Origin of the sequence: Streptomyces sp. NPDC016469 (genome assembly GCF_040632905.1) — a bacterium.
Classification (GTDB): Bacteria; Actinomycetota; Actinomycetes; order Streptomycetales; family Streptomycetaceae; genus Streptomyces.
In genome coordinates, this window is sequence record NZ_JBEYCQ010000004.1 from 179,204 (window position 1) to 235,082 (window position 55,879).

The 55,879-nt window shown below is 71.9% G+C and carries 55 protein-coding genes (1 of these 55 only partly in view); 33 read left to right on the forward strand and 22 right to left on the reverse strand.

Annotated features, from left to right (window positions below):
• A partial coding sequence (locus ABZ565_RS06065) for a peptidoglycan DD-metalloendopeptidase family protein (protein ID WP_361021168.1) occupies window positions 1-152 on the forward strand: 152 nt, incomplete at its 5' end.
• Here the strand turns inward: ABZ565_RS06065 and ABZ565_RS06070 are convergent.
• Window positions 122-1,270, reverse strand: coding sequence for a DMT family transporter (locus tag ABZ565_RS06070; protein ID WP_361020928.1), 1,149 nt, complete (start codon window positions 1,268-1,270; stop codon window positions 122-124). The genes ABZ565_RS06065 and ABZ565_RS06070 overlap by 31 nt on opposite strands.
• Before the next feature lie 250 nt (window positions 1,271-1,520).
• Between ABZ565_RS06070 and ABZ565_RS06075 the strand changes: the two genes are divergently transcribed.
• Window positions 1,521-3,881 (forward strand): GH92 family glycosyl hydrolase, encoded by a 2,361-nt coding sequence (locus ABZ565_RS06075; protein ID WP_361020929.1) that lies wholly within the window; start codon window positions 1,521-1,523, stop codon window positions 3,879-3,881.
• A gap of 73 nt (window positions 3,882-3,954) precedes the next feature.
• On the opposite strand, the gene ABZ565_RS06080 is transcribed toward ABZ565_RS06075, so the two are convergent.
• On the reverse strand, window positions 3,955-4,287 hold the full coding sequence (locus tag ABZ565_RS06080) for an STAS domain-containing protein (RefSeq protein ID WP_361021170.1): 333 nt from the start codon (window positions 4,285-4,287) through the stop codon (window positions 3,955-3,957).
• A 248-nt stretch (window positions 4,288-4,535) separates the two neighbouring features.
• Window positions 4,536-5,048 carry a MarR family transcriptional regulator gene (locus ABZ565_RS06085; protein WP_361020931.1) on the reverse strand — a complete coding sequence of 171 codons (513 nt, stop codon included), beginning with the start codon at window positions 5,046-5,048 and terminating at the stop codon, window positions 4,536-4,538.
• Between the two features lie 80 nt (window positions 5,049-5,128).
• Here ABZ565_RS06085 and ABZ565_RS06090 point away from each other — a divergent pair, with 80 nt between their 5' ends.
• Complete coding sequence (locus ABZ565_RS06090) at window positions 5,129-6,304, forward strand: PP2C family protein-serine/threonine phosphatase (protein ID WP_361020933.1); 1,176 nt, start codon at window positions 5,129-5,131, stop codon at window positions 6,302-6,304.
• A gap of 42 nt (window positions 6,305-6,346) precedes the next feature.
• Here the strand turns inward: ABZ565_RS06090 and ABZ565_RS06095 are convergent, their stop codons facing one another.
• The 5 genes from ABZ565_RS06095 to ABZ565_RS06115 form a co-directional block, all read right to left on the reverse strand.
• Window positions 6,347-6,802 carry an ATP-binding protein gene (locus ABZ565_RS06095; protein WP_361020935.1) on the reverse strand — a complete coding sequence of 152 codons (456 nt, stop codon included), beginning with the start codon at window positions 6,800-6,802 and terminating at the stop codon, window positions 6,347-6,349.
• A 98-nt stretch (window positions 6,803-6,900) separates the two neighbouring features.
• Complete coding sequence (locus tag ABZ565_RS06100; protein ID WP_361020937.1) at window positions 6,901-7,344, reverse strand: response regulator; 444 nt, start codon at window positions 7,342-7,344, stop codon at window positions 6,901-6,903.
• Window positions 7,341-8,966: a CHASE3 domain-containing protein gene (locus tag ABZ565_RS06105; RefSeq protein WP_361020939.1), complete on the reverse strand. Its 1,626-nt coding sequence runs from the start codon at window positions 8,964-8,966 to the stop codon at window positions 7,341-7,343. Before ABZ565_RS06105 ends, ABZ565_RS06100 begins: the two co-directional genes overlap by 4 nt.
• Window positions 8,956-10,215, reverse strand: coding sequence for a SpoIIE family protein phosphatase (locus tag ABZ565_RS06110; protein ID WP_361021172.1), 1,260 nt, complete (start codon window positions 10,213-10,215; stop codon window positions 8,956-8,958). Before ABZ565_RS06110 ends, ABZ565_RS06105 begins: the two co-directional genes overlap by 11 nt.
• A 193-nt stretch (window positions 10,216-10,408) precedes the next feature.
• A complete protein-coding gene (locus ABZ565_RS06115; protein WP_361020941.1) occupies window positions 10,409-11,311 on the reverse strand; it encodes an RNA polymerase sigma factor SigF in 903 nt (300 codons plus the stop codon).
• Between the two features lie 204 nt (window positions 11,312-11,515).
• Between ABZ565_RS06115 and ABZ565_RS06120 the strand changes: the two genes are divergently transcribed.
• Together ABZ565_RS06120 and ABZ565_RS06125 are read left to right on the forward strand one after the other, a co-directional pair.
• Window positions 11,516-13,000: an SDR family NAD(P)-dependent oxidoreductase gene (locus ABZ565_RS06120; RefSeq protein WP_361020943.1), complete on the forward strand. Its 1,485-nt coding sequence runs from the start codon at window positions 11,516-11,518 to the stop codon at window positions 12,998-13,000.
• 346 nt (window positions 13,001-13,346) lie between these two features.
• Window positions 13,347-13,523, forward strand: a complete 177-nt coding sequence (locus ABZ565_RS06125; RefSeq protein ID WP_361020945.1) for a hypothetical protein — start codon at window positions 13,347-13,349, stop codon at window positions 13,521-13,523.
• Between the two features lie 64 nt (window positions 13,524-13,587).
• On the opposite strand, the gene ABZ565_RS06130 is transcribed toward ABZ565_RS06125, so the two are convergent.
• On the reverse strand, window positions 13,588-13,962 hold the full coding sequence (locus ABZ565_RS06130) for a CrcB family protein (RefSeq protein WP_361020947.1): 375 nt from the start codon (window positions 13,960-13,962) through the stop codon (window positions 13,588-13,590).
• The gene (locus tag ABZ565_RS06135; protein WP_361020949.1) at window positions 13,959-14,429 is read right to left on the reverse strand and encodes a CrcB family protein; all 471 of its coding nucleotides are present in this window, start codon (window positions 14,427-14,429) and stop codon (window positions 13,959-13,961) included. Before ABZ565_RS06135 ends, ABZ565_RS06130 begins: the two co-directional genes overlap by 4 nt.
• Window positions 14,430-14,628: 199 nt before the next feature.
• Between ABZ565_RS06135 and ABZ565_RS06140 the strand changes: the two genes are divergently transcribed.
• Genes ABZ565_RS06140 through ABZ565_RS06180 form a run of 9 tightly spaced genes read left to right on the forward strand, consistent with a single transcriptional unit; the run spans window position 14,629 to window position 22,789 of the window.
• Window positions 14,629-15,591 carry an urea transporter gene (locus ABZ565_RS06140; RefSeq protein WP_361021174.1) on the forward strand — a complete coding sequence of 321 codons (963 nt, stop codon included), beginning with the start codon at window positions 14,629-14,631 and terminating at the stop codon, window positions 15,589-15,591.
• A 48-nt stretch (window positions 15,592-15,639) separates the two neighbouring features.
• The gene (locus tag ABZ565_RS06145) at window positions 15,640-15,945 is read left to right on the forward strand and encodes an urease subunit gamma (RefSeq protein ID WP_164402631.1); all 306 of its coding nucleotides are present in this window, start codon (window positions 15,640-15,642) and stop codon (window positions 15,943-15,945) included.
• A 2-nt stretch (window positions 15,946-15,947) separates the two neighbouring features.
• Entirely contained in the window at window positions 15,948-16,799 is an 852-nt protein-coding gene (locus tag ABZ565_RS06150; RefSeq protein WP_361020951.1) for a cobalamin biosynthesis protein CbiX, read from the forward strand.
• A complete protein-coding gene (locus ABZ565_RS06155) occupies window positions 16,796-17,311 on the forward strand; it encodes an urease subunit beta (RefSeq protein ID WP_361020953.1) in 516 nt (171 codons plus the stop codon). The genes ABZ565_RS06150 and ABZ565_RS06155 overlap by 4 nt, the downstream gene beginning before the upstream one ends.
• Window positions 17,311-19,035, forward strand: a complete 1,725-nt coding sequence (gene ureC / locus ABZ565_RS06160; RefSeq protein ID WP_361020955.1) for an urease subunit alpha — start codon at window positions 17,311-17,313, stop codon at window positions 19,033-19,035. Before ABZ565_RS06155 ends, ureC begins: the two co-directional genes overlap by 1 nt.
• 5 nt (window positions 19,036-19,040) lie before the next feature.
• Entirely contained in the window at window positions 19,041-19,787 is a 747-nt protein-coding gene (locus tag ABZ565_RS06165; RefSeq protein WP_361020957.1) for an urease accessory UreF family protein, read from the forward strand.
• Window positions 19,788-19,820: 33 nt separating this feature from the next.
• A complete protein-coding gene (gene ureG / locus ABZ565_RS06170) occupies window positions 19,821-20,441 on the forward strand; it encodes an urease accessory protein UreG (RefSeq protein ID WP_328903807.1) in 621 nt (206 codons plus the stop codon).
• A 1-nt stretch (window position 20,442) separates the two neighbouring features.
• Complete coding sequence (locus ABZ565_RS06175; RefSeq protein WP_361020959.1) at window positions 20,443-21,399, forward strand: urease accessory protein UreD; 957 nt, start codon at window positions 20,443-20,445, stop codon at window positions 21,397-21,399.
• A gap of 40 nt (window positions 21,400-21,439) precedes the next feature.
• Entirely contained in the window at window positions 21,440-22,789 is a 1,350-nt protein-coding gene (locus ABZ565_RS06180) for an ammonium transporter (RefSeq protein ID WP_361020961.1), read from the forward strand.
• 4 nt (window positions 22,790-22,793) lie between these two features.
• Here ABZ565_RS06180 and ABZ565_RS06185 read toward each other — a convergent pair whose 3' ends face one another.
• The gene (locus ABZ565_RS06185; protein WP_361020962.1) at window positions 22,794-24,197 is read right to left on the reverse strand and encodes a lipase maturation factor family protein; all 1,404 of its coding nucleotides are present in this window, start codon (window positions 24,195-24,197) and stop codon (window positions 22,794-22,796) included.
• A gap of 133 nt (window positions 24,198-24,330) precedes the next feature.
• Here ABZ565_RS06185 and ABZ565_RS06190 point away from each other — a divergent pair, with 133 nt between their 5' ends.
• On the forward strand, window positions 24,331-25,449 hold the full coding sequence (locus tag ABZ565_RS06190) for a DUF6777 domain-containing protein (protein ID WP_361020964.1): 1,119 nt from the start codon (window positions 24,331-24,333) through the stop codon (window positions 25,447-25,449).
• A 13-nt stretch (window positions 25,450-25,462) separates the two neighbouring features.
• Here the strand turns inward: ABZ565_RS06190 and ABZ565_RS06195 are convergent, their stop codons facing one another.
• On the reverse strand, window positions 25,463-26,896 hold the full coding sequence (locus ABZ565_RS06195; RefSeq protein ID WP_361020966.1) for a carotenoid oxygenase family protein: 1,434 nt from the start codon (window positions 26,894-26,896) through the stop codon (window positions 25,463-25,465).
• 178 nt (window positions 26,897-27,074) lie between these two features.
• Between ABZ565_RS06195 and ABZ565_RS06200 the strand changes: the two genes are divergently transcribed.
• Window positions 27,075-27,671, forward strand: coding sequence for a hypothetical protein (locus tag ABZ565_RS06200; protein ID WP_361020968.1), 597 nt, complete (start codon window positions 27,075-27,077; stop codon window positions 27,669-27,671).
• A 78-nt stretch (window positions 27,672-27,749) separates the two neighbouring features.
• Here ABZ565_RS06200 and ABZ565_RS06205 read toward each other — a convergent pair whose 3' ends face one another.
• A complete protein-coding gene (locus ABZ565_RS06205) occupies window positions 27,750-29,117 on the reverse strand; it encodes an FAD-dependent oxidoreductase (protein ID WP_361020970.1) in 1,368 nt (455 codons plus the stop codon).
• A gap of 273 nt (window positions 29,118-29,390) precedes the next feature.
• Between ABZ565_RS06205 and ABZ565_RS06210 the strand changes: the two genes are divergently transcribed.
• The 10 genes from ABZ565_RS06210 to ABZ565_RS06255 all read left to right on the forward strand — a co-directional run bounded on the left by ABZ565_RS06210 (window position 29,391) and on the right by ABZ565_RS06255 (window position 40,054).
• Window positions 29,391-31,457 (forward strand): SpoIIE family protein phosphatase, encoded by a 2,067-nt coding sequence (locus ABZ565_RS06210; protein WP_361020972.1) that lies wholly within the window; start codon window positions 29,391-29,393, stop codon window positions 31,455-31,457.
• A 164-nt stretch (window positions 31,458-31,621) separates the two neighbouring features.
• Entirely contained in the window at window positions 31,622-33,001 is a 1,380-nt protein-coding gene (locus ABZ565_RS06215) for a wax ester/triacylglycerol synthase family O-acyltransferase (RefSeq protein WP_361020974.1), read from the forward strand.
• 117 nt (window positions 33,002-33,118) lie between these two features.
• Entirely contained in the window at window positions 33,119-34,102 is a 984-nt protein-coding gene (locus ABZ565_RS06220; protein WP_361021176.1) for an aldo/keto reductase, read from the forward strand.
• Between the two features lies 1 nt (window position 34,103).
• Window positions 34,104-34,415, forward strand: coding sequence for an L-rhamnose mutarotase (locus tag ABZ565_RS06225; RefSeq protein ID WP_361020976.1), 312 nt, complete (start codon window positions 34,104-34,106; stop codon window positions 34,413-34,415).
• Window position 34,416: 1 nt separating this feature from the next.
• Window positions 34,417-35,274: an amidohydrolase family protein gene (locus tag ABZ565_RS06230; RefSeq protein ID WP_361020978.1), complete on the forward strand. Its 858-nt coding sequence runs from the start codon at window positions 34,417-34,419 to the stop codon at window positions 35,272-35,274.
• A 33-nt stretch (window positions 35,275-35,307) separates the two neighbouring features.
• Entirely contained in the window at window positions 35,308-36,168 is an 861-nt protein-coding gene (locus ABZ565_RS06235; protein ID WP_361020980.1) for a DNA-formamidopyrimidine glycosylase family protein, read from the forward strand.
• Window positions 36,169-36,206: 38 nt separating this feature from the next.
• Window positions 36,207-36,962, forward strand: coding sequence for a LytTR family DNA-binding domain-containing protein (locus tag ABZ565_RS06240; protein WP_361020982.1), 756 nt, complete (start codon window positions 36,207-36,209; stop codon window positions 36,960-36,962).
• 64 nt (window positions 36,963-37,026) lie between these two features.
• A complete protein-coding gene (locus ABZ565_RS06245) occupies window positions 37,027-37,389 on the forward strand; it encodes a hypothetical protein (protein WP_143622716.1) in 363 nt (120 codons plus the stop codon).
• Window positions 37,386-38,867 (forward strand): cation acetate symporter, encoded by a 1,482-nt coding sequence (locus ABZ565_RS06250; protein ID WP_361020984.1) that lies wholly within the window; start codon window positions 37,386-37,388, stop codon window positions 38,865-38,867. The genes ABZ565_RS06245 and ABZ565_RS06250 overlap by 4 nt, the downstream gene beginning before the upstream one ends.
• A complete protein-coding gene (locus ABZ565_RS06255) occupies window positions 38,864-40,054 on the forward strand; it encodes a histidine kinase (RefSeq protein WP_361020986.1) in 1,191 nt (396 codons plus the stop codon). The genes ABZ565_RS06250 and ABZ565_RS06255 overlap by 4 nt, the downstream gene beginning before the upstream one ends.
• 6 nt (window positions 40,055-40,060) lie before the next feature.
• Here ABZ565_RS06255 and ABZ565_RS06260 read toward each other — a convergent pair whose 3' ends face one another.
• The 3 genes from ABZ565_RS06260 to ABZ565_RS06270 form a co-directional block, all read right to left on the reverse strand.
• The gene (locus ABZ565_RS06260; RefSeq protein WP_361020988.1) at window positions 40,061-40,552 is read right to left on the reverse strand and encodes a hypothetical protein; all 492 of its coding nucleotides are present in this window, start codon (window positions 40,550-40,552) and stop codon (window positions 40,061-40,063) included.
• 133 nt (window positions 40,553-40,685) lie between these two features.
• Window positions 40,686-41,243 (reverse strand): sigma-70 family RNA polymerase sigma factor, encoded by a 558-nt coding sequence (locus ABZ565_RS06265; protein ID WP_361020990.1) that lies wholly within the window; start codon window positions 41,241-41,243, stop codon window positions 40,686-40,688.
• Window positions 41,244-41,394: 151 nt separating this feature from the next.
• On the reverse strand, window positions 41,395-41,856 hold the full coding sequence (locus ABZ565_RS06270; RefSeq protein ID WP_026171102.1) for a universal stress protein: 462 nt from the start codon (window positions 41,854-41,856) through the stop codon (window positions 41,395-41,397).
• 164 nt (window positions 41,857-42,020) lie between these two features.
• On the opposite strand from ABZ565_RS06270, the gene ABZ565_RS06275 reads away from it, so the two are divergent.
• A complete protein-coding gene (locus ABZ565_RS06275; RefSeq protein WP_361020992.1) occupies window positions 42,021-42,863 on the forward strand; it encodes a polysaccharide deacetylase family protein in 843 nt (280 codons plus the stop codon).
• A gap of 8 nt (window positions 42,864-42,871) precedes the next feature.
• Here ABZ565_RS06275 and ABZ565_RS06280 read toward each other — a convergent pair whose 3' ends face one another.
• Window positions 42,872-43,531 carry a class F sortase gene (locus ABZ565_RS06280; RefSeq protein ID WP_361020994.1) on the reverse strand — a complete coding sequence of 220 codons (660 nt, stop codon included), beginning with the start codon at window positions 43,529-43,531 and terminating at the stop codon, window positions 42,872-42,874.
• A 313-nt stretch (window positions 43,532-43,844) separates the two neighbouring features.
• Here ABZ565_RS06280 and ABZ565_RS06285 point away from each other — a divergent pair, with 313 nt between their 5' ends.
• On the forward strand, window positions 43,845-44,477 hold the full coding sequence (locus tag ABZ565_RS06285; RefSeq protein ID WP_361020996.1) for a hypothetical protein: 633 nt from the start codon (window positions 43,845-43,847) through the stop codon (window positions 44,475-44,477).
• 95 nt (window positions 44,478-44,572) lie between these two features.
• On the opposite strand, the gene ABZ565_RS06290 is transcribed toward ABZ565_RS06285, so the two are convergent.
• The 3 genes from ABZ565_RS06290 to ABZ565_RS06300 form a co-directional block, all read right to left on the reverse strand.
• Window positions 44,573-45,127, reverse strand: a complete 555-nt coding sequence (locus ABZ565_RS06290; protein WP_361020998.1) for a hypothetical protein — start codon at window positions 45,125-45,127, stop codon at window positions 44,573-44,575.
• Window positions 45,128-45,291: 164 nt separating this feature from the next.
• Window positions 45,292-46,059 carry a hypothetical protein gene (locus ABZ565_RS06295; protein ID WP_361021000.1) on the reverse strand — a complete coding sequence of 256 codons (768 nt, stop codon included), beginning with the start codon at window positions 46,057-46,059 and terminating at the stop codon, window positions 45,292-45,294.
• Between the two features lie 15 nt (window positions 46,060-46,074).
• On the reverse strand, window positions 46,075-46,617 hold the full coding sequence (locus tag ABZ565_RS06300) for a hypothetical protein (RefSeq protein ID WP_361021002.1): 543 nt from the start codon (window positions 46,615-46,617) through the stop codon (window positions 46,075-46,077).
• Between the two features lie 570 nt (window positions 46,618-47,187).
• Between ABZ565_RS06300 and ABZ565_RS06305 the strand changes: the two genes are divergently transcribed.
• Entirely contained in the window at window positions 47,188-48,006 is an 819-nt protein-coding gene (locus tag ABZ565_RS06305; RefSeq protein ID WP_361021003.1) for an SAM-dependent methyltransferase, read from the forward strand.
• Window positions 48,003-50,177, forward strand: a complete 2,175-nt coding sequence (locus ABZ565_RS06310; RefSeq protein WP_361021004.1) for an EAL domain-containing protein — start codon at window positions 48,003-48,005, stop codon at window positions 50,175-50,177. The genes ABZ565_RS06305 and ABZ565_RS06310 overlap by 4 nt, the downstream gene beginning before the upstream one ends.
• A 22-nt stretch (window positions 50,178-50,199) precedes the next feature.
• Here the strand turns inward: ABZ565_RS06310 and ABZ565_RS06315 are convergent, their stop codons facing one another.
• Entirely contained in the window at window positions 50,200-51,102 is a 903-nt protein-coding gene (locus ABZ565_RS06315; RefSeq protein WP_361021006.1) for a LysR substrate-binding domain-containing protein, read from the reverse strand.
• Between the two features lie 94 nt (window positions 51,103-51,196).
• On the opposite strand from ABZ565_RS06315, the gene ABZ565_RS06320 reads away from it, so the two are divergent.
• Genes ABZ565_RS06320 through ABZ565_RS06330 form a run of 3 tightly spaced genes read left to right on the forward strand, consistent with a single transcriptional unit; the run spans window position 51,197 to window position 54,598 of the window.
• Complete coding sequence (locus ABZ565_RS06320; protein ID WP_361021008.1) at window positions 51,197-51,904, forward strand: succinate dehydrogenase; 708 nt, start codon at window positions 51,197-51,199, stop codon at window positions 51,902-51,904.
• A 1-nt stretch (window position 51,905) separates the two neighbouring features.
• Window positions 51,906-53,855, forward strand: a complete 1,950-nt coding sequence (locus ABZ565_RS06325) for a fumarate reductase/succinate dehydrogenase flavoprotein subunit (RefSeq protein ID WP_361021010.1) — start codon at window positions 51,906-51,908, stop codon at window positions 53,853-53,855.
• Window positions 53,852-54,598: a succinate dehydrogenase/fumarate reductase iron-sulfur subunit gene (locus tag ABZ565_RS06330; RefSeq protein ID WP_361021012.1), complete on the forward strand. Its 747-nt coding sequence runs from the start codon at window positions 53,852-53,854 to the stop codon at window positions 54,596-54,598. The genes ABZ565_RS06325 and ABZ565_RS06330 overlap by 4 nt, the downstream gene beginning before the upstream one ends.
• Before the next feature lie 54 nt (window positions 54,599-54,652).
• Here the strand turns inward: ABZ565_RS06330 and ABZ565_RS06335 are convergent, their stop codons facing one another.
• On the reverse strand, window positions 54,653-55,879 hold the 3' portion of the coding sequence (locus tag ABZ565_RS06335; protein WP_361021014.1) for a glycosyl hydrolase family 18 protein. Its footprint extends 543 nt past the window's final position; the window shows 1,227 of its 1,770 coding nt (coding positions 544-1,770); the start codon falls outside the window, past its right edge; the stop codon is at window positions 54,653-54,655.

Below are 55,879 nucleotides of genomic sequence, written 5' to 3' on the forward strand. Positions count from 1 at the left end.
AGCACGTCGGCGGCGGCCAGCGGATCGCCCGCTCCGGCGCCACCGGCAACGTCACAGGCCCGCACCTGCACTTCGAGGTCCGCACCGGCCCCGACTACGGCTCCGACATCGACCCGCTGGCCTACCTCAGGGCGGGCGGCGTCAAGGTCTGAACGCCCCCGTCACCGGCCTCCCCGGCGGCCCTGCGCCCTGCGCCCGGGGGAGTGCCGAACTCCACCCGGCCGGCCAGGCCCTCCAGCGGCATCCGCACGGGCAGCGCCGCGGGAGGAGTCCGCGGAGCCGCCGGCCCCGGACCGGCCACGGCGGCCGGAACCGGCTCCACCGTGCGAGACAGGATGCCCGTCGAGGCCGGCGGCCCGGCGGGCGCGGCGAAATCCGCGGGTTCCGCCGCGTCTGCCGCGTCCGCGGTCTCCGGCGCATCCGGCACCCCTCGCTCCGCGCTCATCCGTTCCGTGGTCAGCATGATCAGCCCGCCGGCCGCGACCGCGCCGCACACCAGGGCCAGCACCGTGCCCGCGACCCCGTGCCGGAACTGCTCGCCGAACAGCGTGATGCCCACCGCCGCGGCCACCACCGGGTTCACCACGGTCACCGTGGCCAGCGGAGCCGTCAGCCCCGCGCCCCGGTAGGCCGCCTGGGACAGCAGCAGGCCCGAGCCCGCCAGCGCGGCGATCACCAGCAGTGGCATCAGCCCGGACTTCACGGCGCCCGCGGTCCACTCCATGGCCACGGTCTTCGTGTACACCGAGGCGATGCCGAACGCGACGCCCGCCGCCCCGGCCAGCACCACACTCCGCATCACGGGCCGGCGCATCGCCCGGGAGAGCAGGACCAGCGCGGCCACCGCGCCGAACGTCACCACCGCCAGCATCAACTGCTGCGGAGCGCCCAGGCTGTGCGCGTCGGAGCTGCCCGTCAGCGCCAGCAGCCCGGCCAGACCCACCGTCGCCATGACCGCGCCCCGCCAGGCGGTCGCCCCGGCCCGGCGGCGTACGAACAACGCGGCCATCGGCAGCGCGAAGACGATCGTGAGCGCCCCCAGCGGCTGCACGAGGCTCAGCGGGCCGTACGCGAGCGCAACGACGTGCAGGACGGCGCCCAGGCCGTTCAGCGAGACCGCCGCCCACCAGACCCGGTTGCGCAGCGGTGCGAGGGAGCGGCCGTCGGAGGCGGTGGCCACGCGCTCCTGGACGATCGCCCCGGCCGCGTAGGCGACCGCGGAGACCAGTGACAGGAGCACGGACAGCGCAAGGGAACTCATGTACACCACGATCCCCTTTTCCAGCCGCCGCGTCGTCGTCCCTGAGGCGGCGATCCGGCGTACTGCTTTGGTAGTACGGCAGTGGTCCGGGTGTCCTCCTCCTGACGGTAGTCCTCTCGGCGGCGGACGTCAGAAGGATCTTGCGCGACGGCCGCCTTCACGCGACCGGCACGCGAGTATCCGTCCGACCCCTTGACGCGGTCACGGCGGAAACCAAGAATGATCGCGCTCTGACAACGTTGTCCTAAGGAGACTCCCCATGCATCGGACCCCACGGCCGGGGCTGCGCGGCCCGGCGGCCGTACTCGCCGCCGCCGCGCTCCTGGGCGGTGTCCTCCTCCCCGGGGCCACAGCCGAGGCCGCCCCCCGGAGCGACGGCCGGCTGACCGATCTTGTCAATCCGTTCATCGGCACCCAGAACGAGGGCAACACCTACCCCGGCGCCTCCGTGCCCTTCGGCATGGTGCAGCTCTCGCCGGACACCGGCCACAACACCGGTTACGACTACGGCGAGAACCACATCCGGGGCTTCTCCGCCGTCCACCTCTCCGGCGTCGGCTGCGGGCTCGGCGGCGACCTGCCGACCCTGCCCACCACCGGCGACGTCACCGAGACCGACTACGCGAAGTACGCGGCGGAGTTCAGCCACGATGACGAGAAGGCGAGCCCCGGCTACTACAAGGTCGGGCTGAAGACCGGCATCGAGGCCGAGCTGACCGCCACCGAGCGCACCGGCGTCCAGCGCTACACCTTCCCCGCCACCGACAAGGCCAACGTCCTGCTCAACGCGGGTCAGTCGCTGCACCGGACGCTCGCCTCCGACGTGGAGATCCTCGACAACCGCACCGTGCGGACCGCCATCACCGGCAGCGGCTTCTGCCAGGACACCAAGCCGTACACCGTCTACACGATCACCCGCTTCGACCGCCCCTTCACCGCCTCCGGCACCTGGAACGGCGACGCGGTCACCGAGGCGAAGACGTCCGAGGCGACCGACGCCCACAACGGCGCCTGGCTGCGGTTCGACACCACCGAGGACCGCACCGTCGAGGCCACCACGGCCCTCAGCTACGTCGACGCCAGGGGCGCCGCCCTCAACCTCCGTGCCGAGGGCGGCCACGGCTTCGACCACGTCCTGCGCGCCGCCGAACGCACCTGGGAGGACCGCCTGGAAGGCGTGAAGGCCAAGGGCGGCAGCGACGAACTGCGCCGGACCTTCTACTCCTCCCTCTACCGGTCCTTCCTCGCGCCGAATGTGGGCAGCGACGTGGACGGCCGTTACACGGGCTGGGACCAGAAGAAGCACCGCGCTGTCGACGCGCACGGGACTTTCACCTACTACCAGAACTGGTCCCTCTGGGACACCTACCGCACCCAGGCCCAGCTGCTCTCGCTGCTGGCTCCGCGCGAATCCCGCGACATGGCCATATCCGTCCTGCGCATCGACGCGGAGAGCGGCTGGCTGCCCAAGTGGGGCTACGGCACGGTCGAGACCAACATCATGACCGGCGACCCGGTCACCCCCTTCCTCACCAACGCCTACCAGCAGGGACTCCTGAAGGGGTACGAGGAGGAGGCGTACCGCGCCCTGAAGAAGAACGCCGACGGGGTGCCGCCCACCGACTCGGCGCCGGTGGGCCGCGAGGCCAACGACCAGTACCTGAAGGACGGCTTCGCCCCGTACATCAAGGGCAGGCCGCACGCGAAGCCCGGTGACTCCGACTTCGACCACGGCGCCTCCGCGACCCTGGAGTACGCCCTCGCCGACGGCATGCTCGCCGAGATGGCCCGCGATCTCGGCCACCGGGCCGACGCGGCACGCTACGAGGCCCGCGCCCAGAACTTCCGGAAGATCTTCGACCCCTCGACCGGCTTCTTCCGCGCCCGCGACGCCGCCGGCGCGTTCACCGGCCCCGCCGACCCGGCCCAGAGCGAGGGCTTCCACGAGGGCACGTCCTGGCAGTACCAGTGGATGGTTCCGCAGGACATCCCCGGCATGGTCGACCTCATCGGGGGGAAGGACGCCGCCAACCAGCGGCTCGACTCGTTCTTCGCCTACGACAAGCTCCTCGCCGACCCGGCGAAGACCGCCCGTGAGGTGTGGGTGAACGGCCCGTACGCGTACTACAACGCGGACAAGTACAACCCGCAGAACGAGCCCGACCTCATCGCCCCGTACACCTACCTGTCCACCGGTCAGCCGTGGAAGACGACGGACGTGGTGCACGCGGCCCTGACGCTCTTCACCAACGGGCCGACCGGCATGACCGGCAACGACGACCTCGGCACGATGTCCGCCTGGATGGTGCTCTCGTCGATCGGCGTCTTCCCGGTCCAGCCGGGAACCGACACCTGGGGCCTGTCGACGCCCGCGTTCGAGCGCGTCGACATCCGGCTCGACCGGCGCTACTACCCGCGCGGCGCACTGACCGTCAGCGCCCCCGGCACCTCGGACGCCGACCGCTACATCCAGTCCGCCCGGCTCGACGGCGCGACGCAGTCGCGCACCTACCTGACCACGGACGACATCCGCTCGGCCCGCTCGCTCTCCTTCACGGTGGGCGACGAGCCGTCGGCGTGGGGCACCTCGCCCCAGGACGCCCCGCCCGCCCTGGGCTGACCTGACGGCCGCACGGCCGAGCGCCCTTCTCCCCGCCGGACGGGGAGAAGGGCGCTCGGTGTTTTCCTCTACGCTACGCGGGAAGCGGTGGGTCGATCGCCTCGGCGACGCTCGGGAAGACCGGGACCGCGCTGTCGAGGCCGAGAACGGAGATCAGCCGTTCCATGAAGACCGAGGGCGCGGCGAGCCGCAGCCGGGGACCGAGAGCCGCCTGTCCCTGCAAGAGCACGTTCACCGTCGTGGAGTCGGCGAAACTCACGTCCGAGAGGTCGACGACGACCGGCCCGGCACCCTCCCGCGACGCGTTCTCCAGCGCGGCGCCGAGGGGCGCCACGTTGTCGATGTCGAGGTCACCGGTTACCGCGAGCACCAACGCACCACGTTCTTGGCGTGGGACGATCTGCATGGCGCGGCCGGCGCTGGGCGGTGGAAGCACGTTCACCTCGTGTTGCTGGGCGGCGGGGGAGTAACGCCGCGATCGGACGGACGGTTCGATTCTGCTCCGTCCCTGCTCGCGGCGGGAATGCTCAACGATAAAAGTAACAGTTGCCATTTGACAACATTCTTCGTGGGGCAACAATCTGTACCGAACGATCAACGTGAGCGCCCGTCCGAGCGGCGCCTCGGAACGCGGAAGCAGGGGCGTGCATGAAGCTAGGCGCTGTCCGCGACATCGTCGCGAAGCCGGGCGGCGGTACTCCGCTCACCGGTGAGCCGCTGCGATGCCGCCGAGCGGAAGGCGGTCAGCCCCACGGCCAGAGCGGCCACCTCGGAGGGCTGCATCCGCTGCAGCACGGCGGTCAGCTCCCGCGTGCGGATCGCCCGGTACTCCTCCAGCAGCTCCCGGCCCTGAAGGGTCAGCCTCAGCTCGACCTCCCGGCGGCTCGTCGGGCTCGGGTCCCGCTGGACCAGTCCCATGGCCTCCATCCGGTCGCACAGCCGGCTCACCGAGGGCGCCCGCGAGCCGAGCGCCTCCCCGAGCGAGCGCAGGTTGCTTCCCTCCTGCTGCTCGATGACGAGGAGCGCGCGAAGCTGGGAGGGGGAGACCACACCCCGGGCGGCGGCCTCCTGGCCACGTCCCCACAACACCTCCAGAAGTTCGGACGCGGCACAGACGTCCTCGGACACCTGTTCAGGGCGGTGAGGGAGTCCGGTGCGGTGGGGCATTCTTCCACTCTGTCACCCGTAGCGTGCTCCTGTCAGCCTGGCTCCGCTCCCGCCACCCACCGAAGAATGGGCGAAGCAGCGTGAATGCCCCCACGGATATCGAACGAGCGCTCCGCGCGGCGCCACCGTATGCCCTGGTGGAGACGGTGCGCACGATCCTCGCGCAGTCGTACGGCGCCCTCTCCGTGCAGCTGTTCCTGGCGGATTACGCGATGACCGTACTCAACCCGGTCGACGCCGGCGACGGTCCCGCCCAGCCGCTCTCCCTGAACAACAGCCCCCAGGGCCGCGCCTTCGGCAGCCAGCGCCCGCACCAGGGCCGCTCCGGCACCGACGACGCGGCCGACCACCACTTCCCGGTCACCGTCCGGGGCGAACGCCTCGGCATCCTCACCGTCCGGCTCCCTTCCGCGCGCGCCACCCCACAGCTCACGGACGACCTCACCCATGTGGCGGATCTCCTCGGCCACGAGATCGTCGTCGCCGAACGGGACACCGACCACTACCAGCGGGCCCGGCGCGTCACGCGCCTCACCCTCGCCGCCGAGATGCAGTGGCAGCTGCTTCCGGCCAGGTCGTTCACCGCCGCCGAATACGCCATAGGGGCCCAGCTCGAACCCGCCTACGCCATCTACGGCGACAACTTCGACTGGGCGGCGGAGGGCGACCAGCTCAGCGTCGCCGTGACCAACGGCTTGGGGGAGGGCATCCGCGCCTCCCTCCTCACCAACCTCGCCGTGAACGCGCTGCGCAACGCCAGAAGGGCCGGAATCGGGATCGCGGACCAGGCGGCCCTGGCCGACCAGGCCATCTACGACCAGCACCGCGGCGCCGCCCACGTCTCCACCCTGCTGCTCCGCTTCGACCTGTCCACCGGATCGGTCGAGGCCGTGGACGCGGGCTCCCCGCAGCTGTGGCGCCTGCGGGGCCGCACGGTCACCCGGGTCGCGCTGGACGCCCAGCTCCCGCTGGGGATGTTCGAGGAGTCGCAGTACGCCGTCCAGCACCTCCAGGCCCGCCCCGGCGACCGGCTGCTGCTCGTCAGCGACGGGGTGTACGACGCGGTCTCACCGCTCGGCGAGATGTTCGCGGCACGCGGCCTGCCCAGGGCCGTCCTCGCCACCCGGCTGCTGCCGGCGGCCGCCGTGCCCGGCGCGGTCCTCCGTGAACTGGCGGAACACCGGACGTCGGACACGCTGGACGACGCCCTGGTCATGTGCATCGACTGGTTCGGCCGACCCGGCGCCAGGGGCTGAGCCCGGACCGGGACGCCGCCTGCCCGGCGCTCCCCGGCCGGCTCAGCTGCTCAGCGTGAACTCGGCCCGGATGCGCTTGCCGACCGGCACCCGCTCGGCCGTGACGCGGTCGCACAGGGCCACCACGATCTCCATGCCGTGGCCGCCCAGGCGGCTCGGGTCGGGGGCGTAGAAGACGGGCAGCGCGCTGCTGCTGTCGTACACCGTGATGCTGATCCGCTCCGCCGTGCCCTCGAGCTCCAGCAGATACGGACCGTGGCTGTAGCGCTCCGCGTTGGTGACCAGCTCGCTGACGGCCAGCATCAGGTCGTTACGGGTGTGCGTGCCGAGCACGGCCATCCACTCGGACGCCAGTCTGCTGAGAAAGCGGTCTGCCAGTGCCCGCGCCTGGGAAATGCACCCCGGCTCGCCGTCGAACACTTCGGCGCTGTGCAATGCCTCCGTGGGCGGACAACTCCGGGGGGAGTCGTCCGGCGGGGAGATCGCCTGTTCGTTCATGTGCTCCAGCCAGGGCGCAGCGGGGAGGTCGCAGACCTCTTTCTTGTGATCGTGTACCCGCGTCGGGAGATCCCACTCCCATGCGTCGTCAGCGAATATTACGCGCGGCCGGGAAGCCGCACCACGGTGACGAAGAAGTCGTCGATCTGCCGGACGGCCGCGATGAACTGGTCCAGGTCGACCGGCTTGGTGACGTACGCGTTGGCGTGCAGTTTGTAGCTGCGCAGGATGTCCTCCTCGGCGGAGGAGGTCGTGAGCACGACGACGGGGATCAGCGCGAGCTCCGGGTCCTGCTTGATCTGCTCCAGCACCTGGCGGCCGTCGTACTTCGGCAGGTTCAGGTCGAGCAGGATCAGATCGGGCCGGGGCGCCTCGGTGTACGCGCCGCGGTGGTAGAGGAAGTCGAGCGCCTCCTCGCCGTCGCGGACCACGTGGAGCGTGTTGCGGATCTTGTTGTCCTCGAACGCCTCACGGGTCATCAGCTCGTCGCCCGGGTCGTCCTCGACGAGCAGGACCTCGATGGGCTCTACGGGGGTGTTCACGTGGCGTCTCCGGAAGTCTCGGCAGGCAGTGCGGTGGTGTGCGGTTCCGCGGGCGCGGAGTCGGGGTCGGCGGGCAGCGAGAAGTGGATCCGGGCGCCCTGACGGGACTCGGGGTCGAGCCAGATCCTGCCCCCGTGGAACTCGATGATCTTGCGGCACAGGGCGAGGCCGATGCCCGTCCCGTCGTACTCGTCACGGGCGTGCAGGCGCTGGAAGATGACGAAGACCTTCTCCGCGAACTCCGGCGCGATACCGATCCCGTTGTCGGCGACCGTGAAGTGCCAGTCGTCCCCCTCCCGCTCGCACCCGACCGTGATCACGCACGGCTCGTCGGGGCGGCGGAACTTCACGGCGTTCCCGATCAGGTTCTGCCAGATCATCGCGAGCGTCGTGGGGTCGCCGGTGACCGACGGAAGCGGGTTCTCGCGGACGACCGTGGTCCCCGACTCCTCGATCACCAACGCCAGGTTGGCGAGCGCCCGGTCCAGGGACCGGTCGAGCTCCACGGGCGTCCAGCTGTCGTGCACCCGCCCGACCCGGGAGAACGTCAGCAGATCGTTGATCAGCACCTGCATGCGCTTGGCACCGTCGACCGCGAAGTCGATGTACTGCTTGCCGCGGCCGTCGAGCTCGTTCCCGTACCGCTTGTCCAGCAGCTGGCAGAACGAGGCGACCTTCCGCAGCGGCTCCTGGAGGTCGTGCGAGGCGACGTACGCGAACTGCTCCAGCTCGGAGTTGGACCTGCGCAGTTCCACGGTCTGCTGCGCCAGCACGTCCTCCCGCTCCTGCGCGGCGTCCAGCTCGGCCACCAGCCTGCCCCGCATGTCCTCGACCGCGGCGGCCACCGCCCGTACGTCGGAGGGCCCGCGCACCTCGATCCGCTGCCGGCGGAAGCCGCTCGAGCGGACCCGCCGGGACGCCTCGGCGAGCGCGTTGAGCGGCCGCCCCACGGTGCGCTGGAGCAGCACGCTGAGGGCGATCACACAGAGCGCGAAGACGATCAGCAGGGCGGCGAGCACCCGGTCGCGGGTGTGGCGGGCGTCGTCCAGCTCGCCGCGCGCCAGGTCCCGGGCGGCGTCGAGATGCGCCTGCTGGGTGCCGTACAGCTGCCGCAGCTCGTCGAAGGCGGCCTTGCTCTCGGCGGTCCTGGCGGACGAGCGCGCCCCGGGGCCGTCGCGCCGGACGCCGGCGATCAGCGGGTCGGCGTGCACCCGGCGCCACTCCGCGGCGGCGGCGGCGATCCGGTCCAGGTCGCGGTTGTACGGCTGGCCGTCGCCCATCGCGGAGCGCACCCGGGCCAGCCGCTCCGTCTCCTCCTTCTTGCCGGAGGCGAACGGCTCCAGGAACGAGGCGTCACCGGTCAGCGCGAATCCCCGTACCCCCGTCTCCTGGTTCAGCAGCGCGTTCTGGAGCTGGAAGGAGGCGGAGCGGGCCGGCTGGATGCGGTCGACCAGCTCGGTGGTCCGGTCCGAGATGCTGGCCAGGACCAGGCCCCCCGCGACCACGCAGCCGCAGACGACGAGGACGAAGGCGGCCAGGATCAGATGGACCCAGTTCTGTACGGACAGCCGCGCCCAGCTGCCGGCCGGCTGTACGGAGGGGTCCGTTATCTCACTGTTCATGGGGGGTGTTTCTCCAGCCGAGGTGCAGGACGGCGACGTCGTCGGCGAGACCCCCGTGCGGGGCCGCCGCCTCCGAGGCGCCCGCGACCAGTGCGTCCACGAACGGGCGGGCGGCGAGCGGGGCCAGGTCCCGGGCCATGCCGAGCAGTCCCTCCTCGCCGAGCCGGCTGTGGGGTCCGGTGCGTCCCTCGAAGAGGCCGTCGGTGAACAGGACGAGGGCGGCGCCGGGCGCGAGTTCCACATCGGTGACCGACCACTGGCCGTGCCCGGGCAGCAGCCCGAGCGCCATCCCGCCCTCGGGCTCCACCCAGTCGACCTCCGTGCCGTGCCGGAGCAGCAGCCCGGGGTGGCCGGCCCGGATGACGCGGACGCGGTCGCCGCCGGGCGCAAAGGCCAGCGAGGTGACGGTCGCGAAGACATGGGGGTCGGAGCGCTCGGCGACCAGGATCGACTCCAGGAGCCCGAGCTGCTCCAGCGGGTCGGTGCCGCACAGGACGGCGGTGCGCCAGGCGACCCGCAGGCACACTCCGAGCGCCGCCTCCGCCGCTCCGTGCCCCGACACGTCACCGATGACCGCCCACACCGTGCCGTCCGACGTCTGGACCACGTCGTAGAAGTCACCGCTGAGCAGTCCGTGGGCCCGGCCCGGTTCGTAGCGGGCGACGGCCTGGAAGCTGTCGTCGTTCAGCAGGGGGACGGGCAGCAGGCCGCGTTCCAGGCGCGCGTTCTCCTGCGCGATCAGCTGGTTGGCGCGCAGCGCGGAGGCGGCCCGCTCGACCTGCTTGCGCTGGAGGGCGTACCGGATCGCGCGCGCCAGGGCCTGCGGATCGAGCCGGCCCTTGACAAGGTAGTCCTGGGCTCCGGTCGCCACGGCGTCCAGGCCGGCGTCGGCCTCCGCGAGACCGGTCAGCACCACGATCGCGGCGTCCGGGGACGACTCGACGATCTGTGTGACGGACCGCAGGCCGTGGACGTCGGGCAGGTGCAGATCGAGCAGGACGCAGACGGGCGCCCGGTGGGCCCGCAGGAAGGCCAGCGCCTCGGCCAGGGTCTTGCACCAGGTGAGATCCGAGTCCAGCTCGCTGTCGGCGAGCATCTCCTCCACGAGCAGCGCGTCGCCCGCGTCGTCCTCGACCAGCAGGATGGTACCGCCGACGTCCCAGACCGAGGCCCTGCCGTCCGCCTCGTGTGCCGTCTGGACCGGGAAGGACTCCGGTACGGGGGGCCGAGCCGGGGCGCTCATGCGCATCTCAGCCACGCTCCACCCTCTCCTCGCCACCGTACGGGCCGCCCGCCGGTATGCACGCAGCATATGTGAACGGCGCCCGCCGCTTTGCCGTCGGGCGCCGTCCACCGCGCCTTCGTCCACACTCCGCCGGTGCGTGGCCGATTCGTGAGGGTGAAGGGGTCGGGCCGGGTCCGCGGGCCCGGCCCGAAGGGATTCAGGCTTCCACGGACATGCCGGCCCGCAGCCGCTTGACGATGCGCGCGAGCAGCCGGGACACGTGCATCTGCGAGACCCCGAGCTCCGCTCCGATCTGGGCCTGGGTCATCTCCTCACCGAACCGCATCTGGACGATCCGGCGCTCGCGCTCGTCCAGCTGCTCCAGCAGGGGCGCCAGCGTGTGCAGGTTCTCGACGGTCTCCATGCCGGGGTCGGCCTCACCGAGCACATCGGCGAGCGACCGCTGCTCGTTGCCGGAGTCCGTCTCGGTGGTGGGGGTGTCGAGCGATCCCGCCGAGTACCCGTTGGCAGCGACCAGACCCTCGATGATCTCCTCCTCGGACAGATCGAGGTGGGCGGCCAGCTCGGCGACCGTCGGGTCGCGGTCCAGCCGCGCCGACAGCGTCTCCTTCGCCTTCGCGAGATCGACACGCAGCTCCTGGAGCCGGCGCGGCACGTGCACCGCCCAGGTGGTGTCCCGGAAGAAGCGCTTGATCTCGCCGACGATGTAGGGGACGGCGAATGTGGCGAACTCCACCTCGCGGGAGAGGTCGAAGCGGTCGATGGCCTTGATCAGGCCGATGGTGCCGACCTGGATGATGTCCTCGGTGTCGTCGCCGCCGCGGTTGCGGAACCGCGAAGCGGCGTACCGCACCAGCGAGAGATTCATCTCGATGAGGGTGTTGCGCGCGTACTGGTACTCGTGCGTGCCCTCCTCCAGCGTCTGCAGCTGGTCCAGGAACATCTTCGAGAGGGCCCGGGCGTCCTTGGGGGCGACCTTCCCGGTGTCCTCGATCCACGGCAGCTCCGCGGTCCCCGCGCCGAGCGGTGCGCCGTTCTGTCCGGAGAGCGTGCACGCGTCGCCGAGGATTCCGTCGGTCCGCTCCGTCGTGGTCGCCATGATGTGGGCCCCTCCTTGTCGCCAAGTGCTTCGCACACCGCTTGCCCCGGATTCGCGAGGCCATGCGCGACCGGCACAAGACTTTTTCATTCTTCTTCGCCCCGCCCCGCCTTCACCCGATCGGAGCAGCTCACGGATCATGGCAAACTTGACCGAGCCCCACGCCCCCGGTGAGGCCGGCGGCACGAGCACAGAGGAACGGCGATGACGGTGACAGAGGACGGCCCCGCGATCGTGGCCGGGGCCGAGACATTCGGTCCCGGCATCGACCCCGAGCGGCTGGCCGTCTGCCTGAGCGTCCTGGACGAACTCGACACCATCGAGGTCGACCACCCGGACGCCGTCGCGGTGCGCCGGGCCACCGCCGGGATCTACCGGACCGTGAAGCAGCGCCGCCGCCAGGAGCGCCGGGCCGCCAAGACCGCGCACGACAAGGCGGTGACCGAGGCCACCGCCACCGGCTCCGCCGAGCGCATCGACGACGAGACCCAGGGGGTCCTGCCGTCCTCGTCCGCCGGGAGCGAGATCGCCGGCATCCTCCAGCGGCCCCGGTCCTGCTACGTGTGCAAGACGCGGTACGTCGAGGTCGACGCGTTCTACCACCAGCTCTGCCAGGACTGCGCCCGGGAGAACCGCGCCCGCCGCGACGCGCGCACCGACCTGACGGGCCGCCGGGCGCTCCTCACCGGCGGACGCGCCAAGATCGGCATGTACATCGCGCTGCGGCTGCTCCGCGACGGGGCTCACACCACGATCACCACACGCTTCCCCAACGACGCGATCCGCCGCTTCAAGGCGATGGAGGACAGCGACGAGTGGATCCACCGCCTGAAGATCGTCGGCATCGACCTGCGCGACCCGGCCCAGGTCGTCGCCCTCGCCGACTCGGTCGCCGCGGAGGGCCCGCTCGACATCCTGATCAACAACGCGGCGCAGACGGTACGCCGCTCCCAGCAGGCGTACAGCGAACTGCTGTCCGCCGAGTCCGCCCCGCTGCCCGCCGGTGAGCTGCCCGCCGCCGAGGTCATCGGCACCTTCGGCAGCGGCAGCGTCGACCGGGTCGCCGCATTGCCCGCCGCGCGCAAGGAGGCGCTGAGCGCGCAGGAGGTCACGGACCTGGCCCTGGTCAGCGGTTCGGCGTCGCCGGCCCGGATCGCCGCCGGGACCGCGATCGACGCGGGCGGTCTCGTCCCGGACCTGCACGACACCAACAGCTGGATCCAGACAGTCGACGAGGTCGAGCCGATCGAGCTGCTGGAAGTCCAGCTCTGCAACTCCACCGCGCCGTTCATCCTGATCAGCCGGCTCCGCCCGGCCATGGCGGCGACCGCGGCCAAGCACTCCTACGTGGTCAACGTCTCCGCGATGGAGGGCGTGTTCGGGCGCGGCTACAAGGGTGCGGGGCACCCGCACACCAACATGGCCAAGGCCGCGCTGAACATGCTGACCCGCACCAGCGCCCAGGAGATGTTCGAGAAGGACGGCATCCTGATGACCGCGGTCGATACCGGCTGGATCACCGACGAGCGCCCGCACCCGGACAAGATGCGGCTGGCGGAGGAGGGCTTCCACGCCCCGCTCGACCTGGTCGACGGCGCCGCCCGGGTCTACGATCCCATCGTGCGCGGCGAGGCCGGCGAGGCGTTGTACGGATGCTTCCTGAAGGACTACGCCCCCGCCAACTGGTAGGGGAGCGGGGGCGGTCGCCCCGGCGTGCGGAGACCCGGCAGGGATGATTTCCTGGCCGGGTCTTTTCCGTACGCGGTGGCCGAAAGTGACCCATGGCACACGATCCATCGAGCGCGGAAGCGCTCATTTGGTTACTCTGATGTGAACGGACGTCATCGAGGAGTCCACGAACCTTCCTCGACCGTCCTGGGACAGGCTTGTCAACCAAGTCGCCGTCCCGCCCCCGTATCCGGCGCCACCGCGACCGAACTGTTCCTGCCCCTGCCCCGCGCGGGCGGCTGATTCCCGGCAATGAGAACCGGGGCGTCGGCGACGCCCGGGGCTACGCGACACGAAGGAGTGCGCGGTGACGACACCGGAATTGACGAAGCAAGAGAAGCGGCCTGCCGAACGGCACGGAAAGCCGGGGCGCGGCGGCGACAAGCTCCAGAACATCGAGGTCTGGGCCAGGTCCGCGCCGATCCGCCTGGCCGGCTACGAGGACGACCTCGCCGAGCCGCACATCCTGCCCGGCATCGACTGATACCCCGGACCCCTGCTGTGGCCCGCCCCCGCCGGGGGCGGGCCACAGCACGTTCCGCCGCTCCTCAGAACACCGCGCGCGCCACGGCGGCCCCGGCGAAGGAGAGCCCCAGCCCGATGCCGACGGTGAGCAGGAGATACGCCGCCGCGAGGCCCAGCCGGCGGGCCGAGTTGAGGGTGAGTAGTTCGTACGAGAACGTCGACCACGTCGACAGCGCCCCGCAGAAGCCGGTGGCCAGCAGCAGATTCAGCCGGGTGCCCAGATCGCCGTCGGTCGCCGCCTCCGCGACGAAGCCGAGGATCAGCGCCGCGCCCGCGTTGGCCGCGAAGGTGCCCCAGGGGAAGGCACTGTGCAGGCGGAACTTCGCGTCCACGCCGAGCAGATAGCGCACCGGCGCCCCCACCAGGCCACCGGCCAGCACGAGCAGCCAGTCGGTCATGACGCCTCGCCCCGCGCCCCGTAGGACCGGCCGAAGACGAAGTGCGCCGCGAACGCCCCCGCCGTCACGGCGGCCAGCGCCGCCGCCACGGTCAGCACCAGGCAGCCGGTCGCGTAACCGGGCTGATGGTTCTCGAACAGCTGCCGCACATTGTCCGTGTAGTGCGAGAACGACGTGAAGCCGCCGAGCACCCCGGTGCCGAGCAGCGGACTGATCAGCCTGGGAGCCCCGGGGAAGCGCAGCTTCAGGGTGACCATCAGGATCCCCATCAGGAAGCAGCCCACCGTGTTGACCAGCAGGATCGTCCAGGGGAAGGCGAACGTCCCGGTCGGCCACAGGCGTTCGGCCGCGTACCGCGCGGCGGCCCCCGCCGCACCGCCGACCGCAACGGCGGCCACGACCGGGAGCTGCACGCCCGGGTGGTGGTCCGGGTGGCTGTGGCGGTGCAACCGCATCTTCTGGGACATCCCGTGAACGTACGGACTGCCGTGCGATGCCGAGGGCCCGGACTCCGGCGTGCCTCCGGCGGTGTACCCGAGTGGGCTACCGGGAAAGCTCCCGGCGCGAGAAGCGCACGTTTGTGTGACTCCATGGCATATGTCGGACGTCTCCGGTCGTCCGCCCTGCCCGAAGCGCACCCCCGCCGAAGAACTGCTGGAGCACGCCGTGTCCCTCGCCGAGCCGGACCTCGTCCGGCGGCTGGAGAGCCGTCAGCCGTCCGCGTATCTGCTGGCATCCCTGCGCGGCGTCGGCCAGGTCGACTTCCAGGCGGGCCTGTTCACCGGTGCGGCGATCCTCGCGGGGCTGTGGGCGGCGGGCTGGGAGACCGGCCTCTTCGCCACGCTGGGGACGCTGATCGCCACGGCCGCCGCCTACGCGCTGGCCGTCGACCGGGGGAGCATCGCGCTCGGCATGCAGGGGTTCGCGGGCTGCCTGACCGGCATCGCCCTCGTCTCGACGCTCGGCAACCACCCGGCCACGTATGTGCTGACCGTCGTGGGCGCCGTGCTGTGCGTCGTTCTCATGGCGGCCCTCGCCACCCTCCTCGCGCCGTACCACCTCAGCCCCATGACCGCGCCGTTCTGCCTGGTCTCCGGCGTGATGGTGGTGGGCGCCCCCTCCTTCGACCGCGTCTGGCACGGTGCCCCGACCGCCGTCTCCAGCACGACGAGCGGCGACACCGGGATCACCTGGAACGCCTTGTGGCACGCCTTCTTCAACAACGTCTCGCAGGTCTTCCTGGTCGAGAGCTGGTACGTCGGACTGATCATGCTTGCCGGGCTCGCCCTGGCCGGCCCGCGCGTCGTCCTCTGGGCCGCCGCCGGCAGCGTGGCCGGGATCGTCGCCGCCTGGCTGCTGGGCGCGCCGACGGCGCTGATCGCCAACGGCATCTACGGATACAACGCGGTGCTCGTCGCCATCGGCCTCGGGGCCGTCTTCCTGGCCCCCGGGGTCTGGAACGGGATCTACGCGCTGCTCGGCGCGGTGTTCAGCACCGGGCTCACCGCGTCCCTGACCTCCTTCTTCAAACCGTTCGGCGGCCACACCTTCACCTGGCCCTTCATCCTCACCACCTGGACCCTGCTGGCCGCCGTGCCGCTGCTGCCGCGTCTGCGCCGCAGCGGCTGACGAGGCCCCGGACCCTCGCCCCCGCACATCCCGAGGAAGGCATCCACGATGAACCTCGCCCCCCGCGAGATCGACAAACTGCTCGTCTACGTCGTGGCCGACCTGGCCCGCAAGCGCCAGGACCGCGGCCTCAAGCTCAACTACAGCGAGTCGGTCGCGCTGATCACCGAGGCGATCCTGGAGGCGGCCCGCGACGGCAAGAGCGTCGCGGACTGCATGGAACTGGGCCGCCACGTGGTGGGCGAGGACGACACCATGCCCGGGGTGCGGGAGATGCTCGGCCTGCTCCAGGTCGAGGCGTCCTTCGTGGACGGCACCAAGCTGGTCTCCTGCCACGATCCCATCGGCGGCTGACCGTGGCGGGGAACGGGGCCGTCATCGCGGTCTGCGGCCACGAAGCCGCGTACGGCCGGGCGCTGGACGGCCTGCTCGGCCCGGACGTGAGCGTCGTCGCCAACGGCCGCGCGCTCTTCCGGGCCGTTGCCGCGCACCGGCGCCGGGGCGAGCCCTCCACGGTCGTCCCGATGACGCTGGGCCGCGAGCCCGGACTCGTCGCGGACACCGCGCGCACCCTGCGCGCCGTCCCCGCCGCCGGCCCGGGAGCCGTCCTGCTCGCCGAGCCCTTCGGTACCGCCCAGCACCTCGTCGCCTGGCTGCGGGCGGCGGCCGGCCGGGCACCCGCCGACGCCGCGCTCCTCGTCACCGCCCCGTCCGGCGACCCGTTCGAGGACGCCGAGCTCCACCGCGTCGCCGCGCTGGTGCGTCGCTACGGGCGCCACACCCTGGTCGAGGTGGCCTTCGACGGCGGCGACCCGGACCCGGCCGAAGGCGTCCGGCGCTGCGGGCTGCTGGGCGCGGAGCGCGTGGCGCTGCTGCCCGCGTCGTTCGCGGAGATCGGCCCGGTCGGCGCGCAACCGGTGCCGGTGGCGGACATCGGCCCCTTGGTGCAGGTCCCCGCGCTGCGGCGGGTGCTGGACGAGCGCGTGGCCGACGCACACCGGCGCCTGCGCGAGCACGGCGACGACGGCATCACCGCCGGGCTCGCCGCAGCCGACCACCACGGCCACGCCCACACCCACTCGCCGGGCGAGGGCCATGGCCACGCGCACGGGCATCCCCACGCACACGGCCCCGGGGACGCTCACCGGCACCACCACCATCATCCGTCCGCCGCCGCAGCGGACCGAGGCATCAGGAGCAGCGCATGACGTTCCGTCAGCAATACCTGTACGGAGACGGCCCGATCGAGCTCAACGCGGGCCGCCGCACGCTCAAGGTCACCGTGAGCAACACCGGCGACCGGGCCGTCCAGATCGGCTCGCACTACCACTTCTTCGAGGTCAACTCGGCGCTCTCCTTCGACCGCGAGGCGACCCTCGGCATGCACCTCAACATCGCCGCCGGCACCTCCGTACGGTTCGAGCCCGGCGGGACGCGCGAGGTCGAGCTGTGCGCGTACGCCGGAACCGGCCGGCTCACCGGCTTCAGCGGGCTCCTCAACGGCAGTCTCTCCTCGCACCCCGCCCGCGTCGAAGCCGTCCGCAGGGCCATCGAGCGCGGCTTCGAGGGCGCGCGGAGCACGGCAGGCTCCACCGAGGACTCCAAGGATGCCAAGGCCGCCAAGCCGGATAGGCCCGCCAAGCCCGCCAAGCCCGCCAAGCCCGCCAAGCCCGCCAAGCCCGCCAAGTCCGGCAAGGACAAGAAGAAGGGTTCGCGCTGATGCCCATCCTGCCCCGCAAGCAGTACACCGACATGTTCGGCCCGACGGTCGGTGACCGCTTCCACCTCGCCGACACCAACCTCGTCGTCGAGGTCGAGAAGGACTACAGCGAGGGCCTGTACGGCGACGAGGTCGTCTACGGCGGCGGCAAGACCATGCGCGACGGCATGGCCTCCGACCCGCAGGCCACCGCGGCCCAGGGCGCGCTGGACACCGTCATCACCAACGTGGTGGTCATCGACCCCATGGTCGGCGTCGTCAAGTGCGACATCGGCATCAAGGACGGCTTCATCGTCGGCATCGGCAAGTCCGGCAACCCGCAGACGCAGAACAACGTCGACCCGGACCTGGTCGTCGGGCCCGGCACGGAGGCCATCGCGGGCGAGCACCTGATCGCCACCGCCGGCGCCATCGACACCCATGTGCACCTCATCGCCCCGCAGCAGGCCGAACAGGCGCTGACCAACGGGATCACCACGCTCATCGGCGGCGGCACCGGCCCGACGGACGGCTCCAACGGCACGACCTGCACCCCGGGCCCGTACAACATCGGCAAGCTGCTCCAGGCGGCCGAGGCGTTCCCGGTCAACCTCGGCATCATGGCGAAGGGCAACGGCAGCCTGCCCGAGGCGCTCAACGAGCAGATCGCCGCGGGCGCCTGCGGTCTCAAGGTGCACGAGGACTGGGGCGCCACCCCGGCCGTCATCGACAACGCGCTGACCGTCGCCGACGCCCACGACGTCCAGGTGTCGATCCACACCGACAGCCTCAACGAGAGCGGGTTCTTCGAGGACACCCGCTCCGCCATCGACGGCCGGGCCATCCACACCTTCCACAGCGAGGGCGCGGGCGGCGGCCACGCCCCCGACATCCTTCGCGTGACCGGCGAACCGAACGTCCTGCCGTCCTCCACCAACCCGACGCTGCCCTACACCAGGAACTCGGTGGACGAACTCCTCGACATGGTCATGGTCTGCCACCACCTGAGCCGTGACATCCCCGAGGACGTGTCGTTCGCCGACAGCCGGGTACGGGCCGAGACCATCGCCGCCGAGTCCGTGCTCCACGACCTCGGAGTGATCAGCATGTTCTCCTCCGACTCCCAGGCGATGGGCCGCATCGGCGAGTCCGTCACCCGGGCCTTCCAGACCGCGCACCACTGCAAGGACAAGCTCGGGATCCTGGAGGGCGACTCGGAGCGCAACGACAACCAGCGGGTGCTGCGCTACCTCGCCAAGGTCACCATCAACCCCGCCATCGCCTCCGGGATCTCCGACTACGTGGGCTCGATCGAGAAGGGCAAGCTCGCCGACATCGTGCTGTGGCCCATCCACTCCTTCGCCGCCAAGCCGAAGATGATCATCAAGGGCGGCATCGTCTCCTGGGCGCAGATGGGCGACCCCAACGCCTCCCTGCCGACCCCGCAACCGGTGATCTACCGCCCGATGTTCGGGCAGTACGGCAAGGCGCTCCCGGCCACCCACGCCACATTCATGTCGCAGGCGGGCATCGCCGCCGGAGTGCCGGCCGAACTCGGCCTGCAACGGCAGGTCCTCCCGGTGCGCCGAACCCGCACCATCGGCAAGCACAACATGATCCGCAACGACGCCCTGCCCGACGTCCAGGTCGACCCGGAGACCTTCAAGGTCACGCTCAACGGCAAGGTCGCCACCATCGACCCGGCCGAGACGCTGCCCCTGAACCACCTCTACTTCCTGGTCTAGGGCCGATGTACCGCAAGGAGGGCGACATCGCCGGCGACCCCGGCCCGGCCGCGACCACGGCGGCCACCGGCCTCGGACCGCTGCTGGTCAGCCTCCAGCTGACCGACTCGGCGTTCCCGAGCGGCTTCTACACCCTCTCGCACAGCCTGGAGGGCTACGCCCAGGCGGGCGCCGTGGACGCCGAGAGCCTGCCGCTGCTGCTGGCGGACCTGCTGCTGCACGGGGTCGGACCCGCCGACGCCACCGCGCTCGCCCTCGCCCACCGGGCGACCGCGGCGGGCGACCCGGAGGCCGTGGTCCGGATCGACGAGCACCTGTTCGCCACGAAGCTGGGCCGGGAGATGCGCCAGGCCGCCACCCGGACCGGACGCCAGCTCCTGGATCTGGGCCACGAGGTCTTCGGACGCCCGGAGATCGGCGCCTACTACGACCGGGTCGTGCGCCGCGAGGCCCCGGGCACCCAGGCGGTCGCGGCCGGGATCGTCTACGCGGCGACCGGCGTCCCGGTCCGCCAGGCCGTCGCCGCCGACCTGTTCGCGTTCTGCGTCAGCTTCGCCGGCGCCGCCCTGCGACTCCGGCTGACCGACCACCGTACGGCGCAGACCCTGCTGAGAGGCGCCGCACCCGTCATCGAGACCGCCGTCGACGCGGCGCTGCGCAGGGAATTGGACGACGTCGGCGCCACCGTCTTCGCCTCGGACGTCATGTCGGGCCGTCATGAACGCGCCGAGGCCCGGCTCTTCGCCAGCTGACCACCCCACCCCCGCGACATCCAAGGGAGAACCATGGACGACAACGTACTCAGGGTCGGCATCGGCGGACCCGTCGGTTCCGGCAAGACCGCGCTCATCGAGGCGCTGGTCCCGGTCCTGATCGCAGGCGGCCACCGCCCCGCCGTCATCACCAACGACATCTACACGCAGGAGGACGCCCAGCACGTCCGCCGCACCCTGGCCGGCGTCCTCGAACCCGAGCGGGTCGTCGGCGTCGAGACGGGCGCCTGCCCGCACACCGCCGTACGCGACGACCCCACGATGAACCTCGCGGCCGGCGCCGAGATGCTGGAACGCTTCCCGGACACCGACACCCTCCTGTACGAGTCCGGCGGCGACAACCTCACCCTGACGTTCAGCCCGGCCCTGGTCGACCTCTTCCTCTTCGTGCTCGACACCGCGGAGGGCGAGAAGATGCCCCGTAAGCGCGGACCCGGCATCACCGACTCCGACCTCCTGGTCATCAACAAGATCGACATCGCGCAGTACGTGCGCACGGACATCAACGTCATGGAGTCCGACGCCCACCGGGTGCGCGGCGACCGCCCCGTCGTCCTCACCGACTGCCTGACCGGCGTGGGCGTGGACGAGATCGCCGGCTACCTCGAATCGCGCCGCAAGGTGCTGATCTGACATGCCGCTCGCCCCGCAACGGCCGAAGGCCCGGCTCACCGAGGAGTACTACACGCCCGTCCGCGTCCCCCCGGACGTGGCGGCCCTGGCCTCCGTCCCGGACACGCTGGCCCCCGGCTCCCCGGCCAAGGTCGGCATCCTCGATCTCGCCTTCGCCGTGCGGGGCGGGCGCACCGACCTCGTCGGGCGCTACCAGAAGACCCCGCTCCAGATCATGCGTCCGCTGTGGATCGACCCCGCGCAGCCCGGCATGAGTTACGTGTACCTGATGGCGACCGGCGGCGGCATCGCCCAGGCCGACCGCTACCGGATGGATTTCCACTGCGGCCCCGGCACCCAGGTCCACCTGACGACCCAGGCCGCGACCAAGGTCTTCCGGATGGAGCACGACTACGCGAGCCAGCGCGTCCACCTCACCGCCGAGGCCGGCAGCTACGTCGAATACCTCCCCGACCCGCTCATCCCGTTCCGGGACGCGCGGTTCTACCAGCGCACCGAGGTCACCGTCGCGCCCGGTGCCACCGTTCTCGTCGGCGACACCCTCACCGCCGGCCGGCTCGCCCGGGGGGAGCGCCACGCGTACCGGATGCTCGCCACCGACCTCCGCGTCAGCAGGCCCGACGGCACCCTCCTCGCCGTCGACACCCTGCGCCTGGCGCCCGGGCGCCCGGGGACCGGAGTTCTCGGGCCCGGGGTGTTCGCCGGCCACGACCACGTCGCCTCGCTCTTCGTGGTGACCGACCACGTTCCCGCCCCCGCGCTCGCCGACACCCTGCACGAGGCACTGGCCGGGCTCGGCGTCCTGTACGGGGTGAGCGTGCTGCCCCGGGACTGCGGGGCGTGGGTGCGGCTGCTCGACGACAGCCCGGTCCGGGTCGCGGAGGCGCACCGGGCCGCCTGGCACGCCGTACGCCGGCTGCTCACCGGCCACCCGCCGCCCGACCTGCGCAAGCCGTAGCACTTCCCCTTCCGCCCCTTCCTCACACGAGGTATCGCCGATGATCACCGCTCCCGCGCCCATGCCGGCCGCGTACGACTCCGGGGACACCGCCTGGCTGCTCGCCGCCACCGCCATGGTCCTGCTGATGACGCCCGGCCTCGCGTTCTTCTACGGCGGCATGGTGCGCACCCGGCACGTGCTCATGATGATCAAGATGAGCTTCGCCGCGCTCGCCTTCGGCACCCTCGTCTGGTGGGTCCTCGGCTACACCCTGGCGTTCGGACCGGACGTCGGCGGTGCCGGGCTCATCGGGAACCTCGACCACGTGTTCATGAAGGGCATCGAGCTCAACACGCTGACCGGGGCCATCCCCACGTACATCTACAGCACCTTCCAGATGGGCTTCGCCGTCATCACCGTGGCGCTGATCAGCGGTTCCATCGCCGACCGTGCCACGATGCGGGGCTGGCTCGTCTTCGTCGTGCTGTGGCTGCTGATCGTCTACATCCCCATCGCGCACTGGGTGTTCGACAAGGACGGGTGGATCGTGAAGCACCTCGGCGCCCTCGACTTCGCCGGCGGGCTGCCGGTGGAGCTCAACTCCGGAGTGGCCGGGCTCGCCGTCGCCCTCGTGCTGCGCGCGCCCCGCGACTTCGCGCGCCGCGGGGAACGCCCCAACAACATCCCGCTCGTGGTCGTCGGAGTCGGGCTGCTCTGGTTCGGCTGGTTCGGCTTCAACTCCGGCTCCGCGCTCACCGACCAGGGCACCGCCGCGGCCGCGTTCATCAACACGCAGCTCGGTGCGGCGGGCGCCATGGTGACCTGGCCGCTGGTCGAGAAGTGGCGCACGGGCCGGGTGACCACCATGGGCGTCGTCTCCTCCGCTGTCGCGGGCATGGTCGCCATCACCCCGGCCTGCGGCGAGATCAACACGCTGGGCGCGGTGATCACGGGTCTGGTCGTGGGGGCGGTGAGCGCGTACGCCATCACCCTCAAGTTCCGCTTCCACGTGGACGACACGCTGGATGTCGTCGGGGTGCACGGCGTCGGCGGACTGATCGGCCTGGTCATGGTCGGCCTCTTCGCCACGGCGCGCATCAGCGGCAAGGAGGGCCTGTTCTACGGCGGCGGCTGGGGCCTCCTCGGCAAACAGCTCGTCGCGATCGTGTCCGTGATCGCGTTCTCGTTCATCCTCACGTGGCTCATCGCCAAGGCCGTCGACCTGACCGTCGGCTTCCGGGCCGATGAGGAGTACGCGAAGGTGCCCGGCGAGGAGGCCGAGCGCGCGTACGACTTCCAGACCGCCGAGCGACTGGGCGCGCTGGTCTCCGGCCGGCGGGTGGCGAGCGACGACGAACTGGTCCAGCAGATCAGCCGGCTGCTGCGGGCCCGCGAGAGCGAGAAGTAGCCGCTCACGCCCTGGTGGGACGCAGGAAATCGCGTACGAACGTGCGGTGCCACCAGCAGCCGGTGGCCCGCAGTTCGGACCATGTGGTGAAGCGGTAGCGGAAGACCCTGGCCCGCACCTGGGCGGGCGGGGCGTCCGGGAACGGGTTGTGCCGCAGCAGCCGCAGCGTGTCCCGGTCGTTCTCCAGCAGCCGCTCCACGAACGGCCCGAACCAGGCCCGTGCGTACGCGGGGGAGAGCGCCGCGAACCACATCATCCAGTCGAGCCGCAGATGATACGGGGCGAACTGGCACGGCATCCGGCGTGGATCGCCCGGCTTGCCCCGGAAGCCGTACTCCTTCCACACCGTGCCCGGGCGCACCACCGCGTCCTCCGTGCCCTCGACCACCACTTCGAGGCGGACCCGGCTGATGCTGCCGAACGCGCCGTACGTGTTGACCAGGTGCAGCGGGTCGAAGGACCGGTTCATCACCTGGCGGCGGGAGACCAGATTGCGGGCCGGGCGGTAGCTGAGGACAAGGACCAGCGCGGTGACCGCGATGACCACCACCGCGTACCAGACGGGCGCGCCCCGCTGGGCGGGCGGCTCGGTCACCGGCGACCAGTCGATGGCCGGCAGGGCGAGCGTGATGGTCAGCCAGTTGAGCCAGGCGAAGTTCCCCGAGAGCACCAGCCACAACTGCGTGACGATCATCAGCCCGGCCGCCACGCTCGCCACCGGCTGCGGGGTGAACAGCAGCACCGGAACGAGCAGCTGCGTCACATGGTTGGCCGCCACCTCCACCCGGTGCACGGGGCGGGGGAGATGGTGGAAGAACCAGCTCAACGGGCCCGGCATCGGCTGCGTCTCGTGGTGGAAGTCCAGACACGTCAGGTTCCGCCAGCAGGCGTCGCCGCGCCATTTGATGAGCCCGGCGCCGAACTCCAGCCGGAACAGCACCCACCGCAGCAGCCAGAGCACCAGCACCGGTGGCGCCGTGCCCTCGTTCCCCAGGAAGACGGCGAGGAAACCCGTCTCCAGCAGCAACGATTCCCAGCCGAAGCCGTACCAGACACCGCCCACCTGCACGATCGACAGATACAGCAGCCACGGCAGCGCCCACAGCGCCATCGCGGCCCCCAGCGGCACCTGGTTGTCCGCCCCGGCGATCAGCGCGACGGAGGCGGCGCACCCGGTCCAGGCGACTCCGGCGAAGAAACGGTCCGAGCAGTGGAGCCGGAAGAGCCCCGGGGCGCTGCGCCAGGACGTACGCCGCAGCGCCCCGGTCGCGGGCAGCATGCCGCGCTCCCCGATCAGCGCCCGGAACTGAAGCGCCGCGGTGAGGAAGGCGGTCAGGTAGATGACGGCGAGGGCCTTCTGGAAGACCAGCCGGCCGAGCCAGTACCCGTCAGCGGTGAACCACTCCATCGCTACCAGTATCGGCCGTGCGCCCGCCGTCCGCCGGATGTCCCCGGGGTCCGTCCGTTTGCGGCGGACCGGGAAGTGCGGCAGACATGAGGGGAGCGACCGGGAGACCGGTGACCAGGCAGGAGACCCGCCCGTGCCCTCACGCATACGACTGCGCCGCACCGTCCCCGCCCTGCTCTGCGCCGGCCTCCTCCTCACCGCGGGCTGTGCCCGGGACACCTCCGGCGGCGGATCCGCCGCGCGGACGGGCGACCCCGGCGACCTCGTCCTCCAGCCCGCGGCCGACCCCGGGACCGCCCCCTTCACCGCCTCCACCGCGGGCGGTCCAGGCCTGCCCCCGGCCGCCTCGCGCACCGGGCCGCCCCCCTCCCCGTCGACGCCCGGGCGGGCGCTCAAGCGCACCGGATCGACGCCCGGCCTGTACGCCGGAACACGCGCCGTCCCCTCCTGCGACGTCGAGGCGCAGATCCGGATGCTCACCGTGGACCCGGCGCGGGAGGAGGCGTTCGCGCGCACCGTGTCCGTCTCCCACGACAAGGTCGCCGGCTTCCTGCGCGGCCTGACCCCCGTGCTGCTCCGCGCCGACACCCTGGTCACCGGGCACGGCTTCCGGGACGGCTCCGTCACCACCTACCAGTCCGTGCTGCAGGCCGGCACCGCGGTCATGGTCGACGGCCGGGGGCTGCCCCGGGTCCGCTGCGTCTGCGGCAACCCGCTGGAGCCGCCGGCCGGCGCGGGCGACGCGGCGGCCGGAACGGGCAAGCGGTGGCAGGGGTTCGACCCGGCGCGGACCGTCGTGGTCGAGCCCGCCGCGAGACCCGTGGCAGAGCTGGTGATCGCCGACCTGGCCCACCACAGCTGGATCGCCCGGCCGGCCGGCGACGAGGGCACCGGCGACCGCGTTCCCGAGGAGCCGCCGCCCTACACCCCCGACACCGACATCACCGGCCCGCTCCCCGACGTACCGCCGCCGGGCACCGAGCGGCCGGAGCCCTCCCGGTCCCCGGAGGACTGCCCGACGCCCGACGTACCCACTCCGCAGACGCCCACACCGCCCGGTGAGCCGGCGGTGGCCGGCGAGGTACCCGCCCGGGCGCCGGGGGAAACACGCTGCCCGACCCCGACCGGTGAACCCACCGACGAGCCCTCCGGGGTGCCGCCGGTGCCGGACCGGCCGCCCGGGTCCGACGAGCCGCCGACGTCCATCAGGCTGTCCCGGGGCGCCGACGACGGTCCGGCCGCGCGCTGGTGAGGGGCGGCGGGCCTCACTCCTCGGTGGGCAGCCAGTTGCCGTGGAGGCCCAGGGGGACGCGGACCGGGATGCGGACCCGGGCCACCGGACCCGATGCCGGGTCCTCGGACGGGATGACGAGCAGCCAGCTGGTCCCGTCGGTGCGGTCGGTGGCGTACGTCATCCAGTAGCCGCCCTCGCCCGGTCCGGTGCCGGGGACGGGCGCGAAGACCGGCTCACCCACCGACAGGTCCCCGGCCCGCCATGCCACATGCGGGCCGGACGGGTCGTTGCCGTCGTACCAGCGCAGTGTGTCGTACTCGCCGGGCAGCAGGTCCGGGCCGCCGGAGTCCGAGGCCACGGCCAGCTGGTGGTGGCGCCTGCCGATCAGCCGGTCGTCGGTGCGCGGGAGCTCCATCCGGACGTCGTCCAGCACGGTCCGGCGCATCGTGCCCGCGACGGGATCGATGACCGCGCGCACCAGACCCGCGTGGTTGGGCTCCGCCCCCTCGGCGGGCGCGCCCAGCGACAGGCGGGTCCACTGCACGTAGTCCAGCACCACGTCACCGCCGCCGGGCTCGGTGTCGTACGCGTTGACCGTGTGCCACAGCCAGAAGGCGTCGTCCGATGCCCAGCGCACCGGGCCGCCGTCGCGCGGGATCAGGGCGAGACGGGTGCCGCGTTCGGGGCGCCAGTCGAGCATCGAGCCGCCGTTCATGGCGGCCGCGATGTCGAAGAACACCGGCGCCAGCACGAGCACCAGGAAACGCGGGGTGATCGCCATGTCGTGGATCATCATCGGCTCGTCCGCCCCGTCCACGGGGGTGGGGCCCCGGAGCACGTCGCCCAGGGGGCCGATCGCGGACCAGGTGAGGTGGGGCGGCTCCAGGCCGTAGCAGAAGACCAGCATCTCGCCCGTGATCGGATCGGTCTTCGGGTGCGCGGTGATGCCCGCCGGCAGCGCGCCGCCGAACGTCTCTCTGCCGACGGTCGTCAGGTCGGGCGTCATGAGGAACGGGCAGTCGGACTCAGCGAGCGCCAGCAGCCGTCCCGCGTGCCGCACCACGTTGATGTCGGGCATGTCGCGGAAGGTGCCGGCCAGCTCCGGCCCGACGTCGGGCTCCTGCGGCAGGATCATCGACTCGATGCCGCCCCACAGCGCCCGCCCGGCCCGCTCCTCGGCGACCACGGCGGGTGTCCGGACGAACCGGTTGCGGTAGCGGGCCCGGCCGCCGGAGATCCACACGCCGTGCAGCATGCCGTCGCCGTCGATCGGGTAGAGGTACGAACCGATCGGCGTGAAGCGGGGGTTGGGGCCGTTGCGCAGGAACACCCCGTCCAGCTCGCCGGGCAGTGCGCCCCTCACTTCAAGATCCGCCTCGTCGACCTCTTCGGTCACGGGGGCGAAGCGCCCCGAGAGGTGGGCGACCCGGCTCGGGTCGAAGGTGTGTGCGGCATGTGCGGCCATGGCGGCCTCCCTTGCCGGGACGTGGGCGCGCACCCGGAACGGGCCGGGCTGACTCCTCATTGAATCCCCGGCCCAGGACCGTCGCAACGCGGGTCGCGGGGTGCGGTGGGCCGTGCCCTGGCCCACCATGGAAGACGCGGCAGATCGCCGCGCCGGGCCTCACCTTCGGAGGTGTCCGGTGTCCGAAGCCCGCTCCGGGCGGCGGACGGGGAACCTGTTCTTCGCCTTCGCGCCCTGGATCATCTTCGTCGTCATCGCCTCTCCCAGCACCTGGGAGTACGCCGCACTGGCCGGCCTGGTGGCCGCCGTGGTGCTCAACCTGCCGGACATGCGCCGGGGTTCCTTCAAAGTCCTGGAGGCCACAGGCATCGTCTTCTTCGCGCTGCTGAGCGTCCTGGCACTGTTCCTGGACCGTCAGGACCTGGACTGGGTGGAGCGGTACGCCCAGGTGCTGTCCAGTGCCGTGATCGCGGTGGTGGCGCTCGGTTCGCTGGCGTTCGTTCCGTTCACCGAGCAGTACGCACGTGAGTCGACGCCCCGGGAGGTGTGGGGTTCGCCGGCGTTCCGCCACGTCAACCGGGTGCTGACCTTGCTGTGGGGCGCGGTCTTCGCGGCCACGGCCCTGCTGGGCCTGCTCGCGCTCCACACCTCGTCGGGGCGCGACTGGTTCAACTGGATCATCCCGGTGGCCCTGCTGGTGCTCGCCGTCCGCTTCACCGAGCGCTATCCGGACCGGGTGCGCGAGCGGTCCCGTAACGCGCACGCCTCCCCATGAAGCGCATCGGACCCGGGCGGAAGGCCTGGTCCAGGCCCCGCACACCTCTTCCGGGTGTGCGGGGCCGTCGCCTTGGTGTCAGTGGCCGGCCTCCGAGGCGTCCAGCATCGCCTCGCGCTCCACGACCTTGACGCGCTCGCGGTCCTGCTCGGCCCCGAGGGCGCGCTCGTGCGCGTCGAGGCGGTACCAGCCCTCACGGGTGGTGTAGCGGATGCCGCGCTCCTCCAGGAAGGCGGTGACGGCCTCCGGCTCGGGCCGCTCCGGGGCGGGCAGCCGCCCGGCGGCGTGGTCCTCCAGGAGGCAGGCGACCGTCTCGTTGGCGTCGCCCTTGGTGTGGCCGATCAGGCCGACCGGGCCCCGCTTGATCCACCCGGTGACGTACACCGACTCCATCGGCTCGCCGCCTTCGAGGACCCGGCCCGCGGCGTGCGGCACCGTGCCCGACGCGACGTCGAACGGCAGCTTCGGCAGCTCGCGCGAGTAGTAGCCCACCGCCCGGTAGACGCTCTGGACGTCCCAGTCGTGGAAGGTGCCGGTGCCGCGCACATTGCCGGTGCCGTCCAGCTCGGTGCGCTCGGTGCGCAGACCGGTGACCCGGCCGTCCTCGCCGATGATCTCCACGGGCGACTCGAAGAAGTGCAGGAAGAGCTTGTGCGGCCGGTCGCCGACGTCGCGGATCGCCCAGTTCTCCAGCGTGGAGGCGACCATGTTGGCCTGCTTGTTCCCACGCCTGGTCTCGATCGAACCCGCGTCGTAGTCGATGTCCTCGGGGTTGACGATGACCTCGATGTTGGGCGAGTGGTCCAGCTCGCGCAGCTCCATCGGGCTGAACTTCGCCTGGGCCGGGCCGCGACGGCCGAAGACGTGCACCTCCAGCGCCTTGTTCGCCTTCAGGCCGTCGTAGACGTTGGCCGGGATCTCCGTCGGCAGCAGCTCGTCGGCGGTCTTCGCGAGGATGCGGGCCACGTCCAGGGCCACGTTGCCGACGCCCAGCACGGCGACCTTCTCGGCCTCCAGCGGCCAGGTGCGCGGGACGTCCGGGTGGCCGTCGTACCAGGAGACGAAGTCGGCGGCCCCGTAGGAGCCGTCCAGGTCGTGGCCCGGAATGTCGAGCGCGCGGTCCGCGTCGGCGCCCGTCGAGAAGATCACCGCGTCGTAGAACGTGCGCAGCTCGTCGAGGTCCAGGTCGTTCGGGTAGTCGACGTTGCCGAACAGGCGCAGCTGCGGCTTGTCCAGCACCTGGTGCAGCGCCTGCACGATGCCCTTGATGCGCGGGTGGTCCGGCGCCACGCCGTAGCGGATCAGGCCGAAGGGGGCGGGCATCCGCTCGAAGAGGTCGATGGAGACACCCGGGTCGGCGGCCGCGTCGGATTTGAGCAGCGCGTCCGCCGCGTAGATGCCGGCGGGACCGGCTCCGACGATGGCGACGCGGACGGGGCGTGTCATGGCGAGCTGTTCCTTCGAACGGGTGAGCAGAAGCGGGGCCGGTTGGTAAGGCAAGGCTTAGTCGACCCCGTCGCACACGTTAGCCCCTGCTCGGACCCGCTTTCGGGGCGGGGCGGCCCTACTGGGCGGTATTCGGCCCCTCCTCTCGCGCCGGCGCCCGGGAAATCCCCGTGATGTGGCCCTCCGGCACGCTCCGTGAATGTGTCCTATCGCACGTTCACCAAATGGACGGTTCAGTCGAAGAATCGGACAAATGGTGGCAGAGTGACGCACATGGATGATCGGGTAGCGGGTGCCCTGTCACTCCCGGACGACTGGCCCGCCCACCCGGATCTCAGCCTCGCCCTGAACCGAATGGGCAGCTTCGACTGGGATCTCGACAGCGGCCTCATGCACTTGGACCGGCCCGCCCTCGACGTGTTCGATCTGAGGGCCGACGAATACGACAACCGCCCCCAGACGCTCGGTCTGCGCGTGCCGCCCGACGAGGGTGTCCGGCTGGACGCCATGGTCTCGGAGACGCTGAAGAGCGGCCGCAGCAACTACGGGGCGTACTTCCGGCTCCAGTCGCGCGACGGAACCCTGCGCTGGGCGCACACCCAGGGCTTCGTGCGCCGCGACGACAGCGGCCGCCCCCGCCGGATCATCGGCATCGTCAGGGACGCCGGCCCCGAACTCGCCGAGTCCGCCGCCCGCCGCGAGCTGGACGAGGAGCTGCGCCGCCGCACCAGCCTGGTCGACGCCACCACGGCCGCGCTGGCCCACGCCCGTACCGTCAAGGACGTCATCGAGGTCCTGAAGAACTCCGAGGGCCTGGCCCTGCTCGGTGCGACCAGCCTGGTCATGGGGCTCATCGAGGCCGGACGCATCCACCTGGTGGCCGACGGGCCCGAGGGGTCGTTCGTGCCCGGCACCCGGTACACCCGGACGGACGAGCAGTACCCGATGAGCGAGGTCGTCCGCACGCTCGGCCCCCGCTTCATCGAGTCGGCCGAGGACTTCGCCACCTCCTACCCCGTCCTGTGGCCGCACATCAGCCACCTCGGGATCACCTCCGCCGCCTACCTCCCGCTGATCGCCCAGGCCCGCCCCATCGGCGCACTCGGCCTCCTCTACAGCGGCAAGGACGGCTTCACCGCCGACGAACGGAACCTGCTGCTGGCCCTCGGCAGCTCCATCGCCCAGAGCCTCCAGCGGGCCATGCTCTACGAACAGGAGCACGACCTCGCCGAAGGGCTCCAGCAGGCCATGCTGCCGCGCCGGATCCCCGACGTGCCCGGCGCCCAGATCGCGGTGCGCTACCGCTCGGCCCGGCTCGGCCGGGACATCGGCGGCGACTGGTACGACGTCATCCCGCTGCCCGGCGGCCGGGTCGGCGCCGTCATCGGGGACGTGCAGGGCCACGACACCCACGCGGCCGCCGTGATGGGCCAGCTCCGCATCGTGCTGCGGGCGTACGCCGCCGAGGGGCACAGCCCCGCCACGGTCATGGCACGCGCCTCCGTGTTCCTGCACGAACTGGACACCGACCGCTTCGCCACCTGCACCTACGCCGAGGCCGACCTGACCACCGGCGTGGTCCAGCTGGTCCGTGCCGGACACGTCGACCCGCTCGTGCGCGACGCCGACGGCGGCTGCCGCAGGGTGCCCTCCGAGGGCGGGCTGCCGCTCGGGCTGTCCGCCGAATTCGGCCGGCTCGAATACCCGGTCGGCACGGTCGAGCTGGACCCCGGCCAGACCATGGTGCTGTTCACCGACGGGCTGGTGGAACTGCCGGGCGCCGATCTGGACGAGGGCACCCAGCTGCTCACCGCCCTCGTCACCAACGGACCGCAGGACCTCGACCAGCTCGCCGACCGCCTCTGTGCGTCCGTGGACGAGCGCGGCGGCGAGGACGATGTGGCCCTGCTGCTCCTGCGCCGCAAGGCCGCACAGGCCCCGCAGCCGGGCGGCCGGCTCCAGCAGCACGTCGCCCAGAACGACCCCGAGGCGCTCAGCTCGGCCCGCCATATGATCCGCGCGGCGGTCCGGGCCTGGGGTGCCAAGGACCGGGCCGACGAGGTCGAGCTGGCCGCCGACGAGCTGGTCACCAACGCCCTGATGCACACCGACGGCGGCGCCATCGTCACGATCCGGGTCCTCACCGGTCCCGAGCGGCGGCTCCGGGTCGACGTCGAGGACCGGTCGAGCGCCCTGCCGCGCCGCCGGGAAGCCGGCGAGGCCGGAGTCTCCGGACGCGGCCTGCTGCTGGTCGACCAGCTCGCGGACGCCTGGGGCGTCGAGTCCCGGGGCACCGGAAAGTGCGTCTGGAGCGAGTTCGTCGTTCCGCCACGCGACTGACCCGCCGTCCGCTCTTCGTCCGGACGGCCGAGAACCGCACGGCCGAGAAGTTGCGCGCAATGAGAATGTAACTGAACGTAACGTGTCTGTACTTGACCGTGATGGACCGCCGGAGATTGACTGCGACCTGGTCGGTCTCCCGTCTTCGATGACATGAGGACCCGTTGGGCACTGAGCTACTGGCACCCCTCGATCTCGCCTTCTGGCACCTCGAGTCCGCTGCCCACCCCATGCACCTCGGCGCGCTCGCCGTCTTCGCGCCGCCCCCGGGCGCCGACCCCGGACCCGACGCGCTCCTCGGCCTCCTCGGCGCCCGCGCCGCCGCGATTCCCCGGCTGCGCATGCGGGTACGCGACGTGCTGCTGCCCGTCGGCGGCGCGGCCTGGTCCACCGATCCGGAGTTCGACGTGTACCGCCATGTCCGGCGCGTACGGCTGCCCGCCGAGGAGACGGCGCCCGGCGGCGCGGGCTTCATGGCGGCCGCGACCCGGCTCGCCGGAGAGCTGATGGAGCGGCCCCTCCGCCGCGGCCTGCCGCCCTGGGAGATGTACCTCATCGACGGACCGGGCGGCGGGCCGTTCGCCGTGCTGGTCAAGCTCCATCACGCGCTCGCCGACGGGATGCGGGCGGTCGCCATCGGGGCCGGGATCTTCGACCAGATCGCCTCCGCGACCGCCCGGCCCGGCCCTTCCACCCGGCCACGCCCGGTGCCGCCCCGGTCCTGGATGCCGGGCCCGCGCCAGGTCGCCGGGCTCGCCCTCGGCCGCATCGAGGACCTGGGCCGCGCCTTCGGAGTCGGCGCCTCGCTGGTCCGGGCCGGCCGCCTCGACCCGCGCGGCGCACCCATGCTCCGGGCCGGCTCCAGCGGGACGCGGCGGCTCGCCACGGCCGACCTCGACCTCGACGCCGTGCGGCGCGTCCGCCGCGTGGCCGGGGGCACCGGGAACGATGTGCTGCTCGCCGTCGTGGCGGGCGCGCTGCGGCGCTGGATGCTGGAACGCGGCGAGACCCCGCCGCGCGCCGACCCGCGCGCCCTGGTCCCGGTCTCGCGGCGCCGGCCGGGCGGCGCGGCCGTGGCGACCGGCAACCGGCTCTCCGCCTACCTCCTGGACCTTCCCGTCTCGGAGCCGGACCCCCGGGAGCGGCTGCGCGCGGTACGCGAGGCGATGGACCGCAACAAGGCCGCGGGCCCGCTGCGGGGCGCCGGGGCGGTCGCCGTGCTGGCCGATCAACTGCCGTCGCTGGCCCACCGTTTCGGCGCCCCGCTCGCCGGGAACGCGGCCCGGATGCTCTTCGACGTCCTGGTCACCAGCGTCCCCCTGCCGCGCTCCCGCCTCTCGCTGGCCGGCTGCCCGCTGAGCGCCCTGTACCCGATGGCGCCGCTGGCCCGGGGGCAGTCGATGGCCGTCGCGCTGACGACGTACGGCTCGCGCGTGCACATCGGCGTCGTGGCCGACGGCAAGGCGCTGCCCGGACCGGACGGGCTGGCGCGTTGCGCCGACGAGGAGCTGGCCGCGCTACTCGATGAGGTGGTCAGGAAATAGATCGGACAGATCCACGGTCGATCGCTGCGATTGGTGACGGCAGAGGTGTTGACGCGCCCAAGTGATCCGATGAATATTCGCTGAGTGGCAGCGATCATCGAGGAGGGCGGCGACAGTATGCGGCGCAACAGGCTGGGCGGCAGCACCGTCGAGATCACCGAACTCTCCTTCGGCGCCGCCGCGATCGGCAACCTCTTCAGCGAAGTGGAACCGGAACGGGCGGCGGCCACCGTCGACGCCGCCTGGGACGCGGGCATCCGCCACTTCGACACCGCGCCGCACTACGGACTCGGCCTCTCCGAACGCCGTCTCGGGGAGGCCCTGCGCCGCCGCCCCCGCGACGCGTACACGCTCTCCACCAAGGTCGGCCGCGTCCTCGACCCGCTGCCCCCCTCGGAGACCGCCGCGTCCGACGGGCTCTCCGAGGGCTTCGCCGTACGCGCCACACACCGCCGCCGCTGGGACTTCAGCGCGGCCGGCGTCCGCCGCAGCATCGAGGACAGCCTCGACCGCCTCGGCCTCGACCGCATCGACATCGCCTACCTCCACGACCCCGACGACCACGCGGAACCCGCCTTCCGCGAGGCGTACCCGGAACTGGAGAAGCTGCGCGCCGAAGGGGTCGTCGGGGCGATCGGCGCCGGTATGAACCAGACCGCGATGCTCACCCGCTTCGTCCGCGACACCGACGTCGACGTCGTCCTGTGCGCCGGCCGGTTCACCCTCCTCGACCAGTCGGCCCTCACCGACCTGCTGCCGGCCGCCGCCGCACGCGGCCGGAGCGTCGTCGTCGGCGGCGTCTTCAACTCCGGCCTCCTAGCCGACCCCCGCCCCGGCGCCACCTACGACTACGCCACTGCCCCCATCGGCCTCCTCGACCGCGCCCTCGGACTGAGGGGGGTCACCGAGGCCCACGGGGTGCCGCTGCGCGCCGCCGCTCTGCGGTACCCGCTCACCCACCCGGCCGTCGCCGGGGTGCTCGTCGGCACCCGTTCCCCGGACGAGGTGCGCGACGCCGCCGCACAGCTGAGCCGGGAGATCCCCGACGCCCTCTGGGACGACCTGCGCGACCAGGGCCTGCTGCCCGGAAACGGACACTGACATGCGAATCGCCCTGCACACCAAGGTCCGCGCCGACCGCATCGCGGAGTACGAGGCCGCGCACCGGGAGGTCCCGCCGGAGCTGACCCGGGCGATCCGGGCGGCGGGCGCCGGCTCCTGGACGATCTGGCGCAGCGGCACCGACCTCTTCCACCTCATCGAGTGCGACGACTACGCCCGTCTCCTCGCCGAGCTGGAGCGGCTGCCCGTCAACGTCGCCTGGCAGGCCCGGATGGACGGCCTCCTCGACGTGGCCCACGACTACTCCGCCGAGGGCGCCGAAGCCGGGCTCCCCGTCGTCTGGGAGCTGTGAGATGACGGCGGGGCCCCGCGTCGTGGACGCCCACCACCATGTGTGGGACCTCGCGGTACGCGACCAGGACTGGATCACCGGCGAGGCGCTGGCCCCCCTGCGCCGCGACTTCACCCTCGCCGACCTGGAACCGGAGGCCCGCGCGGCCGGGGTCGCCGCCACCGTGCTCGTCCAGACCGTCACCGTGGCCGAGGAGACGCCCGAGTTCTTGGCGCTCGCCGACGGCAGCGAGCTGGTCGCCGGGGTCGTCGGCTGGACCGACCTCACCGCACCGGACATCGCCGACACCCTGGCCGCCCTGCGCGAACTCCCCGGGGGCGACCGGCTCGTCGGACTGCGCCACCAGGTCCAGGGCGAACCGGACCCCGAGTGGCTGCTGCGGCCGGAAGTGCTGCGCGGTCTGGCCGCCGTGGCCGACGCCGGGCTCGTCTACGACCTGGTGATCCTCCCGCACCAGCTGCCCGCCGCGACCCGGGCGGCCGCCGCGCTCCCCGGCCTCGTGTTCGTACTGGACCACGCCGGAAAGCCGCCCGTCGTCACCGGGCGCACCCAGCCCTGGGCCGACGACCTGCGGGCCCTCGCCGCCCTCCCCAACACCGTCTGCAAGCTCTCCGGCCTGGTCACCGAAGCGGACTGGCGCGGCTGGACCCCGGCCGGCCTGCGCCCGTACGCGGAGACCGTCATCGACGCCTTCGGACCCGGGCGGCTCATGTACGGCTCCGACTGGCCGGTGTGCCGCCTCGCCTCCACGTACACCGAGGTCCTGGACACCGCCCGCGCCCTGATCCAGGACCTGAGCGAGAACGAGCGGGCCGCCGTGCTCGCCACCACCGCCGAACGCGTGTACGGCCTCCGATAGGCGCCGGGGGCGCCGCTGCGGCAGGCTGGAACCATGCCCGAACTCCCGGAAGTCGAAGCCCTGCGGCTCTTCCTCGACGACCACCTCGTCGGCAAGGAGATCGACCGCGTCCTGCCGCTCGCGATCAGCGTCCTCAAGACGTACGACCCGCCGCTGACCGCCCTGCACGGCGGCACGGTCACCGACGTGCGGCGGCACGGCAAGTTCCTCGACATCGGCGTCGGCCCGCTCCACCTGATCACCCACCTCGCCCGGGCCGGCTGGCTCCGCTGGAACGACGCCTTTCCCGCTGCCCCGCCGCGCCCCGGCAAGGGCCCGCTCGCGCTGCGTACCGTCCTCACCGGCGGCGACGGCTTCGACCTGACCGAGGCCGGCACCACCAAACGCCTCGCCGTCCACCTCGTGCACGACCCGGCCGAGGTCCCCGGGATCGCCCGCCTCGGGCCCGACCCGCTCGGCCCGGAATTCGACCGGGACGCGTTCGCCGCGCTGCTCGACGGGGAACGCCGCCAGATCAAGGGCGCCCTGCGCGACCAGTCGCTCATCGCCGGCATCGGCAACGCGTACAGCGACGAGATCCTGCACGTCGCGAAGATGTCGCCCTTCAAGCCCACCGCCCACCTCACCGACGAAGAGATCACCCGGCTCCACGAGGCCTTGCGCACCACCCTGGAGGACGCCGTCGCCCGGTCCGGCGGGGTCGAGGCAGGACGCCTCAAGGCCGAGAAGAAGAGCGCGATGCGCGTCCACGGACGCACCGGCCAGGCGTGCCCGGTCTGCGGAGACACCATCCGCGAGGTCTCCTTCAGCGACTCCTCGCTCCAGTACTGCCCGACCTGTCAGACGGGCGGCAAACCGCTCGCGGACCGCCGCCTGTCCCGGCTGCTCAAGTAGGGGCGCGATGCGCGGGGCACGCCCTACACTCCGGCCTCATGCTCCGCGTACTCGCCGTCGATGACGAAGAACCCGCCCTGGAGGAACTGCTCTACCTCCTGCGCGCCGACCCCCGCATCCGCAGCGCGGAGGGCGCCACCGGGGCCACCGAGGCGCTGCGCCGCATCGGGAGCGCCGTCGACGCGGGACCCGACGACCCGTCCGCCATCGACGTGGTCTTCCTGGACATCCACATGGCCGGCCTATCCGGGCTCGACGTCGCCCAGCTCCTCGCCGGATTCGCCGCACCGCCGCTCATCGTCTTCGTCACCGCCCACGAGGGCTTCGCCGTGCACGCCTTCGACCTCAAGGCCGTCGACTACGTCCTCAAACCGGTCCGCCGCGAACGCCTCGCCGAGGCCGTACGACGCGTCGCCGAGCAGGTCCAGGACCGTTCCGCCCCCGTCGTCCACGACACCGCGCAGGACCAGATAGCCGTCGAACTGGGCGGCGTCATCCGCTTCATCCCGATCGACGACATCGCGTACGCCGAGGCCCAGGGCGACTACGCCCGGCTGCACACCGCCCAGGGCAGCCACCTCGTCCGCGTCCCCCTCACCACCCTGGAGGAGCGCTGGCGCACCCGCGGCTTCGTCCGCATCCACCGCCGCCACCTCGTGGCCCTCGGCCGGATCGACGAACTGCGCCTGGACGCCGGCAGCATGAGCGTCCGCATCGGCACCGCGGAACTCGCCGTCAGCCGCCGCCACACCCGCGCGCTGCGCGATCTGCTGATGCGGCGGACCGGCCGCTGACCAGCGGCTACCGGGCCCGGAACCCCTTCCCAGCGGGGCCGGGTGCCGCCTACACTCCGGCCCCATGTCCGCAGAGCCCACACCCCGGCGCGAAGTGGTGACGGGGGAGCCCCGGCGGGTGCGCCCGCTGCCGCGCTACCGCACCCAGTCGGAGATCGAAGAGCAGACCGCGCTCGGCGGCGCCTACGTCCGCTCGCTGATGCGTGGACAGCTGCGGGCCGGACTCACCGCGTTCGCCGTCCTCGCCGCCGTCGTGGGCACCCTGCCCCTCGTCTTCGAGGCCCTGCACAGCTCCGCCGTCGTCTGGGCCGTCCTCGGCTTCGCCGCCTACCCGCCGCTCACCGTGCTCGCCTGGTGGTACGTGCGGCGCGCCGAGCGCAACGAGAGCGACTTCGCCCGGCTCGTGGAAGGCCGCTCCGCCCCGTGAGCCGCACGTACGCGGTGGCGGCCGTCGCCGCCGTCGTCCTGGCCACCGTCCTCGTCGGCGGCTTCGGGCTGCGGATCTCCCGCACCACCTCGGACTTCTACGTGGCCTCGCGCACCGTGCGCCCCCGGCTCAACGCCGCCGCCATCAGCGGCGAATACCTCTCCGCCGCCTCCTTCCTCGGCATCGCGGGCCTGGTCCTCGTGCACGGGCCCGACATGCTCTGGTACCCGGTCGGCTACACCGCCGGCTATCTGGTCCTGCTGGTCTTCGTCGCCGCTCCGCTGCGCCGCTCGGGGGCGTACACCCTGCCCGACTTCGCCGAAGGGCGCCTGGAGTCACGGCAGGTACGCAGACTCGTCAGCGTCCTCGTCGTCGGCGCGGGCTGGCTCTACCTGGTGCCCCAGCTCCAGGGCGCCGGACTCACCCTCAAGATCCTCACCGGCGCGCCGGGCTGGCTCGGCGACGTGCTGGTCGCCTCCGTCGTCGTCCTCGCCGTCGCGGCCGGCGGGATGCGCTCGATCACCTTCGTCCAGGTCTTCCAGTACTGGCTGAAGCTGACCGCGCTCCTCGTCCCCGCGATCTTCCTGGTGCTGGCCTGGCGGGACGACGGACAGCCCCGCATCACCTTCGACGCGCACCTCTCCGCGTTCCGCGCCGACCACCCGCTGTACGCGACCTACGGCCTCATCGTCGCCACCTTCCTCGGCACCATGGGCCTGCCGCACGTCGTCGTCCGCTTCTACACCAGCCCCAACGGCCGCGACGCCCGCCGCACCACCGTCGCCGTCCTCGCCCTCATCGGCGTTTTCTACCTCCTGCCGCCCGTCTACGGCGCGCTGGGCCGCCTGTACGCCCCCGAGCTGATCCACGGCGGCGACGCGGACGCCGCCGTGCTCCTGCTGCCCGGCCGGGTCATCGGCGGACTCGGCGGAGACCTGCTCGGGGCGCTCGTCGCGGGCGGCGCGTTCGCCGCGTTCCTCTCCACCGCGTCCGGGCTCACCATGGCCGTCGCCGGGGTCATCACCCAGGACGTGCTGCCCTCGCGCGGGGTGCGGCACTTCCGGCTGGCCACCGTCCTCGCCATCTCCGTGCCCCTGGCCGGCTCGCTGATGGTCAGCCGGGTGCCCGTCGCCGACTCCGTGGGCATGGCCTTCGCCGTCTCCGCGTCCTCCTTCTGTCCGCTGCTCGTCCTCGGCATCTGGTGGCGCCGTCTCACCCCGCCCGGGGCGGTGGCCGGACTCCTGCTCGGCGGCGGCTCCGCGCTCCTCTCCGTCGCCATTACGGTCAGCGGCGCGGTACGCCCGCCCGGCTGGCCGCACGCCCTGCTCGCCTGGCCCGCCGTCTGGTCCGTGCCCGTCGGTTTCCTCGCCATGGTCCTGGTCTCGCTCGCCACGCCGGGCCGGATACCGCCCGGCACCAACGCCGCGATGACCCGCTTCCACCTGCCCGAGGCGCTCACCACCGGGAGGCACCGATGACCGGGGCCGGATACGCGGTCATCGTCGTGCTCGCCCTCCTGCTGTTCGGCGGGGGCCTGCTGCTCGGCCGCCGGACCGCCCGGCCCGTGCGCACCAGCGACGTCGGCACGCCCGTCGAGCACGCCACCTTCGAGACCCTGCACACCGCGTCCCTGGCCGCGCCCCCGCTCCGCGCCGGGCTCACCGAGGACAGCGCCCGCCGGTCGGCGCGCCGGCTGCGCTCGCTGCTGGGCACCGACGCGCTGTGCCTCACCGACCGCGACGGGGTCCTGGTCTGGGACGGCGAGGGCGACCACCACGGCCGGGACGTCATGGAGCAGGTCGCGGGCGTCCTGGAGACCGGCCGCGACACCGCCTTCCACAGCGGCTGCGACGACCTGGACTGCCCGCTTAAGTGGGCCGTCGCCGTGCCGCTGACCGTCGACCACCGCGTCCTCGGCACCCTCGTCGCCTACGCCCCGCGCGAATCGGCGGTCCTGGCCCGGGCCGCGGGCGAGGTCGCCCGCTGGGTCTGCGTCCAGCTGGAACTCGCCGAGCTCGACCGCTCCCGCACCCAGCTCATCGAGGCCGAGATCAGGGCCCTGCGCGCACAGATCTCCCCGCACTTCATCTTCAACTCACTGGCCGCCATCGCGTCCTTCGTCCGCACCGATCCGGAGAAGGCCCGCGAACTGCTCCTGGAGTTCGCGGACTTCACCCGCTACTCCTTCCGCCGCCATGGCGACTTCACCACCCTCGCGGACGAGCTGCACTCCATCGACCAGTACCTCGCCCTGGTCCGGGCCCGCTTCGGTGAACGGCTCTCCGTCACCCTCCAGGTCGCCCCCGAGGTCCTGCCCGTGGCCCTGCCCTTCCTCTGCCTCCAGCCGCTCGTCGAGAACGCCGTCAAACACGGCCTCGAAGGCGCCGTCACCTCCAGCCGCATCACCATCAGCGCCCTGGACGCCGGCTCCGAGGCCGAGGTGGTCATCGAGGACGACGGCACCGGCATGGACCCCCAGCGGCTGCGCCACATCCTGCGCGGCGAGGGCGGCCGATCGACCGGCATCGGCCTGCTCAACGTGGACGAACGGCTCCGCCAGGTGTACGGGGACGAGTACGGGCTCGTCATCGAGACGGGCATCGGGGCCGGGATGCGGATCACCGTACGGCTGCCGAAGTACCGGGCCGGGGTGCACGGCTCCTGACAGGGCCTAGTACAGATGCACCGCGAGGTGCCCCAGCGGCAGGCCCAGCTGCCACGCCGGGGTCCACACCTGCGCCTCCTCCTCCGCGCCCTCCGGCTCCCAGGGCGGCAGCCGGCCGATGGCCTCCAGATCGGCGGCCAGCAGCTCGGTCTCCTCCAGCCACCGCCAGGCCGACCGGGCCAGCGCAAGATCCGCCCCGGTGCCGCCCGCCACCGGGGCGGCCAGCCGGGTGCGCACCCAGCGGCGCCACGGCGCCCCGGACGCGGTGAGCAGCCGCAGCTCGTCCACCCGGGCGGCCGGGAGCGCCCCGGCCACCGCACCGTCCAGCAGGAAGATGGTCAGCGCCAGCGCGTCCCGCCCCGCCCGGAACTCCAGCGTCGCCGGCTCCATCAGGTCGCCGGTGCGCAGCAGCTCGTCGGCCAGGTACTCCGCGTACATCCAGGCCATCGGGACCGGCAGCTCGCCCGCGCCGGACCCCTCATGACGTTCCGGAGGCATCCCGTATCGCCCCATTCCCTCGGTCTCGGGGCCGTACGGCCGGCGGGCTGCCCGGCCGATCGCCCACGCAGCATTGAACCGGGGGAGCGCGCCCCGCGTGGCCGGAAAGGCAGGATCCCCCGGACCGGCTCCGTCACAGGCACGACGTGCCGACGACCGTCCGCCCCTGGGAGGGGCGGCGCGTGTAGCCGGGCAGGTTGCGGGAAAGCACCCGCAGCGCGTAGTGAGAACGCGACTTGACCGTGCCCGCCGGTATCCCCAGCACCTCGGCCGTCTCGCCCACGCTCAGCCCCCGGAAGTAGATCTGCACCAGCACCGACCGGTGCTCCGGGCTCAGGGCGCGCACCGCCTCGCGCACATCGAGCGCCGCGACCGCCGATTCCGCCGTGTCGGCCCCCGCAGGTGCGCACTCCAGACCGGCGTCGCCGACCTCGGCCGGGCGGGCCAGCCGGGAGCGCCGGGCGTCGATCGCCAGCCGGCGCGCCACGGTGAACAGCCAGGGCCGCATCGACTCGTACGGGCCGTCGAACGCCTCCGGGTGCTGCCAGGCCCGCACCAGCGTCTCCTGGAGCAGGTCCTCGGCCCGCTGCCGGTCACCGAAGGTCAGACCGAGCAGGAAGTGGAACAGGGCGGGGCCGTGTTCACGCTGGAGCTCCGCGAGCGCCCGCTCATCGGTCTTCGTCGTGGTCATGGTGAACGCCCTTCCCGCCAAGGTCCCGCCTCGCTGCCGACCTGGCGTATACGAGCGCATTCAGGCCACGAGGAACAGGACAAACGCCGCCCCGTGCGACGAGCGGTCGCTCAGAGCGGCGAATGGTGCGGTGAACGGTCGGGCGGAGGGTCTACGGCACCACGGTGACCGGCCAGCGGCCCGCCTTCACCAGGCGGACGGCCACCGAACCGATGAAGCGGTGCCCGGCCGATTCCGAGGCGCCCACCACCACGGCGTCCGCCTTGAGTTCGTCGGCGGCGGTCACCAGCCCGTTGTACGGGTCACCCCGGAACGTATGGAACTCCCATCGGACGTCCCATATGTCCTTCATCCGGGCCGTCGACTGCCGGATCTCCTCCACCAGCCCCTCGGCCACCTCGGCGGTCGCGTCGCCGACCGGAGCCCCGAGCGCCGCGCCCGCCGCCAGCACCGGCTGGACGTACACCAGGGCCAGCATGGCCCGCTGGCGCCGCGCGAGCCCGGCCGCGTAGGCGGCCGCGCGCATGGACGACTCGGAACCGTCGAGGCCCGCGACGATCACTTTCGGTCCGTCTGTGCCACGTTCGAACTGGTGGGAGTGCTGATCTGTCACGGCAGTGAGGCTATCGGCTCGCCCCACGGCTTCCGGCCCGGCCTCCCGGGGGCCGCCTCCCGCTCACCAGGGGTTGCCGGGCTTTCCCCGCCATCCGGGTGCAAAAGCTCCGGCGCCCGGTGTCGCTGAGGCGGGCGGTAGGGCGGCCGTGCGAGCAGTGGGGGATGAAGAGTGATCACAGGCTGCCCCTGCGGAGAACGGTCCTGCGACTGGCCGCCGGCCTGGGCGCCGCCACCGCCGTACGTGTCGTCGCCGCGGACTCCGTGTCCTCCCCGGCCCGTCCGGCGAAGCCGCTCGCGGGAGCGGCGGGATCCCCGGCAACCGCCCTCCGCGTCCGGCCGCTCGCCTATAGGCTGCGCCCCATGACGGGACAGACGCCGCCGCGCCACCGCCCCGCGGCCCCGCCGGTCCGCACCCGGCCGTTCGAGCAGCTGACGGACATCGGGCATGCCATGGTGCTGTCCTTCGACGACGGTCCCGACCCGCTCTACACCCCGCACATCCTGGACACGCTGCGCGAGCACGACGTACGGGCGATGTTCTTCCTCTGCGGGGAGATGGCGAACGACAACCGCGACCTCGTCCGCCGGATCTCCGACGAGGGGCACACCGTGGGCAACCACTCGTGGAGCCACCCCCTGGTCACCAAGCTCTCCCGGGCCGGGATCACCGACGAGCTGGGCCGTACCAGCGACGTGATCGAGAAGATCACCGGCGCCGCGCCGCTCTGGTACCGGGCGCCCTACGGCGCCTGGAACCGCAACTCCTTCGAGATCGGCGCCGCGATGGGCATGGAACCGATGGCCTGGACCGTGGACACCCTCGACTGGACCGAGCCCGGCACCGGCACCATCGTCCGCCGGGTCAGGCAGGGCGCAGGCCCCGGAGTCGTGGTGCTCTCGCACGACGCGGGCGGCGACCGCTCGCAGAGCGTGGCGGCGCTGCGCCGGTATCTGCCGGAGCTGCTGGACGACGGGTACCGGCTCACGGTGCCGCGGCGCCGCTGACGAGCGTGTCAGCGGGTGTCCACCAGGCGGGCGAAGACCACGACGTTGCCGTCGTAGCCGTTGGCCTTGGTGTATCCGCCGCCGCAGGTGATGACCCGCAGCTCGGGCTGCCCGGTGTCGCCGTACACCCGAGCGCCGGGGAAGTCGTTCTTGGCGAAGACCTCGACGCCGTACACCTCGAAGACCGCCACCCGGTCGTCGCTGCGGTCGACCTCGATGTGGTCCCCCTTCTTCAGCGAGCCGAGCGCGTAGAAGACGGCGGGCCCCGCCTTGTTGTCGACGTGGCCGACGATGACGGAGGTGCCGGCCTGACCGGGGGCGATGCCGTTCTGGTACCAGCCGGCCAGGTTGGGATCCTCCGGCGGCGGGGTCTCGATCCAGCCGTCCGGGTCGAGATTCACGTCGATGACCGGTGCGTCGACCTGGATGGAGGGGATCGCCACGCGGGCGACGGGCGCGTACGGGAGCGGCTTGACGACCGGGCCCGGCGCCGGGGCCGCGGGGGCGTTGTTCTGCCGGCCCACCGAGGCGGCGGCGACCGGCTGCGGGGGGCCGGGGGAGAGGTCGGCCCCGTTGCGCATGAGCGCCAGACCGGAGAGCATCGCCAGGGCGAGCGCGCCCCACGGCGAGTGTCGGATCCGCTCCGGTCGCCAGTTGTCCCGGCCCATGGTTCTCCCTTCGTCGCGACGAGCAGAACGCTAGGCGCGGTGCCACCGGGCGGCGATCAGAGAAGGGCGAACGGGTGGCGGCGTACCACCCGGATGCTTATCGGAGTAGCGCGCGGACAAAACTTCTGACGGCCCATGACCTGGGCATCCGTCAGCTGCCGAGGTGTCGGCACGGCGTGTCGGATCACCGTTCCGGAGCAGCGCCGAAATGCGGGCGATCAAGGTTTTGGTGAGGGTTCGTCATGGGAGGCGTTCTCGTCGATCCATCCCGGCGCACAGAGCCCCGGGGCGCTTCCCGGTGGAGGTTGGAACGATGCGTGCTACACGCGCTCTGGTGGTCGCGGCGGCCGCCGTCGCCGCCCTCGGGGCCGGCGCCCCGATGGCGGCCGCCGGCGGAGACGTCGGGAACAATCAGAACAACAACCAGAACAGCGGCAACAACCAGAACGACTGGAACGACCCGGGCGGCTGGAACAACAACAACGGCAACGGCAACGGCAACAACAACGGCAACGGCAACGGCAACGGCAACGGCAACGGGCGCAACAACGGCCCGAACAACGTGACCGTCGACCCCGAGCGCGTCCACCAGGGCGCGGCCATGCAGGTCAGCGCCGAGGGCTGCGGCCGGGGCGGCAGCGTCTCGTCCAACGCGTTCCGTACCACCCGGCTGTCGGCCGGCCGGGTCGGCCACGCCCGGGTCCGCATCTTCAACGACGCCACGCCCGGCACGTACAACCTGACGGTCCGGTGCGACGGCACCGACCGGACGGCGGGCCACCGCTTCACCGTGCTCGACAGCCGGGGCGCCCAGGGCGGGCTCGGCGGCTCGATGGCGGCGACCCCGGCGGAGATGGGTGTCGGGGCCGGTCTCGTGGCCTCGGCGGCACTCGGCGGAGGCGTGTACATCATGCGCCGCCGGAGGACGGGCCATGGGGCGGCCTGACCGTCAGGACGCCCCCGCCGGACCGATAACGAAGTCGCCCCGAGTCCTGTGTGAGGACCCGGGGCGACTCTCGTTGCCCACTCCGCTCGTACCGGTCAGTGCGAGCGGCTCTCCCTGCGGCGGCGTACGAAGAACACGACACCGGCCCCGGCGGCCACGGCGAGTGCGGTGCCCGCCACGATCTCGCGGGAGTTCACGCTGTCGATGCTGCCGCCCAGACCGCCCTGCACACCGGCCGGCGAGGCCGTGGCGGCCGCCGTGCTGGTCGAACTCGTGGTGGGCGTGCCCGTGGCCGCGCTGACGGTGAGATTCACCTTGGCCGTGGAGCTGGGCGAGGTGTTGCAGATGAACGTCACCTCGTAGGCGGCGCCCGGCTTGGCGTCCCAGTCGACGGTCGCCTGGGCGCTGCCGTTCACCGGGATGGTGACGGTGTCGAACACCCCCGAGGACGCCGTGGCCGTCGTCGAGCAGCCCCGCGCCGCCAGGGTGACCTTGCCCCCGGGCGCGACCACCGACGGCGTCACGGTGTATCCGTTCCCGCCGCCCGACGGACCGCCCGCGGTCGCGGCGTACGCGGTCACGGCCGGGCCGGTCAGGGCGAGTGCGGCGGCGCCGAGCAGAGCGACGGGGGCGACACGTATTGCGCGCATGGTGAATCCTCCGGGTCCCCGAGGAGCAGCTGCGGAACGGATTTCCACAAAGTGTTAGAAATGCACCTCGAATGCCGCCCACGCTAGAAGTGGTGCATTTCGCCCGCGATCGGGGTCCGGCGAATGGGGCACCGCTGTCCCCCGGGCGGCGCACCGGCCCTCGGTCAGCCGTCCGCCGCGCCCGGGAAGAGGTCGAGGAAGGGGGCGGCGGTGGCGGAGAAGCCTCGTCCGAATGGGGAGTCGAAGTCCCAGATGAGGAAGAGGAGGAAGGCGATCAGCACACTGAAGAGGCCCGCGAGCAGGAGTTCCCGGAACGTCCGGCGGATCTGCAGGGTGAAGATCAGTCCCACGGTCACCAGGGCGCCGATGATCAGCCCGAACCACACCACCCCGGGCATGGTCGCGCCCGCGCTCTGCCCCCGTGAACTGCGGGCGTCATCGGCGGCGGCGACCTGATCGACCAGGGGCTGGTAAGCCTCGCCCTCGTGGTCCGTCTTCGGCCGGTAGTCCGTGACGTCGGCGCGTACCTTGTCCAGCAGTTCGGTGCCGCGGTCGCTGAGCCTCCCGTGCTCGGTCATGGTCCGCCACTCGTCGTGCACCACATAGCTCACGTACGCGTCGACATCGGCCCGGATGCGGGTGCGCACCTCCTGCGGATAGACGGAGGAGCGCGCGCTCACCTCGTGCAGGGCCTGGGCCTCCTGGCGTACGTACTCCTGTGCGGCGCTCCGGCCCTCCCAGACGCCCGCGATGGCGAGGCCCAGCACGATCGCGTAGATCACTCCGATCATCATCGTCATGTACTCGATGACATCCGGGGTTTCGGACGGGTCGTCGTCCTCCGGGAGTCTGCGGTTGCTGAGGACCGCGATGGTCAGGACGACGGCGGTGGCCGCGACCATGGCGAGCGTGAGAACGAGCCATTCCGACATGAGCGTCTCCGGGATTCATCGGGAACGGGGGCGCAGCACGGCGACGGCGAACACCGCGGGGGCCGTGATCATCAAGGTGAGCGTGACCAAGGAGGTGTGGCGCTGCGGCGTCTTCCGCACCGGTCTGCGGTAGGCGGGGAGTGCGACGTGGACGGAAGGCGAGGGCCGTACCGATGGCGAGGGGCTCGGCTTCGGCTTCGGGGCCGGTTTCGGTTCCGGGGCCGGCGGCGGGGGAGGGGGCGGTGGCGGCGTCGGTGGTGCCGGTTCGGGCTCGGGTGCCGGAGGCGGCGGAGGCGGGGGTGGCGGCGGCGGTGGTGGTGGTGCCGGCTTCGGGGGCGGCGGTGGCGGAGGGGGCGGCTTCGGTTTCGGTGTGGGCGTCGGAGTGGGCTCCGGGCCGGCGAAGCAGCTGCCGTCGCCGCTGACGGCGACCGCCGTGCCGCCGCCGTCCTCCCCGATGGACGCGTACGCGCAGCTGTCGGCGGTCGCGGAGGTGGGGGCGGTCAGCAGCCAGGTGAGCGCGAGCGCCGTGGCCAGCCGCCAGAAGAGTGATCCGTACACGACCGGGAGCATGTTCCGGGCCGCGCGGCGGCACGCCGTACCCCCACCGGATTCGCCTGATGGAGGGGACCTGGGGCGTGCGAGGTTTGGTGCCGGTGAAATGGAACAGGCGCGTGCGGGCGCCCGGTCTCCGGAAATGGCCGATTGTCGACCCTCTCCCGGGGAATGGCCCCAAAGGAGGTGTCACCGGCCCCGTGCATTCCCGGCCTTGGGACGGCAACGGGGAGGCGCGCGCCGGCCCGCGGGCGCCCGGACGCCGCTGTGCCGCCCCGAGGGCTGCCGGCCCGCGAACGCCAACGTCCAAGGCCTTCGCGGGACATGGTGCCCGGGCTTCACCGACGCGGACTTCGCTGACATGCCAAAGTAGTCCGGGAGTGAACTATTTGATCCCTCTCGTTCATCGAATGTGACGGGCAGCGACGACCCGGTTGCACATGCCACGAGAGTGTGACCAATAACGGACGGCTAATTTCCGTTTCCCCTCGCTCTCTTGGCGGACGATCAGTAGCCTCTGGTCCACACTGACCATGGACATGGCCGGATCGCCGTGGCGACTTGTTGGAGACATCGATGGAGCGTCCCGCCTGGGCACCGCAAGGCATTGACATTTCGGTGCCGAGCGTGTCCCGAATGTATGACTTCTATCTGGGCGGCTCGCACAATTTCGAGGTGGACCGGGAAGCGGCCCGGAAGGCCATGGAGTTCATGCCGGGACTTCCCAAGGTCATGCAGGCGAACCGGGCGTTTATGCGCCGCGCGGTGCGCTACGCGCTGAGCGAGGGCGTCAGCCAGTTCCTCGACATCGGTTCCGGGATACCCACCTTCGGCAATGTCCACGAGGTGGCCCAGGGCATCGACCCCGCCGCCAAGGTCGCCTACGTCGACCACGACCCGGTCGCCGTCGCGCACAGCCAGGCCGTCCTCGAAGGCAACGACGGCGCCACGATCGCCTCCGCCGACCTGCGCCGCCCCCAAGAGATCCGGGACAGTCCCGAGGTGAACAAACTCCTCGACTTCGACCGCCCGGTGGCGCTGCTGCTCGTGGCCGTCCTGCACTTCATCGAGGACTCCGACGACCCGCAGGGCGCCGTCGCCGCGCTCCGCGACATGCTCGCCCCCGGCAGCCTCCTGGTCGTCACCCACGCCACGTACGAGGGCATTCCGCTGAGCCGCGAGGAGGCCGGCGGCGCGGTCGGCGTCTACCGGAACATCCGCAACCCGCTGATCATGCGCACGCGTGACGAGGTCGCCCGCTTCTTCGACGGCTACGAGCTGGTCGAGCCCGGCCTCGTCGCGATGCCGGAATGGCGCCCCGAGAACGCCGCGGCCCCCGAGAACGAGGACCCATACGCCTTCTCGGGCATCGCGGGAGTGGGACGCAAGGCGTGAGCATTCCCGCCCAGTCGTCCGGAGCCCCGGAGGCGGCGCCCGACGGCCCCGAGGACCGGCTCCGGAGGTTCGCCACCATCTGGAGCCGGGCCATCTTCCCGTCGACGGCCACCTCCCTGACCCGGCCCGAGTTCGAGCAGCACCTGCTGCCGCTGGCCCGCACGCTCAGCGAGACCCTGCACGCCCGCCCGTTCGACGCGGCCGCGGCGACCGGGGTCGGCGGCGCGCTCGTCGCCGCCCACTGCACCGACCCGGACGCACTCAGCGCCACGCTCGGCGTCGTCGACTCGTACCTCGTGCTCTACTGCGGCAGCAACGGACCGGTGGCCCTCACCACCGAGGACAGCCGGTCCCGCTGCGCCCGCATCCAGCACGCGGTGGCCGCCGGCTTCACGCAGGCCCTGCGCGAACGGACGCTGGCCGAGCAGGAGGCCATCGCCCGCTCGGCGCTCACCGCCCGCTCCCACGCCGAACAGGCCCTGCACGCCACCGAGGCACGCTTCCGCGCCGTCTTCAAGGACGCGGCCATCGGCATCGGGATCGCCGACCTCGACGGCAATGTGCTGGAGGTCAACGACACGCTCACCCGGATGTTCGGCGGCCTGGAGAACCACGTCCTGAGCCACCGCGTCAACGAGTGGGTCCACCCAGAGGACTCCCCGCAGGTCTGGAAGTACTACAACGAGCTGGTACGCGGCGAACGCGAGCACTACCGGGTGGAGAAGCCGTACTACCGCAACGACGGCACCGTGCTGTGGACCAACCTGACGGTGTCGCTGCTGCGCGACGCCGAGGGGCGGCCCGAATACCAGCTGGCGCTGCTGGAGGACACCACCGAGCGCCGCCTGCTCAACCTCCGCCTCCGCTACGAGGCCACCCATGACGCGCTCACCGGTCTGCCCAACCGGACGCTCTTCTTCGAGCGCCTGGAGAAAGCGCTCTCAGCCGGCGACGGCAGCCGCTTCGGCCTCTGCTACCTGGACCTGGACGGCTTCAAGGCGATCAACGACAGCCTCGGCCACGCCGCGGGCGACCGGCTGCTCGTGGAGGTCGCGGACCGCCTCCAGAGCTGCGCGACCGCCTCCGGCGAGATGGTCGCCAGGCTCGGCGGCGACGAGTTCGTGGCGCTCACGACGAGCTTCGACAGCCCCGCCGAGGTGGACGAACTCGCCTGCCGCATCCTCGGCGTCCTCAGCACACCCATCCGGCTGGACGGGCGCGAGCTGACGGTGCGCGGCTCCATCGGCGTCGTGGAGGGCCCCGCCGGGGAACGCAGCGCTGCCGAGGTGCTGCGCAGCGCCGACATCACCATGTACCGGGCCAAGTCCGCGGGCGGCAACCGCTTCGAACTGGCCGACGCCGAGGCAGACGCCCGGGCCATCACCCGGCACGGTCTGACCACGGCGCTGCCGGCCGCCCTGGAGCGCGGCGAGTTCTTCATCGAGTACCAGCCCCTGGTGCACCTCGGCGACGGTACGGTGCACGGCGCGGAGGCCCTGGTGCGCTGGTGCCATCCGCAGCACGGCGTGCTGGGGCCCGACCGGTTCATCACGCTGGCCGAGCACACCGGGCTCATCGTGCCGCTCGGCCGCTGGGTCCTGGAGGAATCGGTCCGGCAGGCCAACTTCTGGCAGGAGCGGCACGCCGACGGCGGCCCGCTGCGGATCAACGTCAACCTCTCCCCGGCCCAGCTGCACCACCCGCAGCTCGTCGCGGAGACCGTAGAGGTCCTGGAGCGCTCCGGGCTCGAAGCGGGCGCGCTCTGCCTGGAGGTCACCGAGTCGGCGCTCATCGGGGCCGACGAGGACGTGCTGAAACCGCTGCGCCAGCTCGCCGAGATGGGAGTCGACATCGCGCTGGACGACTTCGGCACCGGCTACTCCAACCTCGCGAACCTGCGCCGGCTTCCGGTGAGCGTGCTCAAGCTCGACCGGTCCTTCACACAGGGGATGCAGCACCATCCGGCGGACCCGGTCGACCTGAAGATCGTGGAGGGGATCGTGTCGCTCGCGCACAGCCTCGACCTGGCGGTCACCGTGGAGGGCGTGGAGACGGGAGCCCAGGCCGAGCAGCTGCGGCAGCTGGGCTGCGACACGGCGCAGGGCTGGTACTACGCCCGCCCCGGCGCCCCGGACCGCATCCACTCGCTGCTGCTGGCCGACGCGGTGTGAGCCGGGCGGACCCGGCCACCCCTCACAGGGTCGCCGGGTCCGTCCGTCCCCCCAGCAGGACCCGCTGGAGCTCGCGGGCCGCGCGCGGCGGGGCCACGTCGCTGCGGTGCGCCAGCGCGATGGTGCGGCGCAGCCCGGGCCGGGCCAGCGGGGTCGCCCGCAGGTCGGCCCCGGACCGGGCCGCGACCATATGCGGGACGACCGCGACGCCCAGGCCCGCGCGGACGAAGCCGAGCACCGCGTCCATCTCGCCGCCCTCCACCGTGAACGACGGCTCGAAGCCCTCCGCCCGGCAGGCGGCCACCGTCAGCTCCCGCAGGTCGTAGCCGTGCCGGAACATCACCAGCGGTTCGCCCTCCAGATCCGCGATCCGGACCCGCCCGGCCCGGCCCGGCCGGGGACGCTGCGCAGAAGAGACGACGACCAGGTCCTCCTGAAGCAGCTCGACCGTGGTCAGCGCCGGTGAAGCGGCCGGCAACGGCAGCACCACCAGGGCCAGATCGAGCGCCCCGCGCGCCAGCTCCCGTACGAGATCGTGCGAACCGCCCTCCTCCAGCAGCAGCTGGATGCCCGGGTGCAGGTCGTGGAAGGCGCGCAGCACCTCCGGCAGCAGACCCGTGCACACGCTGGGCGTCGCCCCCAGCCTCACCCGGCCCCGGCGCAGCTGGGCGAGCTCCTGCACCTCGTGGCGTGCCGTGTCGGCGTCGGCCAGGATGCGGCGGGCCAGCGGCAGCAGTGCCTCGCCCGCGTCCGTCAGGGTGATGTTGCCGCGTGCCCGGCTGAACAGCTCGGCACCCAGCTCGTTCTCCAGGGCCCGGATCTGCTGGGAGAGCGAGGGCTGCGAGACATGCACCTCCTCGGCGGCGCGGGTGAAGTGCCGGGCCTCGGCGACGGCCACGAAATAGGTGAGCTGCTGGAACTGCATCACCCCACGCTACCCGGCTTCATAGTCGGAGGCTATGGAGATCAGCCGTTCCATGACTTGGACTGATCGGCCCTCCGGCCCTAGCGTCGTGTCCATGGCATTGGCAACCCGGACGGACCGACGGCCGTCCATGACGCGTACGCTCTGGGGCTCGACCGTCGGCAAGAAGGTGATCATGGCCGTCAGCGGTCTGGTCATGCTCCTCTACCTGGTCGCCCACATGATCGGAAACCTGAAGATCTTCTTCGGGCCCGGTGAGTTCAACGGCTACGCGCACTGGCTGCGCGTGATGGGCGAGCCGGTCCTGCACCACGAGTGGGCGCTGTGGATCGTGCGCCTGGTGCTCGTCGCCGCCGTGGTGCTGCACGCGGTCTCCGCGTACCAGCTCAGCCGGCGCGACCTGCGGGCGAGGCCCAGCCGGTACGTCCACAAGAGGCCGCGCGCGAGCTACGCCACCCGCACCATGCGCTACGGCGGGGTCATCCTCGGGCTGTTCATCGTCTGGCACATCCTCGACCTGACGACCGGCACCGTGCACTCCGGCGGATTCCAGTCCGGCCACCCGTACCAGAACGTCATCGACACCTTCTCCACCTGGTACGGCAACGTCATCTACATCGTCGCGATGCTCGCCCTGGGGCTCCACGTCCAGCACGGGTTCTGGAGCGCCGCGCAGACCCTCGGCGCCGGCCGCGCCGACCGCGACCGCGTCCTGAAGACCCTCGCCAATCTCCTCGCGCTGGTGCTGACGGTGGGCTTCATCTCCGTACCCGTCGCCGTCATGACCGGAGTCGTGAGCTGACATGAACGACTACACGCACTACACGACCGGCGAACCCGTCGCCGACACCAAGGCCCCCGCCGGCCCCGTCGCGGAGCGCTGGGACACCCGCCGCTTCGAGGCCAAGCTGGTCAACCCCGCCAACCGGCGCAAGCACACCGTCATCGTCGTCGGCACCGGCCTGGCCGGCGGCTCGGCCGGCGCGACCCTGGCCGAACAGGGCTACCACGTCGTCCAGTTCTGCTTCCAGGACTCGCCCCGCCGGGCCCACTCCGTCGCCGCGCAGGGCGGCATCAACGCCGCCAAGAACTACCGCAACGACGGCGACTCGGTGCACCGCCTCTTCTACGACACCGTCAAGGGCGGCGACTTTCGCGCCCGCGAGTCCAACGTGCACCGGCTCGCCCAGATCTCCGTCGAGATCATCGACCAGTGCGTCGCACAGGGCGTCCCCTTCGCCCGAGAGTACGGCGGCCTCCTCGACAACCGGTCCTTCGGCGGCGTCCAGGTCTCCCGCACCTTCTACGCCCGCGGCCAGACCGGACAGCAACTGCTCCTCGGCGCCTACCAGGCGCTGTCCCGCCAGATCGCCGCGGGCAACGTCGAGCTGCACCCCCGTACCGAGATGCTCGACCTGATCGTCGTCGACGGCCGGGCGCGCGGCATCGTCGCCCGCGACCTCGTCACCGGGAGGATCGACACCTACTTCGCCGACGCCGTGGTCCTCGCCAGCGGCGGCTACGGGAACGTCTTCTACCTGTCGACCAACGCGATGAACTCCAACGCCACCGCCATCTGGCGGGCCCACCGGCGCGGAGCCTACTTCGCGAACCCCTGCTTCACGCAGATCCACCCCACCTGCATCCCGCGCACCGGCGACCACCAGTCCAAGCTGACGCTGATGAGCGAGTCGCTGCGCAACGACGGCCGCATCTGGGTCCCGAAGGCCAAGGGCGACACCCGCCCGGCCAACGAGATCCCCGAGGACGAGCGCGACTACTACCTGGAGCGCCAGTACCCCTCCTTCGGCAACCTGGTGCCCCGCGACATCGCCTCGCGCGCCGCGAAGAACGTCTGCGACGAAGGGCGCGGCGTCGGACCCGGCGGCCAAGGGGTCTACCTGGACTTCGCCGAGGCCATCGGGCGGATGGGCCGGGCCAAGGTCGAGGAGAAGTACGGCAACCTCTTCGACATGTACGCCCGGATCACCGCCGAGGACCCGTATGTGACCCCGATGCGGATCTACCCGGCCGTGCACTACACGATGGGCGGACTGTGGGTCGACTACGACCTCCAGACCACGATTCCCGGCCTCTTCGCGATCGGCGAGGCCAACTTCTCCGACCACGGCGCCAACCGCCTGGGTGCCTCCGCGCTGATGCAGGGGCTCGCCGACGGCTACTTCGTCCTGCCGTCCACCATCAACGACTACCTCGCCCGCAACCCGCACCGCGACGACGTCGACGCCTCGCACCCCGCCGTCGAGGAGGCCGTCGCCGAGACCGAGGACCGGCTCAACCTGCTGCTGGCCGTCGACGGCGACCGCACCCCCGACTCCTTCCACCGCGAGATCGGCGAACTCATGTGGGAGTACTGCGGGATGGCCCGCAACGAGGAGGGGCTGCGCACCGCGCTCGCCCGGATCCCCCTGATCCGCGAGGAGTTCTGGCGCCGCATCAAGGTGCCCGGAACCGGCGACGAGCTCAACCAGTCTCTGGAGAAGGCCAATCGCGTCGTGGACTACCTGGAGCTCGCGGAGCTCATGTGCCTCGACGCCCTGCACCGCGCCGAGTCCTGCGGCGGCCACTTCCGCGAGGAGTCCCAGACCCCGGACGGCGAGGCCGCCCGGCGCGACGAGGAGTTCTCCTACGGCGCCGCCTGGGAGTTCACCGGCACCGGCGAGGCGCCCGTCCTGCACAAGGAAGACCTCGTCTTCGAGTACGTCCACCCCACCCAGCGGAGCTACGCATGAAGCTCACCCTGCGCGTCTGGCGCCAGAAGAACGCCGACGCCCCCGGCGCCATGTCCACGTACGAGGTGGACGGCATCTCGCAGGACATGTCGTTCCTGGAGATGCTCGACACCCTCAACGAGGAGCTGATCCTCGCCGGTGACGACCCCGTCGCCTTCGACCACGACTGCCGCGAGGGCATCTGCGGGGCGTGCAGCCTCGTCATCAACGGCGACGCGCACGGCCCGGAGCGAACGACCACCTGTCAGCTCCACATGCGGTCCTTCGACGACGGCGACACCATCGACATCGAGCCCTGGCGCGCCTCGGCCTTCCCGGTGGTCAAGGACCTGGTCGTGGACCGCTCGGCCTTCGACCGGATCATCCAGGCCGGCGGCTACATCTCCGCCCCGACCGGTACGGCCCCCGACGCGCATGCCACCCCGGTGCCGAAGCCGGACGCCGACTTCGCCTTCGAGCACGCCGAGTGCATCGGCTGCGGCGCCTGTGTCGCGGCCTGCCCCAACGGTTCGGCGATGCTCTTCACCTCGGCGAAGGTCAACCACCTCAACGTGCTCCCGCAGGGCGCGCCGGAGCGGGAGACCCGGGTGCTGGACATGGTGGAGCAGATGGACAGCGAGGGCTTCGGCGGCTGCACGCTCACCGGGGAATGCGCCACCGCCTGCCCCAAGGGCATCCCGCTGCCGTCGATCTCGGCCATGAACAAGGAGTGGCTGCGGGCGACCCGCAAGGCCCGCCGCTGAGCCGTCGTACGGCCGAGGGCCCCGGAGGCCGCCCGCCTCCGGGGCCCTCAGCGGTCAGGACTTGGCCACGGAGAGGTCGTCCCCGTACACCGTGCCCTGGCCGTACCAGCCGTGCAGGTAGACCGTCACCGAGCCGCTGGAACCGGTGGTGAAGGACACCGACTGCTTGGTGTAGCCGCTCGACAGGCCCCAGGTGCTCGCCGTCGCACCGCCCCGAACACCGAGGTACGCGTAGTTCCCCTGCACATAACCCTGCAGGGTGTACTTGGTGTTGGGGGAGAGGGTGAGCGTCTGCGCGCACTCGCCGGTCTGCGACGAGGTGGCCGCGACGGACAGCGCGTGCGTACCGCCGTGCACCGGCGAGGAGACCACCGCGCCACCGGACTCGCAGGTCCAGGGGCCCAGCGCACCGGTCTCGAAGTCACCGTTCACCAGGGACCCCGTCCCGCCGCCGGCACCGGGCACCGTCAGGGTGAACGAGGCCGCGTGGCTGAGGGTGCCGGAGGCACCGGTCACGGTGACGGTGTACGTGCCGGGGGCCGCCGACGCCGAGGCGCTGAGCGTCAGCGTGGCGGAGCCGCCCGCCGTCACCGAGGTCGGGCTGAGCGTCGCGGTCACCCCGGCCGGGGCGCCGCTCGTGGTCAGCGCGACCGTCTTGGCAGCGCCCGAGGTCACCGCGGTCTTCACGGTGGCGGTCGTCGACTTGCCCGGCTCGACCGTGGCCGAGGAGGGGGTCACGGCCACCGAGTAGTCGTCGGTCACCGGGCCGCTGCCGCCGCCGGTGAACGGGGCGAAGGTGTGGGTGAAGTACCAGGTGTCCTGCGCGATGCCGGAGCAGGTGTCGCTCCCGCCGGTGCCGGGGCAGCCGCCGTTGTCACGCTGGAGCGCCCAGAACGACAGGGTGCCGACGCCCTTGGAGACGGCCCAGTCGTACACCACGGGCGCGTTGGCCGTGGTGAAGGTCTCGGCCGGACCGTAGTCGTCGATGCCGGGCATCTCGATGATGCCGGTCATGCCCCACAGCTGGGCGTCGGTCTTCGACGGGTACAGCGAGGCCAGTTGGCCCTTCAGCCCGGTGATCGCCGTCTGGGTGTCCTTGGCCATGTCGTGCGCGGCGCCGTCGTAGTAGTCGAACGTCATGAGGTTGACGACGTCGACCTTGGTGCCGTTGGACACCGCGTTCTCCAGCACCGCGAGCCCGGACTCGGCGAGCCCGTGCGTGGTGGTGGGCAGGGTGTACGAGATCTGGAGCGGGCGCCCACTGGCGGCGGCCCAGTCCTG

Coding starts and splice junctions, on each gene's coding strand:
- ABZ565_RS06235 (WP_361020980.1), top strand. CDS start 35,308: ATGCCCGAACTCCCGGAAGTCGAAGCCCTGCGGCTCTTCCTCGACGAC.
- ABZ565_RS06105 (WP_361020939.1), bottom strand. CDS start 8,966: ATGAACAGTGAGATAACGGACCCCTCCGTACAGCCGGCCGGCAGCTGG.
- ABZ565_RS06220 (WP_361021176.1), top strand. CDS start 33,119: ATGCGGCGCAACAGGCTGGGCGGCAGCACCGTCGAGATCACCGAACTC.
- ABZ565_RS06110 (WP_361021172.1), bottom strand. CDS start 10,215: ATGCGCATGAGCGCCCCGGCTCGGCCCCCCGTACCGGAGTCCTTCCCG.
- ABZ565_RS06165 (WP_361020957.1), top strand. CDS start 19,041: ATGTACCGCAAGGAGGGCGACATCGCCGGCGACCCCGGCCCGGCCGCG.
- ABZ565_RS06260 (WP_361020988.1), bottom strand. CDS start 40,552: ATGCCTCCGGAACGTCATGAGGGGTCCGGCGCGGGCGAGCTGCCGGTC.
- ABZ565_RS06240 (WP_361020982.1), top strand. CDS start 36,207: ATGCTCCGCGTACTCGCCGTCGATGACGAAGAACCCGCCCTGGAGGAA.
- ABZ565_RS06130 (WP_361020947.1), bottom strand. CDS start 13,962: ATGACCGACTGGCTGCTCGTGCTGGCCGGTGGCCTGGTGGGGGCGCCG.
- ABZ565_RS06265 (WP_361020990.1), bottom strand. CDS start 41,243: ATGACCACGACGAAGACCGATGAGCGGGCGCTCGCGGAGCTCCAGCGT.
- ABZ565_RS06145 (WP_164402631.1), top strand. CDS start 15,640: ATGAACCTCGCCCCCCGCGAGATCGACAAACTGCTCGTCTACGTCGTG.
- ureG (WP_328903807.1), top strand. CDS start 19,821: ATGGACGACAACGTACTCAGGGTCGGCATCGGCGGACCCGTCGGTTCC.
- ABZ565_RS06095 (WP_361020935.1), bottom strand. CDS start 6,802: ATGAACGAACAGGCGATCTCCCCGCCGGACGACTCCCCCCGGAGTTGT.
- ABZ565_RS06290 (WP_361020998.1), bottom strand. CDS start 45,127: ATGCGCGCAATACGTGTCGCCCCCGTCGCTCTGCTCGGCGCCGCCGCA.
- ABZ565_RS06245 (WP_143622716.1), top strand. CDS start 37,027: ATGTCCGCAGAGCCCACACCCCGGCGCGAAGTGGTGACGGGGGAGCCC.
- ABZ565_RS06325 (WP_361021010.1), top strand. CDS start 51,906: ATGAACGACTACACGCACTACACGACCGGCGAACCCGTCGCCGACACC.
- ABZ565_RS06210 (WP_361020972.1), top strand. CDS start 29,391: ATGGATGATCGGGTAGCGGGTGCCCTGTCACTCCCGGACGACTGGCCC.
- ABZ565_RS06135 (WP_361020949.1), bottom strand. CDS start 14,429: ATGTCCCAGAAGATGCGGTTGCACCGCCACAGCCACCCGGACCACCAC.
- ABZ565_RS06315 (WP_361021006.1), bottom strand. CDS start 51,102: ATGCAGTTCCAGCAGCTCACCTATTTCGTGGCCGTCGCCGAGGCCCGG.
- ABZ565_RS06255 (WP_361020986.1), top strand. CDS start 38,864: ATGACCGGGGCCGGATACGCGGTCATCGTCGTGCTCGCCCTCCTGCTG.
- ABZ565_RS06180 (WP_361020961.1), top strand. CDS start 21,440: ATGATCACCGCTCCCGCGCCCATGCCGGCCGCGTACGACTCCGGGGAC.
- ABZ565_RS06205 (WP_361020970.1), bottom strand. CDS start 29,117: ATGACACGCCCCGTCCGCGTCGCCATCGTCGGAGCCGGTCCCGCCGGC.
- ABZ565_RS06075 (WP_361020929.1), top strand. CDS start 1,521: ATGCATCGGACCCCACGGCCGGGGCTGCGCGGCCCGGCGGCCGTACTC.
- ABZ565_RS06185 (WP_361020962.1), bottom strand. CDS start 24,197: ATGGAGTGGTTCACCGCTGACGGGTACTGGCTCGGCCGGCTGGTCTTC.
- ABZ565_RS06155 (WP_361020953.1), top strand. CDS start 16,796: ATGACGTTCCGTCAGCAATACCTGTACGGAGACGGCCCGATCGAGCTC.
- ABZ565_RS06275 (WP_361020992.1), top strand. CDS start 42,021: ATGAAGAGTGATCACAGGCTGCCCCTGCGGAGAACGGTCCTGCGACTG.
- ABZ565_RS06280 (WP_361020994.1), bottom strand. CDS start 43,531: ATGGGCCGGGACAACTGGCGACCGGAGCGGATCCGACACTCGCCGTGG.
- ABZ565_RS06230 (WP_361020978.1), top strand. CDS start 34,417: ATGACGGCGGGGCCCCGCGTCGTGGACGCCCACCACCATGTGTGGGAC.
- ureC (WP_361020955.1), top strand. CDS start 17,311: ATGCCCATCCTGCCCCGCAAGCAGTACACCGACATGTTCGGCCCGACG.
- ABZ565_RS06320 (WP_361021008.1), top strand. CDS start 51,197: ATGGCATTGGCAACCCGGACGGACCGACGGCCGTCCATGACGCGTACG.
- ABZ565_RS06175 (WP_361020959.1), top strand. CDS start 20,443: ATGCCGCTCGCCCCGCAACGGCCGAAGGCCCGGCTCACCGAGGAGTAC.
- ABZ565_RS06120 (WP_361020943.1), top strand. CDS start 11,516: ATGACGGTGACAGAGGACGGCCCCGCGATCGTGGCCGGGGCCGAGACA.
- ABZ565_RS06195 (WP_361020966.1), bottom strand. CDS start 26,896: ATGGCCGCACATGCCGCACACACCTTCGACCCGAGCCGGGTCGCCCAC.
- ABZ565_RS06305 (WP_361021003.1), top strand. CDS start 47,188: ATGGAGCGTCCCGCCTGGGCACCGCAAGGCATTGACATTTCGGTGCCG.
- ABZ565_RS06115 (WP_361020941.1), bottom strand. CDS start 11,311: ATGGCGACCACGACGGAGCGGACCGACGGAATCCTCGGCGACGCGTGC.
- ABZ565_RS06295 (WP_361021000.1), bottom strand. CDS start 46,059: ATGTCGGAATGGCTCGTTCTCACGCTCGCCATGGTCGCGGCCACCGCC.
- ABZ565_RS06085 (WP_361020931.1), bottom strand. CDS start 5,048: ATGCCCCACCGCACCGGACTCCCTCACCGCCCTGAACAGGTGTCCGAG.
- ABZ565_RS06285 (WP_361020996.1), top strand. CDS start 43,845: ATGCGTGCTACACGCGCTCTGGTGGTCGCGGCGGCCGCCGTCGCCGCC.
- ABZ565_RS06080 (WP_361021170.1), bottom strand. CDS start 4,287: ATGCAGATCGTCCCACGCCAAGAACGTGGTGCGTTGGTGCTCGCGGTA.
- ABZ565_RS06225 (WP_361020976.1), top strand. CDS start 34,104: ATGCGAATCGCCCTGCACACCAAGGTCCGCGCCGACCGCATCGCGGAG.
- ABZ565_RS06330 (WP_361021012.1), top strand. CDS start 53,852: ATGAAGCTCACCCTGCGCGTCTGGCGCCAGAAGAACGCCGACGCCCCC.